This window comes from Qipengyuania proteolytica, from assembly GCF_019711565.1.
GTDB lineage: Bacteria > Pseudomonadota > Alphaproteobacteria > Sphingomonadales > Sphingomonadaceae > Qipengyuania > Qipengyuania proteolytica.
In genome coordinates this window covers 731,207-787,306 of sequence record NZ_JAIGNN010000002.1, presented here as the reverse complement: position 1 = coordinate 787,306, position 56,100 = coordinate 731,207, and the positions used below count along the sequence as shown (strand labels likewise).

The 56,100-nt window shown below is 65.4% G+C and carries 55 protein-coding genes (2 of these 55 only partly in view); 24 read left to right on the top strand and 31 right to left on the bottom strand.

What is annotated here, in order from left to right; translation table 11 throughout:
* Window positions 1–703 carry the 3' portion of an ATP-binding protein gene (locus tag K3172_RS12780; protein WP_247718165.1) on the top strand. The gene continues 1,271 nt to the left of window position 1, outside the view, so the window shows 703 of its 1,974 coding nt (coding positions 1,272–1,974); the start codon falls outside the window, past its left edge; its stop codon occupies window positions 701–703.
* Here K3172_RS12780 and K3172_RS12775 read toward each other — a convergent pair.
* Window positions 700–1,434 (bottom strand): 7-carboxy-7-deazaguanine synthase QueE, encoded by a 735-nt coding sequence (locus K3172_RS12775; protein WP_221590603.1) that lies wholly within the window; start codon window positions 1,432–1,434, stop codon window positions 700–702. The two genes, K3172_RS12780 and K3172_RS12775, sit on opposite strands and share 4 nt — an antisense overlap.
* A 298-nt stretch (window positions 1,435–1,732) precedes the next feature.
* On the bottom strand, window positions 1,733–4,441 hold the full coding sequence (locus K3172_RS12770) for a valine--tRNA ligase (protein ID WP_221590602.1): 2,709 nt from the start codon (window positions 4,439–4,441) through the stop codon (window positions 1,733–1,735).
* A 223-nt stretch (window positions 4,442–4,664) separates the two neighbouring features.
* Here K3172_RS12770 and K3172_RS12765 point away from each other — a divergent pair, with 223 nt between their 5' ends.
* From K3172_RS12765 to K3172_RS12750, 4 genes are read left to right on the top strand one after another with little or no spacing between them, the layout of a single operon-like run.
* Window positions 4,665–5,777 (top strand): ABC transporter permease, encoded by a 1,113-nt coding sequence (locus K3172_RS12765; RefSeq protein WP_221590600.1) that lies wholly within the window; start codon window positions 4,665–4,667, stop codon window positions 5,775–5,777.
* Window positions 5,777–6,679 carry an ABC transporter ATP-binding protein gene (locus K3172_RS12760; RefSeq protein WP_221590598.1) on the top strand — a complete coding sequence of 301 codons (903 nt, stop codon included), beginning with the start codon at window positions 5,777–5,779 and terminating at the stop codon, window positions 6,677–6,679. Before K3172_RS12765 ends, K3172_RS12760 begins: the two co-directional genes overlap by 1 nt.
* A gap of 10 nt (window positions 6,680–6,689) precedes the next feature.
* Window positions 6,690–7,637, top strand: coding sequence for an MlaD family protein (locus K3172_RS12755; protein WP_221590596.1), 948 nt, complete (start codon window positions 6,690–6,692; stop codon window positions 7,635–7,637).
* Window positions 7,638–7,648: 11 nt separating this feature from the next.
* Window positions 7,649–8,233, top strand: a complete 585-nt coding sequence (locus tag K3172_RS12750) for an ABC-type transport auxiliary lipoprotein family protein (RefSeq protein WP_221590594.1) — start codon at window positions 7,649–7,651, stop codon at window positions 8,231–8,233.
* Between the two features lie 4 nt (window positions 8,234–8,237).
* Here the strand turns inward: K3172_RS12750 and K3172_RS12745 are convergent, their stop codons facing one another.
* From K3172_RS12745 to K3172_RS12720, 6 genes are read right to left on the bottom strand one after another with little or no spacing between them, the layout of a single operon-like run.
* Window positions 8,238–8,936: an ATP12 family chaperone protein gene (locus K3172_RS12745; RefSeq protein WP_221590593.1), complete on the bottom strand. Its 699-nt coding sequence runs from the start codon at window positions 8,934–8,936 to the stop codon at window positions 8,238–8,240.
* Window positions 8,933–9,145, bottom strand: coding sequence for a hypothetical protein (locus tag K3172_RS12740; RefSeq protein WP_221590591.1), 213 nt, complete (start codon window positions 9,143–9,145; stop codon window positions 8,933–8,935). Before K3172_RS12740 ends, K3172_RS12745 begins: the two co-directional genes overlap by 4 nt.
* Complete coding sequence (locus K3172_RS12735; protein ID WP_221590589.1) at window positions 9,132–9,791, bottom strand: HAD-IA family hydrolase; 660 nt, start codon at window positions 9,789–9,791, stop codon at window positions 9,132–9,134. The genes K3172_RS12740 and K3172_RS12735 overlap by 14 nt, the downstream gene beginning before the upstream one ends.
* Window positions 9,788–10,387 (bottom strand): FMN-binding negative transcriptional regulator, encoded by a 600-nt coding sequence (locus tag K3172_RS12730; RefSeq protein ID WP_221590587.1) that lies wholly within the window; start codon window positions 10,385–10,387, stop codon window positions 9,788–9,790. Before K3172_RS12730 ends, K3172_RS12735 begins: the two co-directional genes overlap by 4 nt.
* Complete coding sequence (locus K3172_RS12725; RefSeq protein ID WP_221590586.1) at window positions 10,387–11,514, bottom strand: RluA family pseudouridine synthase; 1,128 nt, start codon at window positions 11,512–11,514, stop codon at window positions 10,387–10,389. The genes K3172_RS12730 and K3172_RS12725 overlap by 1 nt, the downstream gene beginning before the upstream one ends.
* A complete protein-coding gene (locus tag K3172_RS12720) occupies window positions 11,511–11,921 on the bottom strand; it encodes a CrcB family protein (RefSeq protein ID WP_221590584.1) in 411 nt (136 codons plus the stop codon). The genes K3172_RS12725 and K3172_RS12720 overlap by 4 nt, the downstream gene beginning before the upstream one ends.
* A gap of 227 nt (window positions 11,922–12,148) precedes the next feature.
* On the opposite strand from K3172_RS12720, the gene rpsU reads away from it, so the two are divergent.
* The 8 genes from rpsU (at window position 12,149) to K3172_RS12680 (ending at window position 17,590) form a co-directional block, all read left to right on the top strand.
* A complete protein-coding gene (rpsU, locus tag K3172_RS12715; RefSeq protein WP_066772550.1) occupies window positions 12,149–12,355 on the top strand; it encodes a 30S ribosomal protein S21 in 207 nt (68 codons plus the stop codon).
* A 133-nt stretch (window positions 12,356–12,488) separates the two neighbouring features.
* Window positions 12,489–13,052: an FKBP-type peptidyl-prolyl cis-trans isomerase gene (locus K3172_RS12710; RefSeq protein ID WP_221590582.1), complete on the top strand. Its 564-nt coding sequence runs from the start codon at window positions 12,489–12,491 to the stop codon at window positions 13,050–13,052.
* 104 nt (window positions 13,053–13,156) lie between these two features.
* On the top strand, window positions 13,157–13,459 hold the full coding sequence (gatC, locus tag K3172_RS12705) for an Asp-tRNA(Asn)/Glu-tRNA(Gln) amidotransferase subunit GatC (RefSeq protein WP_221590580.1): 303 nt from the start codon (window positions 13,157–13,159) through the stop codon (window positions 13,457–13,459).
* Window positions 13,459–14,943, top strand: coding sequence for an Asp-tRNA(Asn)/Glu-tRNA(Gln) amidotransferase subunit GatA (gene gatA / locus K3172_RS12700; RefSeq protein WP_221590578.1), 1,485 nt, complete (start codon window positions 13,459–13,461; stop codon window positions 14,941–14,943). Before gatC ends, gatA begins: the two co-directional genes overlap by 1 nt.
* A complete protein-coding gene (gene gatB, locus K3172_RS12695; protein WP_221590576.1) occupies window positions 14,940–16,436 on the top strand; it encodes an Asp-tRNA(Asn)/Glu-tRNA(Gln) amidotransferase subunit GatB in 1,497 nt (498 codons plus the stop codon). Before gatA ends, gatB begins: the two co-directional genes overlap by 4 nt.
* Complete coding sequence (locus K3172_RS12690; protein WP_221590574.1) at window positions 16,436–16,840, top strand: hypothetical protein; 405 nt, start codon at window positions 16,436–16,438, stop codon at window positions 16,838–16,840. Before gatB ends, K3172_RS12690 begins: the two co-directional genes overlap by 1 nt.
* A gap of 19 nt (window positions 16,841–16,859) precedes the next feature.
* On the top strand, window positions 16,860–17,318 hold the full coding sequence (locus K3172_RS12685) for a tRNA (cytidine(34)-2'-O)-methyltransferase (RefSeq protein WP_221590572.1): 459 nt from the start codon (window positions 16,860–16,862) through the stop codon (window positions 17,316–17,318).
* Between the two features lie 35 nt (window positions 17,319–17,353).
* Complete coding sequence (locus K3172_RS12680) at window positions 17,354–17,590, top strand: hypothetical protein (RefSeq protein ID WP_221590570.1); 237 nt, start codon at window positions 17,354–17,356, stop codon at window positions 17,588–17,590.
* Between the two features lie 4 nt (window positions 17,591–17,594).
* Here K3172_RS12680 and K3172_RS12675 read toward each other — a convergent pair whose 3' ends face one another.
* The 7 genes from K3172_RS12675 to K3172_RS12645 form a co-directional block, all read right to left on the bottom strand.
* Window positions 17,595–18,041, bottom strand: coding sequence for a hypothetical protein (locus K3172_RS12675; RefSeq protein WP_221590568.1), 447 nt, complete (start codon window positions 18,039–18,041; stop codon window positions 17,595–17,597).
* Between the two features lie 76 nt (window positions 18,042–18,117).
* Entirely contained in the window at window positions 18,118–18,564 is a 447-nt protein-coding gene (locus tag K3172_RS12670; protein WP_221590566.1) for an META domain-containing protein, read from the bottom strand.
* 12 nt (window positions 18,565–18,576) lie between these two features.
* Window positions 18,577–19,272, bottom strand: a complete 696-nt coding sequence (locus tag K3172_RS12665; protein WP_221590565.1) for a hypothetical protein — start codon at window positions 19,270–19,272, stop codon at window positions 18,577–18,579.
* Window positions 19,273–19,284: 12 nt separating this feature from the next.
* Window positions 19,285–20,073 (bottom strand): hypothetical protein, encoded by a 789-nt coding sequence (locus K3172_RS12660; protein ID WP_221590563.1) that lies wholly within the window; start codon window positions 20,071–20,073, stop codon window positions 19,285–19,287.
* Between the two features lie 196 nt (window positions 20,074–20,269).
* Window positions 20,270–20,575, bottom strand: a complete 306-nt coding sequence (locus tag K3172_RS12655) for a hypothetical protein (protein WP_221590561.1) — start codon at window positions 20,573–20,575, stop codon at window positions 20,270–20,272.
* A 39-nt stretch (window positions 20,576–20,614) separates the two neighbouring features.
* Complete coding sequence (locus tag K3172_RS12650) at window positions 20,615–23,485, bottom strand: M16 family metallopeptidase (protein ID WP_221590559.1); 2,871 nt, start codon at window positions 23,483–23,485, stop codon at window positions 20,615–20,617.
* A gap of 11 nt (window positions 23,486–23,496) precedes the next feature.
* On the bottom strand, window positions 23,497–25,713 hold the full coding sequence (locus tag K3172_RS12645; protein ID WP_221590557.1) for an acylase: 2,217 nt from the start codon (window positions 25,711–25,713) through the stop codon (window positions 23,497–23,499).
* Between the two features lie 128 nt (window positions 25,714–25,841).
* On the opposite strand from K3172_RS12645, the gene K3172_RS12640 reads away from it, so the two are divergent.
* The gene (locus K3172_RS12640) at window positions 25,842–27,287 is read left to right on the top strand and encodes a helicase HerA domain-containing protein (RefSeq protein ID WP_221590555.1); all 1,446 of its coding nucleotides are present in this window, start codon (window positions 25,842–25,844) and stop codon (window positions 27,285–27,287) included.
* A 151-nt stretch (window positions 27,288–27,438) separates the two neighbouring features.
* Complete coding sequence (gene clpB / locus K3172_RS12635; protein ID WP_221590553.1) at window positions 27,439–30,015, top strand: ATP-dependent chaperone ClpB; 2,577 nt, start codon at window positions 27,439–27,441, stop codon at window positions 30,013–30,015.
* A gap of 165 nt (window positions 30,016–30,180) precedes the next feature.
* Here clpB and K3172_RS15700 read toward each other — a convergent pair whose 3' ends face one another.
* Entirely contained in the window at window positions 30,181–30,924 is a 744-nt protein-coding gene (locus K3172_RS15700) for a TonB-dependent receptor domain-containing protein (RefSeq protein ID WP_282098634.1), read from the bottom strand.
* Window positions 30,885–33,269 carry a TonB-dependent receptor domain-containing protein gene (locus K3172_RS12625; protein WP_221590552.1) on the bottom strand — a complete coding sequence of 795 codons (2,385 nt, stop codon included), beginning with the start codon at window positions 33,267–33,269 and terminating at the stop codon, window positions 30,885–30,887. Before K3172_RS12625 ends, K3172_RS15700 begins: the two co-directional genes overlap by 40 nt.
* 359 nt (window positions 33,270–33,628) lie before the next feature.
* Between K3172_RS12625 and K3172_RS12620 the strand changes: the two genes are divergently transcribed.
* A complete protein-coding gene (locus K3172_RS12620; RefSeq protein ID WP_221590550.1) occupies window positions 33,629–34,105 on the top strand; it encodes a hypothetical protein in 477 nt (158 codons plus the stop codon).
* A gap of 22 nt (window positions 34,106–34,127) precedes the next feature.
* Complete coding sequence (locus K3172_RS12615; protein ID WP_221590548.1) at window positions 34,128–35,150, top strand: hypothetical protein; 1,023 nt, start codon at window positions 34,128–34,130, stop codon at window positions 35,148–35,150.
* Between the two features lie 12 nt (window positions 35,151–35,162).
* Here K3172_RS12615 and K3172_RS12610 read toward each other — a convergent pair whose 3' ends face one another.
* From K3172_RS12610 to K3172_RS12600, 3 genes are all read right to left on the bottom strand, one after another.
* Complete coding sequence (locus tag K3172_RS12610) at window positions 35,163–35,453, bottom strand: hypothetical protein (protein ID WP_221590546.1); 291 nt, start codon at window positions 35,451–35,453, stop codon at window positions 35,163–35,165.
* Window positions 35,454–35,566: 113 nt separating this feature from the next.
* Window positions 35,567–35,848, bottom strand: a complete 282-nt coding sequence (locus tag K3172_RS12605) for a hypothetical protein (protein WP_221590544.1) — start codon at window positions 35,846–35,848, stop codon at window positions 35,567–35,569.
* Between the two features lie 205 nt (window positions 35,849–36,053).
* Window positions 36,054–39,053 (bottom strand): TonB-dependent receptor plug domain-containing protein, encoded by a 3,000-nt coding sequence (locus K3172_RS12600; protein WP_345725656.1) that lies wholly within the window; start codon window positions 39,051–39,053, stop codon window positions 36,054–36,056.
* Between the two features lie 338 nt (window positions 39,054–39,391).
* Between K3172_RS12600 and K3172_RS12595 the strand changes: the two genes are divergently transcribed.
* On the top strand, window positions 39,392–40,564 hold the full coding sequence (locus K3172_RS12595) for an acetyl-CoA C-acetyltransferase (RefSeq protein WP_221590542.1): 1,173 nt from the start codon (window positions 39,392–39,394) through the stop codon (window positions 40,562–40,564).
* Window positions 40,565–40,593: 29 nt separating this feature from the next.
* The gene (locus tag K3172_RS12590; RefSeq protein WP_221590541.1) at window positions 40,594–41,379 is read left to right on the top strand and encodes an SDR family NAD(P)-dependent oxidoreductase; all 786 of its coding nucleotides are present in this window, start codon (window positions 40,594–40,596) and stop codon (window positions 41,377–41,379) included.
* A gap of 76 nt (window positions 41,380–41,455) precedes the next feature.
* On the opposite strand, the gene K3172_RS12585 is transcribed toward K3172_RS12590, so the two are convergent.
* The gene (locus K3172_RS12585; protein ID WP_221590539.1) at window positions 41,456–42,055 is read right to left on the bottom strand and encodes an SDR family oxidoreductase; all 600 of its coding nucleotides are present in this window, start codon (window positions 42,053–42,055) and stop codon (window positions 41,456–41,458) included.
* Between the two features lie 28 nt (window positions 42,056–42,083).
* Window positions 42,084–43,463: an NAD-dependent succinate-semialdehyde dehydrogenase gene (locus tag K3172_RS12580; RefSeq protein WP_221590537.1), complete on the bottom strand. Its 1,380-nt coding sequence runs from the start codon at window positions 43,461–43,463 to the stop codon at window positions 42,084–42,086.
* Window positions 43,464–43,755: 292 nt separating this feature from the next.
* On the opposite strand from K3172_RS12580, the gene K3172_RS12575 reads away from it, so the two are divergent.
* Entirely contained in the window at window positions 43,756–44,625 is an 870-nt protein-coding gene (locus tag K3172_RS12575; protein ID WP_221590535.1) for a crotonase/enoyl-CoA hydratase family protein, read from the top strand.
* Window positions 44,626–44,692: 67 nt separating this feature from the next.
* Entirely contained in the window at window positions 44,693–45,163 is a 471-nt protein-coding gene (locus K3172_RS12570) for a MarR family winged helix-turn-helix transcriptional regulator (RefSeq protein WP_221590533.1), read from the top strand.
* Window positions 45,164–45,205: 42 nt separating this feature from the next.
* On the opposite strand, the gene K3172_RS12565 is transcribed toward K3172_RS12570, so the two are convergent.
* The 7 genes from K3172_RS12565 to K3172_RS12535 all read right to left on the bottom strand — a co-directional run bounded on the left by K3172_RS12565 (window position 45,206) and on the right by K3172_RS12535 (window position 52,615).
* Window positions 45,206–46,204, bottom strand: coding sequence for a type II secretion system F family protein (locus tag K3172_RS12565; protein ID WP_221590532.1), 999 nt, complete (start codon window positions 46,202–46,204; stop codon window positions 45,206–45,208).
* Between the two features lie 19 nt (window positions 46,205–46,223).
* Window positions 46,224–47,195 carry a type II secretion system F family protein gene (locus tag K3172_RS12560; RefSeq protein ID WP_221590530.1) on the bottom strand — a complete coding sequence of 324 codons (972 nt, stop codon included), beginning with the start codon at window positions 47,193–47,195 and terminating at the stop codon, window positions 46,224–46,226.
* Between the two features lie 70 nt (window positions 47,196–47,265).
* Entirely contained in the window at window positions 47,266–48,555 is a 1,290-nt protein-coding gene (locus tag K3172_RS12555; RefSeq protein ID WP_221590528.1) for a pilus assembly protein CpaE, read from the bottom strand.
* Window positions 48,556–48,558: 3 nt separating this feature from the next.
* Window positions 48,559–49,209, bottom strand: a complete 651-nt coding sequence (locus tag K3172_RS12550) for a CpaD family pilus assembly protein (protein ID WP_221590526.1) — start codon at window positions 49,207–49,209, stop codon at window positions 48,559–48,561.
* A gap of 14 nt (window positions 49,210–49,223) precedes the next feature.
* Window positions 49,224–50,840 (bottom strand): type II and III secretion system protein family protein, encoded by a 1,617-nt coding sequence (locus tag K3172_RS12545; RefSeq protein ID WP_221590525.1) that lies wholly within the window; start codon window positions 50,838–50,840, stop codon window positions 49,224–49,226.
* 41 nt (window positions 50,841–50,881) lie between these two features.
* On the bottom strand, window positions 50,882–52,030 hold the full coding sequence (cpaB, locus tag K3172_RS12540) for a Flp pilus assembly protein CpaB (protein WP_221590523.1): 1,149 nt from the start codon (window positions 52,028–52,030) through the stop codon (window positions 50,882–50,884).
* A 93-nt stretch (window positions 52,031–52,123) separates the two neighbouring features.
* A complete protein-coding gene (locus tag K3172_RS12535) occupies window positions 52,124–52,615 on the bottom strand; it encodes an A24 family peptidase (protein WP_221590521.1) in 492 nt (163 codons plus the stop codon).
* A gap of 83 nt (window positions 52,616–52,698) precedes the next feature.
* Here K3172_RS12535 and K3172_RS12530 point away from each other — a divergent pair, with 83 nt between their 5' ends.
* The 3 genes from K3172_RS12530 (at window position 52,699) to K3172_RS12520 (ending at window position 54,999) form a co-directional block, all read left to right on the top strand.
* A complete protein-coding gene (locus K3172_RS12530) occupies window positions 52,699–53,661 on the top strand; it encodes an alpha/beta hydrolase (protein WP_247718162.1) in 963 nt (320 codons plus the stop codon).
* Window positions 53,658–54,755: an NAD(P)/FAD-dependent oxidoreductase gene (locus tag K3172_RS12525; protein WP_221590519.1), complete on the top strand. Its 1,098-nt coding sequence runs from the start codon at window positions 53,658–53,660 to the stop codon at window positions 54,753–54,755. Before K3172_RS12530 ends, K3172_RS12525 begins: the two co-directional genes overlap by 4 nt.
* A gap of 67 nt (window positions 54,756–54,822) precedes the next feature.
* On the top strand, window positions 54,823–54,999 hold the full coding sequence (locus tag K3172_RS12520) for a YegP family protein (protein WP_221590517.1): 177 nt from the start codon (window positions 54,823–54,825) through the stop codon (window positions 54,997–54,999).
* 6 nt (window positions 55,000–55,005) lie between these two features.
* Here K3172_RS12520 and rnhA read toward each other — a convergent pair whose 3' ends face one another.
* Window positions 55,006–55,452: a ribonuclease HI gene (gene rnhA, locus K3172_RS12515; protein ID WP_221590515.1), complete on the bottom strand. Its 447-nt coding sequence runs from the start codon at window positions 55,450–55,452 to the stop codon at window positions 55,006–55,008.
* Window positions 55,449–56,100 carry the 3' portion of a homoserine kinase gene (gene thrB / locus K3172_RS12510; protein ID WP_221590513.1) on the bottom strand. It continues 323 nt past the right edge of the window, so only the last 652 of its 975 coding nucleotides appear in the window; the start codon falls outside the window, past its right edge; the stop codon is at window positions 55,449–55,451. The genes rnhA and thrB overlap by 4 nt, the downstream gene beginning before the upstream one ends.

Genomic DNA, 56,100 nt, shown 5'->3' with positions numbered 1-56,100 from the left:
GCTCGACGAGCTCAAGGGCGATCCGCGCTACCAGTTCATGTTCTCGGGCATGCTGGTGGGCGATTCCATGGCCGAGTTCATCGGCAAGGTCTTCCGCATGCCCTCAAACGGCAAGCCGATCTCGATCATCGACGTCTCGGGCGTGCCGTCGGACATCACCGCGACCGTGGTCGCCGTGCTCAGCCGGCTGGTATTCGACTTCGCCATCTGGGGCCGCGAGGAACGCACCTCGCCGATCCTGCTGGTCTGCGAGGAGGCGCACCGCTACGTGCCCTCCGAAAAGAACGCCGACGGCAACTCGGTCGGCAAGATCCTCAGCCGCATCGCCAAGGAAGGCCGTAAGTACGGCATCAGCCTCGGCCTGATCACGCAGCGTCCATCGGACCTTGCCGAAGGCGTGCTGTCGCAGTGCGGCACGATCATCTCGATGCGCCTCAACAACGACCGCGACCAGGACTTCGTCCGCGCGGCCATGCCCGAAGGCGCGCGTGGCTTCCTCGACGCGATCCCGGCGCTGCGCAATCGCGAGTGCATCATCTGCGGCGAGGGTGTCGCCATCCCGATCCGCGTGAGCTTCGACAATCTCGAGGAGGCCAAGCGGCCCGCCTCGGAAGACCCAAGCTTCGTCGAGCTGTGGAACCAGACCGGCGGCGAAGAGGATATCGTCGAACGGACCGTGCAGCGCTGGCGGAGCCAGGGTTAGGTTCCTCTCGTATCCCCGAACAGGTGGATATGCAGCCGGTCGCTCAGGCGCAAACCATGTTCGACGCATAGCGGGGCGAGCCACTTTTCGCGGGCCCGCAGGGTTTCGCTGTCGGTGCCTTCGGGCATCAGGAATACGTGGCCGGGCTTGAATCGGTAGCGGTCTCTCAGCGCCAGCACTTCGTCCACATCCGCGGGCTCGGCGATCACGAACTTGAACCACGCGCGCGGGTCGGTGGCGTAGGCGTCGAGCCGCTCGGGCAGCAGCGCGAGCTCGGCCGGATTGCCGCTATGCGCCAGCTTGGGGCTGACGTTGAACTGGTCGATCCGGATATCGAGCGCTGCCGGGGCCTTCGTGGTCCCGTTGGTTTCGATCTCGACCGAAATGTCAGGCAGCAGGTCGAGCAGCCGTGCGAGTGCCGGGGCCTGAAGCAAAGGCTCGCCGCCGGTGATGACGAGGCGCTTCTGACCGAGCGCGGTGATCCGTGCAGCCACCTCTTCCTCGTCAAGCGTGGACTGGTTGGCCTGTCGCTCGAAGGAGATACCATCGCGATGCGGGCGATTGTCGCCTTCGAAGTGCCATGTATAGGCCGTGTCGCACCACACGCAGGCAAGGTTGCAGCGCGACAGCCGCATGAAGGCGACCGGCATGCCCGCACTGGGTCCTTCGCCCTGGACGGAGGCGAAAATCTCAGGCCCGCCGGTGTCGTCGGTGGCGAGGACTAGCGGCATCGCAGTCCCTGCGTGCAGGACGAAGGCGACAAAGGCGACTTCGGTGTCGCCTTCAAAAACCGTGTATTTGTAGTCACTTGATACCCTTAAGGCGACACTCAGGCTGTTTTTCGGCCCCCTTTTGCGTGGCTGAGGGGTGAGCACCTTTCCGTCATGCCACGCTCGGCACGTGTAGGAAACATCGAGGTGCACAGGGTTGGCGCGTGGCCTTCGACAAGCTCAGGCTGAGCGGAAGTTTGTGAATGGCCGAGAGCCCACACCCGCTCGTCCTGAGCCTGTCGAAGGACAGGCACGACTCTCACCCCAACCGCGCCAACGCAGCCTTGAGCCGCTCGGTCTCCGCCACATGATGCGCATGATCCGCGCGGGCCTTTTCGACCGCTTCGGGCTTGGCGCGCTCGACGAAATTGGCATTCGACAGCCGCCCTTCGAGCGATTTCGCTTCCTTGGCCGAGGTTTCGAGCGCCTTGGCAAGGCGCGCTTTCTCGGCCTCGATATCGATCACGCCTTCGAGCGGGATGACGAACTCGTCCTCGCCTGCAGCGATCTGCATCGCGGCCCCGGCAGGCGCTTCGCCGAAGGTCACCGGGGTCAGGCGCGCAAGGCGCTCGATCGCCGCGCCATTGGCTTCGACCACGCGCTTGCCGAGCGGCGAGGGCGATGGGACGAATGCAGCCAGCTTCGCGCCCGGCGCGATGCCGAGTTCGTTCTTCGCCGTGCGCGTGGCGGAGGTGAGCGCGATCAGCCAGTCGATCTCCGCCTTGGCTTCCGCATCCACGCTCGCACCCGGTTCCGGCCACTTGGCGGTGATCAGCGGATAGTGGGCGCGCTCGCCCTGCTTCGACCACAGCTCTTCGGTGATGAAGGGCATGAAGGGGTGCAGCATGACGAGGATCTGGTCGAGCACCCAGCCGGCGACGGCCTTGGTCTCGTCGTCGATCTGGCCCTTGATCAGTTCCAGATACCAGTCGCAGAACCGGTCCCACACGAAGTGGTAGATCGTGTTGGCGGCGGCATCGAAGCGCAGCTCGCCCAGCGCCTTGTCGAGCGCGTCCTTGGTTTCGACCACCTCGCCGATGATCCAGCGGTTGACTGCGTGGCTGGCAGCGGGCGCGGCCAGCGTCTCGCTCGCGCCGATGCCGTTCGCCTGGCAGAAGCGCGTCGCATTCCACAGCTTGGTCGCGAAGTTGCGATAGCCCTCGATGCGCCGGTCATCCATCTTGATGTCGCGGCCCTGGCTTTCCATCGCCGCCATGAAGAAGCGTAGCGCATCGGCGCCGTACTGGTCGATCAGGCCGAGCGGATCGACGACATTGCCCTTGGACTTGGACATCTTCTGCCCGTCCGCCGCACGCACGAGGCCGTGGAGGTAGAGCTTGGGCCACGGCGCCTGGCCGGTGTTGAAATAGCCCGCCATCATCATCCGCGCATCCCAGAAGAACAGGATGTCGAAACCCGAGATCAGCAGATTGTTCGGGTAATGCTTGGCGAGCAGATCGGCGTTGTCCGGCCAGCCGAGCGTGGCGAAGGGCCACAGGGCGGAGGAGAACCACGTGTCGAGCACGTCCTCGTCGCGGGTCAAGGCGACGCCTTCGCCTGCCTGCGCCTGCGCCTCGGCTTCGGTCATTGCGACGTATGCCTTGCCGTCGACATCGTACCACGCCGGGATCCGGTGCCCCCACCACAACTGGCGGCTGACACACCACGGCTGGATGTTCTCCATCCAGTTGAAAAAGGTTTTTTCCCACGTCTTCGGGACGATCTCGATCTCGCCGGACTTCACCGCCGCGATCGGCTTTTTCGAGAGTTCGGCGGCGTCGACATACCACTGGTCGGTCAGCCACGGCTCGATCACCACACCGCCACGGTCGCCGAAGGGCGTCGCGATGGTGCGCGGTTCGGCATCGTGTTCGACCGGCTCGCCGTCCTTGTCCCTGGTGACATGCGGGATGAGGAAGCCCAGTTCCTTCATCCGCGCCACGACCAGCTCGCGCGCGCCGTCCACGCCATCGCGCTTGAAACGGTGCAGGCCGACGAACTCCTCCGGCACCAGCCCGTCGGCGGTCTGGCAGACATTGGCTTCGGCATCGAGCATGTTGAGCATCTCGCCCGGCGCGAACCCGGCGCGCTTGCCCACCTCGAAATCGTTGAAGTCGTGGCCCGGCGTGATCTTCACGCAGCCCGAACCGAGCGCGGGATCGGCATGTTCGTCGGCCACCACCTTGAAGCGGCGCCCGGTGATCGGCTGGAGGATATCCTTGCCGACTACCGAGGCGTAGCGCTCGTCATCCGGATGCACCGCCACGGCCATGTCGGCGAGCATGGTTTCGGGCCGCGTCGTGGCGACGACGAGGTAATCCTTGCCCTCTGCCGTCGTGACACCGTCGGCGAGCGGGTATTTGAAGTGCCAGAAGCTGCCCTTGACGTCCTGCGTCTCGACCTCGAGGTCGGAAATCGCGGTCTTGAGCTTGGGATCCCAGTTCACCAGCCGCTTGTCGCGGTAGATCAGGCCCTTGTTGTAGAGATCGACGAACACCTTGAGCACGGCGTCGGTGAAATGCGGGTCCATCGTGAACTGCTCGCGGCTCCAGTCCATCGAACAGCCGAGCCGGCGCAGCTGGCGAGTGATCGTGCCGCCGCTTTCTTCCTTCCACTCCCACACCTTCGCGACGAAGTCTTCGCGCGAGTAATTGGTGCGCTTGTCCTGCTGCGCCTCGAGCTGGCGTTCGACCACCATCTGCGTCGCGATGCCCGCGTGGTCGGTGCCGACCACCCACAGCGCGTCCTTGCCGCGCAACCGCTCGTAACGGATCATCACGTCCTGCAGCGTGTTGTCGAGCGCGTGGCCGATGTGGAGGCTGCCGGTGACGTTCGGCGGCGGGTTGACGATGGTATAGGGCTCGGCGTCCGGCCGCGCGGGACGGAACAGGCCGTTGTCTTCCCAATGCGCGTACCAGCGCGCCTCGATCTCGGCGGGGTCGAAAGTCTTGTCGAGTTCAGTGCTCATTTTTCTGTTCGCTCACGCTCACTTTCGGTTCCGGCCCTCTCCCCCTCCCGACCACCCGATAGCATGCGCCGATAGCCTATCGGGTGGTCGGGAGGGGGAGAGGGCCGGTGCCGCTCAATCGGGTACGCCTTTGCCAGCGCCCATGCTGCGATGCAACGTTCCTCTGGCAAGTCGGGCATAGGCGCTTGTTATGTGCCGGATTTCCCCGCATAGCTTCGCCCCGATGAGTGGCCTGGCGCAATACGAGCTTCAACAGGGGGATGGCGGGGCGAGCGTTCTGGCGCTGTCCGGCCCCTATCTCGTGTCGACCGTCGGCGCCGTGGACGCCGAATTGCGCGCGCTCGAAGGCCCGATCGCGAAGGTCGACCTGTCCGGGCTTAGCGAGATCGACACGGTCGGCGCCTGGATCGCGTGCAGCCTTGCGACCGAGCACGAGGCCGAGATCGTCGGCGCGAGCGACCGGGCGACCCGCCTGATCAGCGCGCTCGACGGGACACGGGGCGAGGAAGAGATCGCCGCGCCGCGTCTGCCGGTCTGGGAACGCGTGCCCGCAGCGATGGGCGAAAAGGTGTTCGGCGCGCGCCGGGGCGTGATCGGCGTCATCGGTTTCCTGGGGGCGCTGATCGCGGCAACGGGCACGTTGATCCGCCATCCGCGCCGCTTCCGCTGGCTGGCGCTTGTCCGCCAGCTCGAGCTGGTCGGGGTGAGCGCACTGCCGATCGTCGGCTTGATGAGCTTCCTGATCGGGATCGTGATCGCGCAGCAGGGCGCGGTGCAGCTGGCGCAGTTCGGGGCGGAAACGCTGACAGTGAACCTCGTCGGCCGGATTACCCTGCGCGAACTGGGCGTGCTGATGACCGCAATCATGGTCGCGGGCCGGTCGGGTTCCGCCTTCGCGGCGCAACTTGGCACGATGAAACTGACCGAGGAAGTCGACGCCATGCGCACGATCGGCATCGCGCCGATGGAGGCGCTGGTGATCCCGCGCATCCTTGCCGCGGTGCTGATGATGCCGCTGCTCGGCTTCTATGCGTCGGGTGTCGCCATCATCGGGGGCGCGGTGATCGGCGACGTGATGCTCGGCATTCCGTTCTGGACCTTCCTCGCGCGCATCCAGGACGTGGTGCCGATCTACGATCTGTGGGTCGGCCTGATCAAGGCACCGGTCTTCGGCCTGATCGTTGCGCTCGCGGGCTGCTATCACGGCATGCAGGTCGAAGGGAATTCGGAACAGGTCGGCCTGCGCACGACCATGGCGGTGGTCTCGGCGATCTTTGCGGTAATCGTGATCGACGCTTTCTTCGCGGTGTTCTTCACCGAGATCGGGTGGGGCTGATGGCGGAAGACGAAACCGGCCGCCAGCTCGGACGCCACGAACGCTATCGCGGCGACTATCCGATCGTGGTCGAAGGGCTGAAGAACCAGTTCGGCGAACAGGTGGTCCACGAGAATCTCGACCTCAAGGTGAGGCGCGGCGAGATCCTCGGAGTGGTCGGCGGCTCGGGCACGGGCAAGAGCGTGCTGATGCGCTCGATCATCGGGCTGCAGACGCCGACCGAAGGCGACATCAAGGTGTTCGGGCGATCGATCACCAAGGCCGACCCCGACGCGGAAATCGGCGTGCGCAACCGCTGGGGCGTGCTGTTCCAGGGCGGTGCGCTGTTCTCGACGCTGACGGTGGGCGAGAACGTGCAGGTACCGCTCAAGCAGTTCTATCCCGAGATCAGGCCAGAGCTGCTGGAGGAGATCGCGCGGTTCAAGACGGTGCTGTCGGGCCTGCCGGAAGAGGCGGCGAGCAAGTTTCCGAGCGAGCTGTCGGGGGGCATGAAGAAGCGCGCCGGCCTCGCCCGTGCGCTGGCGCTCGATCCCGAACTGCTGTTCCTCGACGAGCCGACCGCGGGCCTCGACCCGATCGGCGCGGCGGCCTTCGACCGGCTGACGCGGGAACTGAAGGAAACGCTGGGCCTCACCGTGTTCCTCATCACCCACGACCTCGATACGCTGCACGAAATCTGCGACCGGGTGGCGGTTCTGGCCGACAAGCGCGTGATCGCGGTCGATACCGTGCCCAACCTGATGCAGCTCGACCACCCGTGGATACAGGAATATTTCAACGGCCCGCGCGGCCGCGCAGCGCTGACGGCACAGGCGCTCGACGAGCTGCGCCGCCACATGGACAATCCCATCGCCGCCCACGCGGTCAAAGCGTTGGACAACTCCCACGATAAGAGGGCATAGGGCTTAACGCATGGAAACGCGGGCAAATCATGTTTGGGTGGGGGCGGTTACACTCCTGATCCTCGGTGCGCTGGCGCTGTTCATCGTCTGGCTCGCGCGGCTCGGTGGCGGGGAGAAGAAGGAATACGACATCTTCTTCAAGGAAAGCGTGTCGGGCCTTGCCGGAGGCAGCGCGGTGAGCTTCGCGGGCGTCCCCGTGGGGCAGGTCAGCCAGATCGTCCTGTGGGACAAGGACCCCGAGTTCGTCCGCGTGCGGATCACCGTGGACGAAGAGGTGCCGATCCTCGTCGGAACCACCGCCACGATCCAGGGCAGCTTCACCGGCGTCTCGACCATCCTGCTCGACGGGGCACGCACGGGCGCGCCACCGATTTCCTGCGAAACCACCGCCTGCACCGAAGGCGTGCCGATCATCCCGCCCAAGCCCGGCGGGCTGGGCGAACTGCTGTCCAACGCGCCGCTGCTGCTGGAGCGGCTGGCAACGCTGACCGAACGGCTGACCCAGCTGCTGGACGACAAGAACCAGGGCGAGATCGCCGGAATTCTCGCTAACACCAACCAGATGACCGCCGATCTCGCGCAGGTCGCACCGCAGATCGAGCGCACGATGGGCGAACTGCAGGTGACGCTGCGCGAAGCGTCCGAAGCGCTCGACCAGTTCGAGAAGGTGACCGCATCGACCGACCGCCTGCTCAACAGCGAAGGCGAACAGCTGGCGAAGCAGCTGCGCGAGACGCTCAAATCCGCGAGCGGCGCGGCGAACGAACTCGAAGCCACACTCGCCGAAGCGCGGCCCGCCACCAAGCAATTGACCGAGAGTACCTTGCCGGCAGCCGAGGCGACCATGCGTGACCTGCGCGCGACCAGCAAGGCGCTGCGCGACGTGACCGAGAAAATCGACGAGAAGGGGGCGGGCGCTCTGCTCGGTTCGCAGCCGCTGCCCGATTACAAGCCGTGAGGGGCCTGCGCATGATCCGCATCACCAAATTCGCCGCGCTCGCGCCGGCCCTGCTGCTCGGCGGGTGCCTCAGCCTCGGCGGCGAAGCACCCGAAAGCCTGCTGACGCTCACGCCTTCGGCCATGGCGCCAGCGGGGTCGGGCTCGCAGGGCGCGCAGGGCAGCGCGCTGGCGATCGTGCCGTTCGAAGCGACCAAGGCGCTCGACGTCACTCGCGTACCGGTGCAGGTCACCGATACCGAACTCGCCTATCTGCAGGATGCCTTCTGGGTCGACCGGCCTGCGCGCCTGTTCGCGCAGCTGGTCGCGGAAACGATCCGCACCCGCTCGAACAGGGTGGTGGTCGATGGCGACGATCCGGGGGTCAATGCGGTCGACCGGCTGCAGGGCACCCTGCGCAGCTTCGGCTATGATGCGCGCACCTCCGAAGTCGTGGTGATCTTCGATGCGGTCCGCAATGGGGAAGGTTCCACCGTCGTCACCCGCCGCTTCGAAGCGCGCCAACCGGTGGCCGCGCCGGAAACCGCCTTCGTCGGCCCGGCGCTAAACGCTGCGGCGAACGACGTGGCCGGGCAGGTCGCCGACTGGGTCGGCTGATCCGCTAGCTGGTCGCCAGCGCCACGAAGACCTGCGCGGCCGAGAACTCGTCGGCCTTGCGGGAGCGCTTTTCTTCCGCCTCTTCCTCGCGGCCCCATTGTTCGGCCTGCCATTCCTCCTCGAGGTTGGCATCGCGCCATAGCAGCATCGGATCGTTGATCGCCTCGTCATTGGCGAGCAGCGCCACGGCCAGCGAGGCCGCGAGCGAGGCCATCGCCGTCAGGCCCGACAGGGTGAAATCGTCGAGCGTTTCCAGATGCGCCTTCAGCCGGGCCAGTGTTTCGGGCGGCTGCGGCCGGTGGATGATGCCGCTGACCCGCTGGAAGCGCACGGCGTGCTTTTCCTCCAGATGGCCGAGCAGCGGCTCCCAGCACTCCTGCTGCCTGGCGAAGAAGGGCTCGTCCGGGTCGGCGCGATAGCACAGCGTATCGGTTTCGGCATAGGCGAGCAGCTTGGCGATCGTGGCGTCGCGATCCGGGCCGATCACGTCGATTGCGAAATCGGTATGATCGCGAAACAAGAAGCTCTTCGGGTCGATCTTCTCGCCCTGCTGAACCCATTCGGCAGCCAGCGCGTGGGCGAGGGTGGCGCCGGGAACGACCTGCTGCCGGCCGCCCTGCGTCTTGATGCCGCGGCCGTCGAGCATGACCTGCCAGCCATCGCCCGCCTGTGCGACCGTCACGTCCTGATAGAAGCGTTTCATTGGTCCGGTGTCTTCCAGCGCTTGGCGAGCACGATCGGGACGATGAAGAAATCCACCGCGCCTAGGACGAGGAAGATCGCGCCGACGATCTGCGGCAGGTCGACGATCTTGCCGAGGATGAGCGCGCCGAAGATGGCGAGCGCCATGCCGCTGAGGCGCATCGCTTGCATGATCCAGAAGCGATTTGCGGCGGGATCAGGCTGGGGCACGGATCAACTCCTCCAATTGCGCCATGGTTTCGGCCACGGCGCTTGCGCCGGTGTGCAGCAGCTCGCGCGGTTCGTGATAGCCCCAGGCGACGCCGATGGCGCGCACCCCGGCGGCTTGCGCCATCTCCATGTCGAAGCTGGTATCGCCGATCATCACGGCCTGGCCGGCTTCGACACCCGTTTCGGCCAGCGCAGCTTCGAGCATGGCGGGGTGCGGCTTGGAGGGATAGCGGTCGGCCCCGTGCAACGTCGCGAAGAGGTGCTTCACCTCATGCGTTTCGAGGCAGGCATGGAGGCCACGGTCGCTCTTGCCCGTGGCCACCCCGAGCAGCCAGCCATCGGCAGAGAGCGTCTCGAGCAATTCGCGCATGCCGTCATACAGGGGTTCGCGGAGGTGGCCGGAAAGGCGCGTTTCGCGGAAGATGTCCTTGTAGGCCTCGATCACCCGCAGCCGGTCGACCTCGCCTGCATCCATCATCAGCTGGCGCACGGCGAGCGGCAGGCTCAGCCCGACCGTGCGGCGGATGGCGTTACGATCCGGGGGCGGGCTGCCGATGGCGCCGAAGGCGCGCTCCATCGTCTCGCACACCGCCGCCTGCCCGTCGACCAGCGTGCCGTCGCAGTCGAAGATGGCGAGCCTGCTCATGCCGCCACCTGCCGCATCCAGCGGGCGAGTTCGGGGTTCCCTGCCTGCGAGATACCGGCGACGATGGCCGCATGCTCGGCGCCCGCTTTCTTCTGCGAGAGCTTGAGCGTCGGACGCCAGTTTTCGACCTGCATCTCGAATCCGCCGATGCCGCGGAACAGCCGGCTCCATGTCGCCTCGCTCGATTCCGATGCGAGCCATTGCTCGCCGCCTAACCTCCCTTCGAATTTCGCAATCACCGCGTGAAGGAAAGCTTCGAGCTCCGCGCCCGGCATTGGCTCGACCGTGCCCTCCATTTCCAGCGCGACGTAGTCCCAAGTGGGCACCGTGTCGCGCTCGGCATACCAGCGCGGGCTGACATAGCCATGCGGCCCGTTGACCGTGATCAGCGCGCGCGCGCCGGCAAGGTGCGGCGTCAGTGCATTGCCGCGCGAGAGGTGGAAGCGGACGCGCCCGTCGCCCATCGATAGCAGCGGGGTGTGCGCCACGCGCGGCCCGTCCGGCGTGGTCAGGAACACCATCCCGAAGCCGATCTCGTCGAGCAGGCCTTCGAGCAGCGCCCGGTCCTCGCTACGGAAGAGCGGGTTGGGGTGCATCAGCGTTTGCCCTTGGGCTTCGATGCGGGCTTTCCGCCCGAACCTCCGCGTGCGCGGCGCGGGCCGCGCTGGGACTTGCGATAGTTCTTCGCGTGCTGGCGCGCCTGCTGCTTCTTTTCCTCGCGACTCTTGGGCGGAGGGTCGTCGCGCATCGGCGTCGCGTCGCTGGCGCTCTCCTGGAAGCCGAGTTGCTCCATGCTCGCCGCGAAATGCTCCGGCAGGTCGGCGGTCACGTCGAGCTTGCCGCCATCGGGGCTGTCGATGATCAGGCGGCGGGCGTGCAAGTGCATCTTGCGACTGATCGAGCCGGTCAGGAAGGCGTCCTTGCCGCCATACTTGCCGTCGCCGACGATCGGATTGCCCATCGCCGCGCAGTGCACGCGCAGCTGGTGCGTGCGACCGGTGAGCGGCTGTAGTTCGACCCATGCGGCCTTGTTGCCGACATAGTCGACCACGCGGTACTTGGTCTTCGCCGGCTGGCCGCCCTCATGATCGACATGCATCTTCTCGCCGCCCGAGCCGGGCTGCTTGGCGAGCGGGGCCTCGATCACGCCTTCCTTGATATCGGGCACGCCGACCACCAGCGCCCAGTAGATCTTCTTGGCGCTGCGGCCGGAAAAGCGCTTGGAGAAGAAGGCCGCGCTGCCCGGCGTCCGCGCGATCAGCAGGACGCCCGAAGTATCCTTGTCGAGCCGGTGGACGAGGCGCGGGCGGACGTCGTCCTCGCCCGGCGCAAAGGCATCCAGCAGGCCGTCGACATGGTGCGTGGTGCCGGTCCCGCCCTGCGTCGCGAGGCCCGGCGGCTTGTTGAGCACGATCGCGCCCTTGGTCTGCTTGACGACCATGTCCTGCGCCTGGCTGATCTCCTCGGCGGTCAGCTCGCGCTTCGCTTTCGGCTTCTTGTGCGGCGCATCCCCGCCCGGGGGTACGCGGATCTGCTGGCCCGCCGCGATCCGGTCGTCGGGCTTGGCACGCTTGCCGTCGACGCGGATCTGGCCGGTGCGCGCCCACTTACTGACCGTGCCGAAGCCGATTTGCGGCAGGTGGCGCTTGAACCAGCGATCGAGCCGGACGCCGTCGTCGTCCTGCTCGACGGTGAACATGCGAACTTCGTCGGCGGGTTTCATGCGAAGCTCCGCATCAAGGTGAGGCCGAGGATCAGCCCGCTGATGCCGAGCGCGAAGCTCAGCACCGCGTAGAGCCCGGCGAAAAGGTATTGCCCGCGCTCGATCATCAGCACCATCTCGAGGCTGAAGGCGCTGAAGGTCGTGAAGCCGCCGAGCAGGCCAACGCCCAGCAGCAGGCGCAGCTGTTCGCCGCCCGCCGCGCCCCTGAAGGCGAGCCAGCCGGCAAGGAGCCCCATGGCGAGGCTGCCGATCGCGTTCGCGGCGAGAGTCGCCCACGGGAAGATAGTGACCATCTGCACGCCGAGCCAGTGCGTCATGCCACGCCCGAGCTGGTAGCGCAGAACGGCACCGATCGCGCCGCCCAGCGCGACGTTGAGGCTGGCAAGGATAGGAGAATAGGAGGACATTGCCCCGCCCCTAGCGGCTTGCGCGGGAAACGGGAAGCGGCGAGAGCCTCGATCCGAAATCCGGCCAAGGCGCTTGCCTTTTGCCTCTCGAATCCGTATGTGCGCCTCCGTTCGAGCCGATCCGGAACGGATTCGGCGCGTTTTTCGTTTTTTCGACGAACCATATTCAAGGAAGGCAAACCCCGCTGGCGGCGGGCTCTGGCCCGCTCAGTGAGGTGTTTTAGTTTATGCAGATCATCGTTCGCGATAACAATGTCGACCAGGCCCTGCGCGCGCTCAAGAAGAAGCTGCAGCGTGAAGGCGTGTATCGCGAAATGAAGCTGCGTCGCCACTACGAAAAGCCGAGCGAGAAGCGCGCCCGCGAAAAGGCCGCCGCCGTTCGCCGCGCCCGCAAGCTCGAGCGCAAGCGCATGGAGCGTGACGGCGTCAAGTAAGGCCCGTCAGCGAAAGTGGGAACCGGTTTCGCGCCCGGACGGGCCGCCAACCGAAACCCGTTGATTGCGACAACCAGCTAAGCCATGAGGGCGCGGAGAAATCCGCGCCCTTTGCGTATCAGGACGAATTTTCATGACCGAAGTTACCCGCGTTCCCCTCCAGCCCATCGCCAAGGGCTCGCTCACCAAGCTCTGGCTCGGCGTGATTGTCGCCGTGCTGATCGGTGCAGGCCTCGCCTGGGCGGCCATGCCCAAGGGCGTGAGCATCGATACCATCACGGAAGGGACCGGCGATTCGCCCAAGATCGGTGAAGTCGTGTTCGTGAAATATGTCGGCAAGCTCGCCGACGGGACCGAGTTCGACCGTTCGCAGGAACTGCCGATGCCTCCCGGAATGCTGCCCGAAGGCACGCCCATGCTGCTGGAAGAAGGCACGCTGATCCCCGGCTTCATCACCGGCCTCACGCAGATGCGCAAGGGCGGCAAGTACGAGCTCTTCATTCCTTCGGACCAGGCCTATGGCGCCAATCCGCAGCCCGGATCGCCGATCCCGCCCAATGCCGACCTGACCTTCGAAATCGAGGTGGTCGACATCATGAGCCGCGCCGACGTGGAACAGCGCATTCAGGCGCTGCAGGCGATGATGCAGCAACAGCAAGGCCAGCAGGAGGGCGCCGCGCCCGCCCCGGCCCAATAAGGCCGGCCACTCGCTTGAAGCTTCCGGGCGGCGCTGCTAGCGCGCCCGCAACCAGTAAACGCTTAGGAATCGGAGGGCGGAACGCATGTCCGTCGGAGTGTTCTATGTCCGTTGATAAGGCTACCGTGGCCAAGATCGCCTCGCTGGCGCGCATCAAGATGGGTGACGAGGAACTCGAGCGCATGGTGCCCGAGCTCAACGGCATTCTCGACTGGGTCGAACAGCTGGGCGAGGTCGAATGCTCTGGCGTCGAGCCAATGACTGCGGTGATCGAAAACCACCTGCGCCTGCGCGAAGACGTTGTCGATGCCGATCCCAAGACCGGCGGTGGCCGCCGCGAGGACGTACTCGCCAATGCACCGGCGGCCGAACACGGCTTCTTCGGCGTACCGAAGGTGATCGAATAATGACCGACCTTACGAACCTTGGCGTCAAGGACATCCGTGACGGCGTTGCCGGCGGCGAGTTCACCGCGCGCGAAGTGGCCGAGGCGTTCAACGCCGCGGTTGCCGAAGCCGCCGCGCTCAACGCCTTCATAGTCACCACGCCCGATCATGCACTCGCCGCCGCCGATGCGACCGATGCGAAGCGCGCGAAGGGCGAGGATCTCGGCAAGATGGGCGGCGTGCCCATCGGCATGAAGGACCTGTTCGCGACCAAGGGCGTCCAGACCACCGCCGCGAGCCACATCCTCGAAGGCTTCAAGCCCGAATACGAGAGCACCGTGTCGCAGAACCTGTGGGACGCGGGCGCGGGCATGCTGGGCAAGCTCAACCTCGACCAGTTCGCGATGGGCTCTTCGAACGAGACCTCCTATTTCGGCAACGTCACCTCGCCTTGGCGCAGGTCGGGCGGCGCGAACACCGACATGAGCCCGGGCGGCTCATCGGGCGGCTCTTCCGCCGCGGTCGCCGCACGCATCGCGCCTGCCGCGACCGGCACCGACACCGGCGGTTCGATCCGCCAGCCCGCCGCCTTCACCGGGATCTGCGGCATCAAGCCGACCTATGGCCGCTGCAGCCGCTGGGGCGTCGTCGCCTTCGCCAGCAGCCTCGACCAGGCCGGCCCGATGGCACGCACCGTCGAAGACTGCGCGATCATGCTGGAGGCGATGGCCGGGTTCGACCCGAAGGACGCAACCAGCCTGAAGATGGACGTGCCCGCATGGGAAGCGGGCCTCTCCGCCGACCTCAAGGGCAAGAAAATCGGCATCCCGCGCGAATATCGCATGGACGGCACCGACGAGGAAATCCTCAAGTCGTGGGAGCAGGGCAAGGAATGGCTGCGCGATGCGGGGGCGGAGATCGTCGACGTCTCGCTGCCGCACACGAAGTATGCGCTGCCCGCCTATTACATCGTCGCCCCCGCCGAAGCCTCGAGCAATCTCGCGCGCTATGACGGCGTGCGTTACGGCCTGCGCGACCTGCCGGACGGTGCGGGCCTGCAGGACATGTATGCCGCCACTCGCGCCGCCGGTTTCGGCGACGAGGTCAAGCGCCGCATCCTGATCGGCACCTATGTGCTCTCGGCCGGCTTCTACGACGCCTATTACACCCAGGCCCAGAAGGTCCGAACGCTGGTGAGCCGCGATTTCGCGCAAGCCTTCGGTCAGTGCGATGCGATCCTCGCGCCGACCACGCCGACGGCCAGCTTCCCGCTGGGCGAGAACCAGGACGATCCGCTGGCGATGTACCTCAACGACGTCTTCGCCGTCCCCGCATCGCTCGCCGGCCTGCCCGCAATGAGCGTGCCCGCGACGGTGAACTCGGACGGCCTGCCGCTCGGCCTGCAGATCGTCGGCAAGCCCTTCGACGAGCAGGGCGTGCTGAACGCAGGGCTGGCGATCCAGAGCCGCGCAAACTTCACCGCGAAACCGGAGAAATGGTGGTGAGCACTTACCGCATCCAGGGCGCAACGGGCGAGTGGGAGGTCGTGATCGGCCTCGAGGTCCATGCGCAGGTCGTCTCGAAATCCAAGCTGTTCTCCGGCGCGGCCACCGCTTTCGGGGCGGAGCCGAACACGCAGGTCAGCCTCGTCGATGCGGCCATGCCCGGCATGCTGCCCGTGCCCAACAAGGAGTGCATTCGCCAGGCGGTGCGCACCGGCATGGCGATCGAGGCACAGATCAACAAGTACTCGCGCTTCGACCGCAAGAACTACTTCTACGCCGACCTGCCGCAGGGCTACCAGATCAGCCAGCTGTACCACCCGCTCGTGGGCGAGGGCAGCCTGACCATCGACGCCGACGAGAAGGCCGGCATTGCCGAAGACAAGGTCATCGGTATCGAGCGCATCCATATCGAGCAGGACGCGGGTAAGCTGATGCACGACCAGCATCCGACCATGTCCTACGTCGACCTCAACCGCAGCGGCGTGGCGCTGATGGAGATCGTCTCCAAGCCGGACATGCGCTCGCCTGCCGAGGCCGGGGCCTATGTGCGCAAGCTGCGTTCGATCCTGCGCTATGTCGGCAGCTGCGACGGCAACATGGAAGAAGGCTCGATGCGCGCGGACGTGAACGTCAGCGTGCGCAAGCCGGGCGAGGAATTCGGCACGCGGACCGAGACCAAGAACGTCAATTCGGTGCGCTTCGTCATGCAGGTCATCGAATACGAGGCCAACCGCCAGGTCGACGTGATCGAGAACGGCGGGACGGTCGACCAGGAAACGCGCCTGTTCGATCCGGGCACCGGCACCACGCGGACCATGCGCAGCAAGGAAGACGCGCATGACTATCGCTACTTCCCCGATCCCGACCTCCTGCCGCTGGAGCTGGAGGATGACTTCCTCGAGGAATGCCGCGCCTCGCTGCCCGAACTGCCCGATGCCAAGCGCCAGCGGTATGAAAACGAGCTGGGTCTCACGCCCTACAATGCGCGCGAACTGACCGCCGAGGTCGAGACCTTCGGCCGCTTCGAAACGCTGCTCGGCGTGGCTGCGGCGAAGATCGGCAAGAGCGAGTCCGCAGTCGCGACGCAGGTCGCCAACTGGGCGCTCTCGGTCGCGCCCGGCGTCATGAAGTCGCTCGGCGACGAGGCCGATGCCTCGAACGCGACCGCCGAGGCGCAGGCCAGCATCCTCGCGATGCAGGACAAGGGCGAGATTTCGGGCGGGCAGGCCAAGGAGATTTACGAGCTCGTCCTCAAGACCGGCCGCGATCCCGAGGAAATCGCCGACACCGAGGGCCTCAAGCAGGTCAGCGACACCGGCGCGATCGAAGCTGCCATCGACGACATCATCGCCAACAACGCCGACAAGGTTGCCGAATACCGTGGCGGCAAGGACAAGCTGTTCGGCTTCTTCGTCGGCCAGACGATGAAGGCAATGCAGGGCAAGGCCAACCCGGCAGTGGTCAACCAGATCCTCAAGGACAAGCTGGGCTGATGCCTATTCAGCGTCGCTATTCGCCAACCGAGTGCTTCGAGTTTTTCGGGGTCATTCCGAAGAACAATCGATGGAGTTGGTCCGGACGGAGCGAGGACGGTTCGGTCGTAGCGGTGCGGCTGTGGCAAGATGGCTTTGAGAATGCCGGTCGCGTTTATCGTAGTTGGGCTACTGACAAGCCCGATGAATGGAAATCTCGTCCCGGCTTCGTAGAATTGATTGAAAACCTCGCGCACGCGAGAGATGAACTGGGTGGCCAGGTTGAGGTCATCATTGTAGTGGCGCAAGACCGAAAGGCTAGACCGCGCTCGATCGCACGTAGCTTCCCACAACCTGAACTTAAGATGCGTGTGGTGGAATTGGACGAGGCTGCAGGGACCTTTGTTCTAGAGCGGATCGGCTAGTCCCTTTTTAAATACTCCCATGACCGCCATCGTCCTCGTCCAGCCCGAGATACCCGGCAATACCGGCGCGGTGGGGCGCACCTGTGTGGCGCTCGACATGGAGCTGGTGCTGATCCACCCACTGGGGTTCGAGATCAGCGACAAGCGGGTGAAGCGTTCGGGCCTCGACTACTGGCCGCATATCCGGCTGGTCGAGTTCGCCAGCTGGGAGGCGTTCCTCTCCGAGCGGGCGCCACGCGCCGACCAGCTCTACCTGTTCGAGGAATATGCGACCCGCAGTTTCTACGAGCCCGATTACCCCGAGGACGCCTATCTGGTCTTCGGGCGCGAAACCAAGGGCATTCCGGAGGCGATCGTCGAGGCGCACCGCGAGCAGCTGGTCGGCCTGCCGATGCGCTCCGACAAGGTCCGCTCGCTCAATCTCGCGAACACGGTTGCAGCGGCGGCCTACCAGGCGGTTCGATCCCACATCGCCTGATTGCCAACTGCACCGCCTGTGGTAGGCTCGCGTGCATGAAGTGGGCATTCATCATCTTCATCGTGCTTTACGCGCTGGCGCTATTCCTGCTGGCGATCGGCACCTACGGCTGGTTCGGGCAGGAGCAGGACCCGCTTTCGGCGGTCTTCCTGCTGCCGCTAGGGCTGCCGTGGAACTGGCTGGGCGACAAGGCAGGGCTGGCGGGGCCGGCGCTGGCCATACTCGCGCCGGCGATCAATGCGGCGCTGCTCTACTGGCTGTGGAAGCGCTGACGATCTAGCCGGACGGCGGATCGTCCGTTCGCGAAACCGGCGCGGCCTTGCCCAGCGAAGCGACATGTTCGTCCGCTTCCTTGAGGACCGCGACGAAGGCGCGATAATCCTCGTCCATGCAGCCGTCGTTCCAGGCGATCTCGGTCGTCGTCGCGCCCCGGGTCAGCCGCAGCGTTCCATAGGGCGCGTCGTTCATGAAGTTGTCGCAGTCCTCGTAGTTCGGGGCCGGATGCGGCAGGCGGCGCAGGATGCTCTCCAGCGCGGCGTAATTGGCCGGCGCGGCTTCGATGTCGTGCCAGGCAAGCGCGGGCGGAGTCGTCGGCGGTTCGCCTTCGGTCCGCACGGCCTCGGTCCAGCTGCCGCTTCCGTCCGGGAGCATGCGCCACGACGTCACCGGAGCACCCCAGCTTTTTACCTCGAATGCGACGAAATCCCATTCAGGCCCGGCCACGGTGGACGTCTCTGCTCGCGAGGCGCAAGCTGACAGCATGGCCAGCGCTGCTGCGGGCAGGACGGCGAAGCGGAGCCTAGAGCCGGTCAAAGACATATTCGGTCCGGCGGGTTTCGATCCGCAGGCGGTCGGTCGCCGGGACAATGCGATAGGATCGCGCCGTGGGCAGGTCGTTCGCCATGTCCTGGCCGAAACTGGGCGGCGGGCAGAACGCGCGGGTCGAGGCGATGTCGCCGATGGTCAGCGTCCCCTCCATCGGGCCGGTTTCCTGCTGGCTCCAGCTGGATCGCCCGTTGTTGCAGTCGAGCTGCAGCTGCAGCGAGCCATCGCGATTGAAGGTGATCCGGTGCCGGTCCGAAGCCGCGGGGGCGAGCGTGGTGCGGTTGCCCATCGTCACCATGGTCGCAAGCTTCCATGACGTGCCCGACAGGGGGCCGCGATCCTGGTCGAGAATGCTCTCGCAGCCGGCCAGTGCGGTCGCGCCCAGGGCCAGTGCAAGAGCTGCGGTAAGTGTCCTGGTCATTTCGATGTCCTTCTAGCCGCCCTCGATCATGGCATCGACGATGACATAGGTTTCCGGCCCGAAGCGGACCGTCACCTCGTCCGCCTTGCGGGTAGACGAGAAATCCCAGCCCGCCGAACCATCTGCCTGCGCGCTGTCCGCGCCATAGGGCTCGGTTCCGCGGAAGAAGATGGCGCGCTTCATGCCGTCCGGCTTCGACACTTCGATCAGGTGTTCGCCCTGCTTGCCCCAATTGCGCTTGATACCGGCATTGCAGGACCCTGTCGGCGGTTTGTTGTCGAACCCGCAGTCGAGGATGGTCGTGGCGTTGTAGTCCGTGCCCGCGACCAGCGCGTCTTCGCTACCGGCGGTCACTGGCCCGTTTTCGCCCATGCCGGCATTGGCATCGCCCATCGGCACGCTGACGAGGCGCACGCCGTCGACATTGCCGACCACCGTGCCGCCGAGTGCTTCGGCAGCGGCCTCGGTCGGGCAGCCGACCAGTACCGCGCTGTCGTCGAGATAGTTCGAGGTCGCTGCACTTTCGCCGAGCCGCAGGCAGGGATCGCCCGCATTGGGATAACCGTCACCGAACGGGGCGAGGCTCTCGGGAATGACCGCGACGTCCTCGGTCACCGTCGTGTCGGGTTCCGAAGTGTCTTCGGCTGCGCCGCTACAAGCGACGAGGGCGAGCGCCGAAGCGCCCGCCATGATTGTCCTGCTGTTCATTCCAACGCCTCCTCAGCGGCACTTGGGATGCTGGCCGATGCCGCGAATGTCGTAGAACCGACCATCCGCGATGGTGACCTGCACGCATTGGCGCGATTCCGGACGCCACTGGATCGAATAGCGGGTGTCGCCGCTGGTGAAATTGTCCACCTGACGGAAGCCGCGCCGCTCCAGCTCGCTCATCCCGCCCGCCGCGCGCGCGTCCTTGAGGTCGCTGATATGTGCCGTCTGCGTATAACCGCCACGGCCGTGATGGTGGTCGAGGTTCGCGTTGCGCTGATCTACGCCGGCGGAATACCCGCTCGAATAGGCGTCCGAGCGGTCGTAATTGTGATAGGCGGCATTGTGCAAACCGTCGGTATAGCCGCGCTCGTATTGCGCCTCGGCCTGCTGGTCCGACAGGTGCTGGTTATCTTCGTGATGATTGCTCTTGTGGCTGAGCAACGCGCCGAGGATTGCCGCCCCCGCGACCACGCCGACCGCGGCACCGGCATTGGCACCCTTGTGGTGCCCGCAATCCTGGTCGCTCGCATCCTGGATCGTCTCGACCCGGCCGTTGTAGACCTCGACCTGGACGCAATCGTCGTCGCCTTCGTCCCACCAGTAGCTGTAGGCGTAGCCCATGTTGTTCTTGTTGGTCGACACATGGGCAAAGCCGCGCGCCTTCAGCGCGGACTCGGCGTCACGACCCATGGAGCCGTTGATGTCGACCAGCTGGGCGGCCTTGTCCGCCAGTGCGGGCGTGGCGACGAGCGCGGCGATAGCGACACCGGCGATGATTTTCGAACGAGCAGTCCTCATGTCCTTCTCCCTTTGCCGGACACGTTCCGGAAGTAAGCGACTCGATGCGACCACGTTTTTTTTGTTGTGAAGCCAACCAATCAGAAGCTTCGCGATAAGACAAGCGCCTCGACCGCTCCGTCATGACTGCTCCGTGCCAATGAAAAGGGCGCCGGGATCGCTCCCGACGCCCTTCGCGATTTCTGGCGCGGCAGGATCAGCCCTGGCGCTGGCCGGTCAGCGGCATGTCGCCGAAGGCGCCGGCGTTGACGGTGCCGGTCAGCTGGTCGCCGTCGACGGTGGCGGTGCAGTTGAGCGTCATCGGCATCGGAACGGTCATGTTCATCTTCCAGGTCAGCGTGTTGCCGTCGATCTTGCCGTCTTCGGTGTTCATGCTGCCCATGCCGCCGGCCATCGAGCCGGAGAAGGTTTCGCCATCGTCGCCGGGGACGACGGTGAAGGTGCCCTTCTGGTCGCCCATCGGGCTCTTCACTACGGTGTCATAGGTACCGGCTACGGACATAATATTTCCTCTCTCGAGTTTGAGGGTTGGTGTGGGGGCTTAATCCGCGTTGCTGACACTCGTGTCAACATCGAGATAGGTGGTCGGCAGGCCGAGCTTTTCGAGCTGCGCATCGATCTCGCTGCGGTCGCCGACAACCACGATGGTGAGATCGTCCGGCCCGAGATACTGGCGCGCCGCCGCATCGATCGCCGCCTTGTCGATCGCGCGATAGGTGGCGGGCAGCCTGGTGTAGTAATCGTCCGGGCGACCGAGGCGGTCGTTCTCGACGATCGCGCCGAGCACCTGGTAATTGGTCTCGAAACGGTTGGGCAGGCCGCGGATATTGCCGTCGGTCACGCGGGTGAACTCGGTATCGTCGACGCCGCGCTTGCCCTCCGCGAAGTCGCGCGCGGTATCGAGGATCAGCTGGACCGAATCCGCCGTCCGGTCGGACTGGACCGCCGTGCTGATCGTGAACAGGCGCGGGCCGGTGGGGGCGTCGATGCCGCTGCGCGCGCCATAGCTCCAGCCCTTTTCCTCGCGGATGATCATGTTGATGCGGCTGAGGAAGCCGTTGCCGAGCACCTCGTTGGCGAGATCGAGCGATTCGAGCCCAGGCGTGGCGCCTTCGAGCGGCAGGACGCGGCCCGCATAGATCACCGATTGCGGCGAATTCGGCCGGTCGATCACCACCAGGCGCGTCTGCGGGGCGGGCACCGTCACGGCGAAGTTCTTGGCCGGAGCAGCCATGCCGCTTGCCGTCCAGTTGCCGAACGCGCCTTCGAGCTGGCGCTTGAGTTCCGGCATGGTGATATCGCCGACCACGAAGATCTCGGCATTGTCCGGGCGGATCCACTTGCCGTGTTCCTCGCGCAGCGCCGCAGGCGCGATGGCCTGGACGACCGGGACGGTGCCGAGCCCGCCGACCGTGCCATAGGGGTGGTTCTCGCCGAAGATCAGCGGGCGCAGGGTGCGACCGGCGAGGCCGCCGGGCGAGGACAGCTGCTGCGCGATCTCGGCCAGACGCTGGTCGCGCACGCGCTGGACCTCGGTTTCCGCAAAGGCGGGATTGCGCACGATATCGGCCATCAGCGCCAGCGAAGGTGCGAGGTTGGAGGTCAGCGCGTTCATCGTCACCGAACTGGTGTCGAGCGAGCTGCCCGTCCCGATCGAGGCGCCGAGGCGCTCCTGTTCTTCCGCGATTTCCACCGCGCTGCGGCTGGTGGTACCTTCTTCGAGCAGGTCCATCATCAGCGACTGGGTGCCCGCGCGCGCCGTGCCGTCGGCGGCATATCCGGCGTCGAACTGCATCGATACGACGACCTTGGGAATGGCGGTTCGCCGTGCGAGCGTAACCGGAATGCCGTTGGACAACGTCGCGCGCTCGACCGTCGGGAAGGTCAGCGGTCCGACCGCTTCGGGCGTCGGCAGCTCGCGCGGCGGGCCGGTGCGGGTGACCTCGACCGGTTCCTTGGCGTCGGGGGCGGGGGCAGGGACGGTGCCCTCGTCGCCCCAGCCGCCCATGTCGGCGCCGCTTTCGACGCGTTCGCCCGGCACGATGGCAAGTTTGTAGGCGGGGCGCTGGAGCCAGCGCTGCATCGCCTGCGTTACATCGCCGCTATCGAGCGAAGCGGCCCGTTCTAGGGCCTTGCGGTAATAGGCCGGGTCGTCCGAATAGAGCAGGCCTTCGGCGAGGGTCGAACCCTTGCCGCCGAACCCGCCAACGCGTTCCAGCCCGTCGATCTCGCTCGACACCCAGCTAGTCGCCGCGCGGTCCATCTCGGCCGCCGTCGGTCCAGTGGCGACATAGTCTGCAAAAACCTCGTCCAGCCGCGCTTCCGCCGCGGCGCGGTCGACGCCCGGCTTGATGTCCATCTGCGCGACGAGGACCGAGACCTGCTCCGACTGCCAGTTGAACGCGCTGACGCTGGTCGCAAGCTGTTCTTCGCGCACCAGCACATTGTCGAGCCGCGAGCTGGCGAGGCCGCCGAGGATGTTCATCCCGATCGACAGCGGCACCGCGTCGGCGTGGTTGAGGCCGGGACCGGTCCAGGCGCGATAGATGCGGGTCTGCGGCACCTGGTCGATCAGTTCGCGGGTCTTGCCGGTCGCCAGCGTGACGGGCGCGGCCTGCACCGGCGTCACTTCCGGGCCGCTCGGGATCTCGCCGAACCACTTCTCGACCATCGGGCGCGCGGTCGCGGCGTCGATATCGCCGGTCAGCGAGAGGACGACATTGTTGGGCGCATAATTGTCGGTGAACCACTTGCGGACATCGGTCAGGCTCGCCGCGTCGAGATCGGCCATCGAGCCGATGGTGGAATGGCGATAGGGGTGGCCGACAGGGAAGAGCCCTTCGAGCAGGGCATAGAAAGTCAGGCCATAGGGCTGGTTGTCGCCCTGCCGCTTTTCGTTCTGGACGACGCCGCGCTGCTTATCGAGCTTCTCCTGGCTGATCGCGCCGAGCAGATAGCCCATGCGGTCGCTTTCCATCATCAGCGCCAGGTCGAGCGCGCCGGTCGGCACGGTCTCGACGTAATTCGTGCGGTCGAAATTGGTCGAACCGTTGGTGCTGGTGGAGCCTGCGGCTTCGAGCGGGATATCGAAGTTCTCGACGTTCTCGCTGCCGCCGAACATCAGGTGTTCGAACAGGTGCGCGAAGCCTGTGCGGCCGCGCGGTTCGTGCTTGGAGCCGACGCGGTAATAGGTCGTCACGCCCACGATCGGCGCCTTGCGATCGGTATGCACCAGCACGGTCAGGCCGTTGTCGAGCGTGAAGCTCTCGTAGGGAATGTCGACCTTGTCCACGAGCGCGGAGAGCGAGCTCTCCTGCGTCGGCGCGCTGGCGGCCGGCGGGGCGTCGGCGGGCACGGTGGCGCAGCCCGCGAGGGCAATGGTGGCGAGGCCTGTAAGCAGGTGGTGGCGCATGGTGGTTCCTGTCATCGGCTGGGTGTGCTGGACACGGTGTAGCGGCGCTTGGCGTTGGCAAGAACGTCCTCGCGCCAGAAGTGCACCGGCTTCAAGCGGTGCTGGACGAACAGCGCAGCCTGATCGGTGTAATGCGGGGAATCCGGGCGCGTGACGGCGGCACCGAAAGGCTGGATCGATTCCGAGCGGACTTTCTTGCCGGCGAACCAGTCGATCCACATGATGAAGCTGTCGCCATGCTTGACCGACAGGCGGCCGTCATCGGCCACGTCCCAGGTGGTCGAGGCGCGTAGCGTGTCGGACCCGCCGTCGAGAGGTAGGTCGACATCGCCCTGCCTCAGGCGCAGCAGCTCGCCCATCGGCGGATCGAGCCGGCCGAAATGCGTCTGGAGGTTGTCGACCGACCAGCGCAGCCGTTCCTCGACGTCGGGCAAGTCCTTGTTCTGGTATTCGGCGGACATGAAGTCCTTGATCATCAGCAGCGCCAGCGCATCGCCGCGCCCGATGCCATCGGCGGTGAAGTCCCAGTCGAGCAGCAATTGGCGCGCGGTCTTGAGGTCGGGCTCGGTCGGTTGCAGCTCTTCGAGGGCGTTCCACAGGTCGGCGACATATCCCTCACGCTCATACGCCCGGTCGTACTTGATCCGCTCGAGGGTCGCGCGATCGAGGGTGTCCGCTTCGCTCAGCAGCTTCCACGCCCGGCGCGAGCGGTTGGTCTGCTTGAGTTCGACGCCCAGTTCGGGCGCGAAAGCCGCCGGATCGAGATCGTCGGCGGCGCCTGCCGCGGTGAACGGCGTGTTGTTGGCGTTGTAGAGCCAGCCGGAGGAGGGGTTGACGATCCTGGGCAGCCGATCGAACGAGACCGTGTCGTCCCAGATCAGCGAGCTGTCGTTCCCGGGCAGGATGCCGCGCCAATTGTAGCCGGGCTTTCGGTCGGGGAACGCCGCATTGTAGAGATAGGCGATGTTGCCCTCGGCATCGGCATAGATGGCGTTGAAGTTGGGGTTCTCCATCTTCTCGTAGACCGCCATCCACTCGTCCATCGATTGCGCTTTGCCGAGCCGGTAATAGGCATCGGCCGAGCCGACGCTGTCCATCTTGGCATAGCGCAGTGCGAAGGCGCCGTTGTCGTTCTTGATGACCGGGCCGTGGGCGCTGCGATAGAAGGTCCGCGGGATCGGCAGGACGACGGGGCCGAAGCGGACCGGCAGGATCGCGGTCTCTTCCTCCAGATCGCGCCATTCTCCGTCGAGGCGGTAGCGGGTGCCGGTCTCGTCCATTTCCAGCTGGTAGATATCGACGAGGTCGGGCCGATTGACGGTGTAGGTCCAGCCGAGCGTCTCGTTGTGGCCGAGCACGGGGTAGGGCGTGCCCGGCAGGTTGGCGCCTGCCAGGTGCCAGCCTTCGCCGCTTTCGACCACCAGTTCGTACCATGACACGCCGCCGCGCCAGGGCTGGTGGCTGTTAGAAATCAGCGTGGTCGGCCCGCCGGTCTTCTCGGGCGCGACCGCGAAGGCATTGGAGCCGGACAACGCCGCCAGCTCGCCCCACGGCAGCGGATAGCGCTCGGCACTCGCCTGATCGGGTTGCGCCGTGTCCGCGACGACATTGCCTGCGGCATCGCGTGGGAAACCGGGAATGTCCGGCCCGAATTCCCGCCGGTGCGGCTTGCCCTCGACAAGGTCGCCGATGATCGCGCCGAGGCCGAAGAAGAACGGCTGGCGCAGGGCGAAACCGGCCGCGATATCCTCGCCGCGCACGGGGAAGAGGTTCGCCAGCTTCAGCTCGTCGGGATGGTCGGCGGCATAGTCGTTGAGGCCCTGTGCGTACGCTTCGAACAAGGCCCGCGTATCGTCGGGCAGGCGACGGTAATTGCGTTCCGCCGTGCCGCGCGCGTCGACGAGGTGATAGGCGAAGTCGACCTCGGCGCCCTCCGGCCCGGCGATGGCCCCGTAGCGGCCTTGGGCCATGGCGACGACATCCTGCAAGGTGAAGAAATCGTCCTCGCTCTGCGCGATGGCAATGCCGTATGCGACGTCGGGATCGGTTTCGCCGTAGATATGCGGGACGCCGAATTCGTCGCGGACGATCTCGGCCGAATAGCTGCGCGGCGGCGGTGCGGCGTCGTCGCGTTCGGCCCAGAGCGGCTCCCACGTCGCCAGCGCGACGAAGCTGACGAGCACCACGACCAGAAGCGCAAAACCTATGCGCCCGAACCACTTCCGCATGCAGGCAAATCCTCTCTCGCCCACGGCCTAGCGGGAAACGGCGGAGGCGGGAAGGGGGCGCATTGGACTGGGCAAAACCTGCCGCGCGCTATTTCGTTAACGGGATTCGGATCGCTAGCCCTGTGTGCGTGAGCACGCAGATCACCATCGGCCACGACGCCTCCGGAAAACCGGTCGAGTTCGATATCGAGGAACTCCTCGCGACCCGCCTGCTCGTCCAGGGCAATTCGGGCAGCGGCAAGTCGCACCTGCTCCGCCGCCTGCTCGAAGAGAGCGCCGGGATGGTCCAGCAGGTGGTGATCGATCCGGAGGGCGATTTCCCCAGCCTTGCGGAGGAATTCGGCCATGTCGTGATCGACGGCGCGGCCTATGCCCCGGCGGAGATCGAGGCGCTCGCGCGGCGCATCCGCGAACACCGCGCCAGCGTGGTGCTCGATCTCGACGGGCTGGAAGTGGAGCAGCAGATCCGCTGCGCCGCGCAATTCCTCACCGCCCTGTTCGATGCCCCGCGCGAGCACTGGTATCCCGCGCTGGTGGTGGTCGACGAAGCGCAGATGTTCGCACCGGCCGTCGCGGGCGAGATCGCCGAGGACACGCGGCGCATGACGCTCTCGGCCATGACCAACCTCATGTGTCGCGGGCGCAAGCGCGGGCTGGCGGGCATCGTTGCGACGCAGCGGCTGGCGAAGCTGGCGAAGAACGTTGCGGCGGAAGCCTCGAACTTCCTGATGGGGCGCACCTTCCTCGATATCGACATGGTCCGCGCGGCGGACCTGCTCGGCATGGAACGACGGCAGGCGGAGCGTATCCGCGAACTGGAGCGCGGGCACTTCCTCGCGCTGGGCCCGGCGATCACGCGCTTGCCGATCGCCTGCCGGATCGGACCGGTGAAGACCGGCCAACAGGTGCGTAGCGAAGGGCTGATGGCGCTGCCCGACACGGCGCCCGCCGACATGGAAGCGCTGCTGACGAAGAATCTCGCCAGCGAAGTGGCCAAGGCGCCGCCGCCAGCCCCGCCGCCCGCGCCGCGGGTCGAGGAGATAGAGGACACCATCGCGCATGGCGAGGAGCGGCAGGTCGATGCGCCGGCACAGCCCCGCGATACCTCGGCGGTGGCCGCGCAGATCGAGGGGATCATACGCGCGATGGCGGCGGAGGAAAGCGTCGCTTTCCAGTCGGCGAGCTCGCAATACCAGACCTTCCTCACCCGCTGCCGGCGCGAGCGGATCATCGGCCCGATGCCCGACATGCGCGCCTTCCGCCGCCGCTTCGCCATGGCCGGCGCGCGGCTCGACGAATTGCCCGATGCGACGTCGGAGCGGATCATGCAGCTGGCAGGCGCGGTGGAGGAAGACCTGCTCGCCCCCTTCCTCGTGATCGCGCGCGCGGCGCACGCAGGCGAGACCGAGGTCGACGAGGAGGACCTCGCCCGCGCCTATGGCACCAGTTCGCCGGGCCGTATCCGCCGCCTGGTCGAACATCTCGAACGGCAGGGGCTGGTGGTCGTTCGCGAAGACTTCGGCGGCAGCCGCACGGTGATGGTGCCGGGCCTCGAGGGCGAGCCGGCGGAATAATTTTCCGCTTGCCCCTCGCCAAGCGCGGCGGCACCCCTATATCCGAGTAACACACCTGCGGGCGCCGTCGGGCGAAAAATCGCGGGGAGGGCTTGTGTGGCAATATGGCCACACCATATCCGGGCGGTAAGTCTCGAATGAGGGGTTTCCAATGAATCTCGAAAAGTTCACCGATCGCGCCAAGGGTTTCCTGCAGAGCGCGCAGACCGTCGCCATCCGCATGAATCACCAGCGGATTTCGCCGCTCCACATCCTCAAGGCATTGCTCGAGGACAACCAGGGCATGGCCGCGCAGCTGATTCAGCGCGCGGGCGGCAATCCCGGCGTCGCCATAACCGAGACCGACACCGCGCTCGGCAAGATTCCGGCCGTGTCCGGCGGCGGGGCGCAACAGACCCCCGGGCTCGACAACGACGCAGTACGCGCGCTCGACCAGGCGGAGCAATTGGCCGAGAAGGCGGGCGACAGCTTCGTGCCCGTGCAACGCCTGCTGCAGGCGCTTGCGCTGGCGGACAATGATGCGGGCAAGGCGATCAGGGCTGCCGGCATCGATGCCAAGGCGCTCGAGGCAGCCATCCAGGAAGCGACCAAGGGGCGCACCGCCGACAGCGCGAGCGCCGAAGAGAGCTACGACGCGATGAAGAAGTATGCGCGCGACCTGACGCAGGCGGCGCGCGACGGCAAGCTCGATCCCGTCATCGGCCGCGACGAGGAAATCCGCCGCACGGTGCAGATCCTCGCCCGCCGCACCAAGAACAATCCCGCCCTCATCGGCGAACCCGGAACCGGCAAGACCGCGATCGCCGAGGGCCTCGCGCTGCGCATCGCCAATGGCGACGTGCCCGACAGCCTCAAGGGGCGCACGCTGATGGCGCTCGACATGGGCGCGCTGATCGCGGGTGCGAAATATCGCGGCGAGTTCGAGGAACGCCTGAAGGCGGTGCTCGACGAGGTGAAGGGCGCCGAAGGGCAGATCATACTCTTCATCGACGAGATGCACACACTGATCGGCGCGGGCGCGTCCGAAGGCAGCATGGATGCGGGCAATTTGCTGAAGCCCGCCCTGTCGCGCGGCGAACTGCACTGCATCGGCGCGACCACGCTCGACGAATATCAGAAGTATGTCGAGAAGGACCCCGCGCTCCAGCGGCGCTTCCAGCCCGTCTATATCGACGAGCCGAGCGTCGAGGACACGATCAGCATCCTGCGCGGCATCAAGGACAAGTACGAGCTGCACCATGGCGTGCGCATCACCGATGGCGCGATCGTCGCGGCGGCGCAGCTCAGCAACCGTTACATCCAGAACCGCTTCCTGCCCGACAAGGCCATCGACCTGATGGATGAGGCGGCCTCGCGTATCCGCATGGAGGTGGAGTCCAAGCCCGAGGAAATCGAGAACCTCGACCGCCGCATCATCCAGCTGCGGATCGAGGAGCAGGCGCTCCAGAAGGAAACCGATTCCGCGTCGAAGGACCGGCTCGAGGTTTTACGCAAGGAGTTGTCCGAACTCGAACAGCAGTCGTCCGAGCTGACCACCCGCTGGCAGAACGAGCGCGACAAGATCCACGCCGAGGCGCGGGTCAAGGAAGAGCTCGACCATGCGCGGCTCGAACTCGAACAGGCGCAGCGCACCGGTGACCTCGCGAAGGCGGGCGAGTTGCAATACGGCAAGATCCCGCAACTCGAGAAGCAGCTCGCCGAGGCGAGCGGGCAGACCGACAACGCCCTGCTCAAGGAAGAGGTCACCGAGGACGATATCGCCGGTGTCGTCAGCCGCTGGACCGGCATCCCGGTAGACAAGATGATGGCGGGCGAGCGCGAGAAGCTGCTCGACATGGAGAACATCCTTGCCAAGCGGGTGATCGGGCAGAGCCAGGCGATCGATGCCGTGTCCAAGGCCGTGCGCCGTGCACGGGCGGGGCTACAGGACCCGAACCGCCCGCTCGGCAGCTTCCTGTTCCTCGGCCCCACCGGCGTCGGCAAGACCGAGCTGACCAAGGCGCTCGCCGGCTTCCTGTTCGACGACGACACGGCGATGGTCCGCATCGACATGAGCGAATTCATGGAGAAGCACGCGGTCGCACGGCTGATCGGCGCGCCTCCGGGCTATGTCGGCTACGAGGAAGGCGGCGTGCTGACCGAGGCCGTGCGGCGCAGGCCTTACCAGGTCGTGCTGTTCGACGAGGTCGAGAAGGCCCATGCCGACGTCTTCAACGTGCTGCTGCAGGTGCTCGACGACGGGCGGCTGACCGACGGGCAGGGCCGCGTGGTGGATTTCACCAACACGCTGATCATCCTGACCTCGAACCTCGGCAGCCAGTATCTCGCGCAGATGACCGACGACCAGAAGGTCGAGGATGTCGAGCCGCAAGTAATGGACGTGGTGCGCGGGCACTTCCGCCCCGAGTTCCTCAACCGGCTGGACGAGATCATCCTGTTCCACCGCCTCGGCCAGGAGCACATGGCGCCGATCGTCGAGATCCAGGTCAGCCGGGTCCAGAAGCTGCTCAAGGATCGCAAGATTACGATCGACCTCACGGACGGCGCGAAGAAGTGGCTGGGCCGGGTGGGCTACGATCCGGTCTATGGCGCGCGTCCGCTCAAGCGGGCGGTGCAGCGCTATCTGCAAGACCCGCTGGCCGACAAGATCCTGCGCGGCGAGGTGCCCGACGGCGCGACCGTGAAGATCGACGAGGGCGACGGCGCGCTGCAGATGGACGTCGGTTAGGCCCCTGCCGCATCATTCGCGTTCGCCAATCAAAAAGGGCCCCGGTTTCCCGGGGCCCTTCCTGTTTCACAGGTTCAAGCCGTTGGCTTAGAACTTGGCGCGTGCGCTGACCGAGAAACGGCGTCCCAGCGCGTCGTTGATGCCGACCGGGCTGTCGAACTATTCCTAGCCCTGGCGGTCGAACAGGTTCGTCACCGCGAAGGTGAAGCGGAACATGTCGGCTACGTCGAAGAAGACCGAAGCATTGACCGTGACGAAATCGTCGTACTCGTCGATTTCGCGGAACTCGATGCCACGGTTGTCGCGATCGAACAGCTGCTCGCCAGTGTAGTTGATGAAGGTCGACGCGCCCCAGCTATCCGCATTGTAGCGAACGCGGAACTGACCGGAGAATTCCGGATCGCCGATCTCGCCATCGCTGCGGGTGGCCGCAACGCCCGTCTCGTTATCGAGACGCTGCTTCACGTAGAGCAGATCGCCACCGAGGCTGAAGGTGCCCGGAATACCGAGGAAGCCTTCAGGCAGGGTGTAGGACAGGGTGCTCTGGATGCCTTCGAACTTGATCTGCTGGCCGTTGATGAAGCCGGTCGCGACACCCGGGTTAGCCGGATCGTTGACGACGAAACCGCCGATATCGATGTTGGGCGCGTTCGGATCGCGCGGATCGGGCCCGAGCGTGCCCGCCGCAACGCGCTGGATCTGCGAGCAGAATTCGTTGCCGTTGGCGGGATCGGCGGTGTTGAAGTTGTCATTGTCGAAACAGGCGCTGACAATGTCTGCAACGCCGAGGTTGACGATCGGCTGGGCGATGTCGATATTGATGTATTCGACCGTGAGCGCGAAGCGCGGCAGGAACCGCGGACGCAGGATCACACCGAAGGTGTAGCTGTCGGCCTTTTCGTTTTCCAGCAGCAGGTTGCCGCCCGACGTGATCGGAACCGTGGCCGAGATGGCCGGGTCCAGATTGGCGTTCGGGAAGGCGGCGCAGTTTGCCTGACGTGCCGTGGGGTTCGGACCATGAAGGCGGCGCAGTTTCCCTGACGTGCCGTGGGGTTCGGACCATTGTTGATGTCCTGCGGACGGCACGGCGTCACCACGGTCGAGAACGCGTTGTTCGCCGGCTGGAACAGTTCGGTCACGGCCGGAGCACGGAACGAGCGGGTGTAGTTGCCGCGGAACTCGATATCCTCGACAATCGCGAGACGACCGCCGGCCGACCACGCGAAGAATCCGCCATTGACGGTGTTGTCGACATAGCGACCCTGGGCCGAGACTTCGGCACTGTGAATGAAGAAGTCGTTCGAGGGCGAGATCAGCGGGAAGAGCACTTCGCCGAAGACTTCGTCCACGTTGAACGAACCGCTCACCGGACCGATGGCGACCGAACGGCCGAGGCCTTCCTGCTGGAACTCGCTCGGGATGAACGCGGCCTTTTCCTTGCGGTGCTCGTAGCCGACGTTGAAGCCGACCGGACCCGCGCCCCACGGATCGAACAGCGTGCTGCCGATGTTGAAGTTGAACACGGTCTGGTCGAGCTTGGCGACGGCCCGGTCGTCCTGGATGACATAGGCCCGCGCCGCGTCGGACGCGCGCCCATCGCCGAGCAGGTTGAGCGGGACGCAGTTCGGATCCGCAATCGGGGTTCCGCCCGGTCCGGCGAAGAGCACGCCCAGTACGGTCGGAGCGGTCGAGCAGACCGGGTTGCCGTTGGCATCGGCCGCAACGTTCACCGCATTGATGAAGTTCTGGCGATTGATGTCCTGGCTGACGGTCACGATGTCCGCGCTGCCGCGGTTGAAGCTCGCTTCGAAGTTGAACACCCGGCCGAGAGCGTCGAATTCGCCCCGGAAGCCGGCGACGCCGCGCAGGATTTCGTTCTTGCCGAAGCCCGAGGTGTCGGCGAGGTCGAGATTCACGCGCGACAGCTGGAAGGCCGTCACACCGTTGTCGATCAGCGTCTGGCGTGCCTGGTCGGTCAGGAACGGGTTGTTGATGTCGAAGATGACAGCACCGCTCGAACCGCCGAACAGCGGGGTGTTGAAGCTGGGCTGCTGCACCAGTTCCTCGGCGCGCGAGTTGAAGTAGGTGCCTTCGGCGAAGAAGGTGACGTTGTCGAGGATGTCGACATTGGCGAAGGCGTTCACGACCGTCCGGCGCAGGTCGCTCTCGATCTGGCCGAAATCGGAGAACCGGAAGCCGTCACCGCCCAGGCCGCGAATGCCGAGGCCGGGGAAGCTTTCGCCGAATTCGAACGGGATGAGGTCGCCGTTCGGGGCGAAGGAGGCCGACAGGCTCAGCGGGCCGCCGAAGATGACGCCGCCGCGATCGAGGAAGGGAATGGTGATGCCGCGGTAACGGACCGAGGGCGGGATGCCATCGTCGTCGCCGGTGTCCGGACCGATGTTGGGATTGACGCGGAACGCGCTCGCGCCGCTGCCCAGTTCGGGAATGTTGGCCTGCGTTTCGATAGCATCGCGGAAGAAGTTGCGAGCGTTCTGGAGGACGCCTTCGACCTCGTCATGCGAAACCGCCACGGTGATGTTGGCGCGATCGTCTAGGAAGTTGAAGCCGGCTGCACCCGACACGTTCCAGCGGAAGTTGTCGCCGCGTTCGGTGATGCCGCTGGTGCCGCTGATGACGATGTCGTCGAAGCGGGTCTTCAGGATGACGTTGGTCGTGCCGGAAATCGCGTCCGAACCGTAAACCGGCGCGCCGCCGATGCCGATCGTGTCGATGCGGTCGATCAGGATGGTCGGAATGACGTTGAGGTCGACCTGCACGCCCTGGCTGGCGTTGTTGAACAGGCTGGGCACGTTCGACGAAACGAAGCGGCGGCCGTTGACCAGCGTCAGGTTGCGGTTCGACCCGAGGCCGAGGTTGTTCACGAAGTTCACGCCCTGGCCGAACGAGCCCTGCGCGCCCGACGGCGTCACGCTGCCGCGATAGGCGGGCAGTTCGTTCAGCGCGTCGGCAATATTGGTGATAATGCGGTCTTCGAGGTGGCTTTCGTCGACCACGAAGATCGGGTTGCGCGACTGCACTTCGGGCAGGCGGATGCGCGAGCCGGTCACGGTGATGACATTGGTCGCGGCCGAACCGTCGGCGTTGAGCGCGGTATCTTCGTCAATACCTTCGGCTTCTTTGTCGGTAATGACCGGTTCTGCCGGTCCGGCGACTTGTGCAAAGGCCTGTGTCGGAAGGGCGAGAAGGGCGGCGGCGCCAACCCCGGCAAACAGTGCGACCCTTCCACTCATGGTGGATATTGTCTTTTTCTTCTGGTCAGTCCCCTAGGCAGGTCCGCCCAGTCGGACCCGTGTTCTCCAACAACCAATGGGGCGGCGCAGACGCAAGGCAGGGAGGGCACAATTCGTCGCCGGAGGGGGATTCGGGCGATCGGGGTCACAAAAATTGCAACAGTTTTCGCCTGCCAATATATTGCTGGGGAAGGATAGTTTCGCCTGAATCGGCGTCAAAGCGACATTGCGGGTATATTTCACGCCACTTTTGCCAGGCGTGGACGAGCCTTTGGGAAGACGGTAGTAATGCGGTTGGAGCAACCCGACTGTTCTGGTATCGCGCGCAAGGTAACAGCCATCGGCTACGGGATCAGGATATGAAAAGTTTGGCGATTGCCCTTCTGGCTGGGGCTGCCGCTTGGAGCACGGCAGCCGCGACGCAGGAAAGTGCGAAGACCGACACGATGCTCGAGCAGTGTCGCGCGATCGGCAGCGATTCGAAGCGCCTCCAGTGCTACGATGCGGCGCTGGATGCGCTTTACGGTGTCGACGAGGAGCTGGAGGCCGCGCGGGCGCAATATCGCCGCGATCGCTTCGGCCTGCCGGTCGACGAGAGCGGGACCCAGCTGACCGAACTCGAAGCGGTCATCTCCGAGGTCGACGAGAATGTCCGCAACGGGGCGGTCACGATCGCGCTAGACAACGGACAGGTCTGGCAGATGACGTCAACCGGCGGCCTGCGCACGCGCATGAAGCCGGGCATGACGGTCAAGATCGCCGAGAGCGGCACCGGCGGGTACCGGCTGAGCGTGCCGGACAAAACCGGCTTCAAGGGCGTCGTGCGCGTCAAGTAACCGCTGGGTTGCGTCTAGGCAGATGGACGAGCGCGCGATCCTGACGGACCCTGCATGGTTGCCGCATCGCTATGACGAGGCGAGCGACAGCTTCCGCTTCGTGCATGTGCCGCGCGGCGCCCACCGCAGCGCGACCTTCCTGACCGACGACTATCTCACGGGCACCCACGATTTCGTCGCGATCCCGCGAGCGGCCATCGACAAGGGGAGCCTGTCGGCGTCGCCGCAGCATTTCGTGTTCCATTCGGCCTATTGTTGTTCGACCTTGGTCGCACGGATGTTCGATGCCGAAGGCCTGTCGATGGGCCTGAAGGAACCGCAAGTGCTCAACGACATCGTCGGCTGGCGCCGGCGCGGAGCCGCGCCGCAAGACCTCGCCGCCGTGCTCGACATGGCGCTGGCGCTCCTCGCGCGGCCTTTCGGCGACGGGGAGGTGACGGTGGTGAAGCCGTCCAACATCGTCAATTCGATCGCGCCCGCGATCCTCGGCCTGCGGCCCGATGCGCGGGCGATCCAGCTCTATGCCCCGATCGAGGATTTCCTCTCCTCCATCGCGGTAAAGGGCCTGTGGGGGCGGCAATGGGTGCGCCAGGCACTGGTCGGACAGGCGCGCGACGGCGTGCTGAGCCACCGGTTCAGCACCGAGGAACTGCTGGAGCTGACCGATCTCCAGGTGGCCGCGCTGGGCTGGCTGTCGAACCACGGCATCTTCGCGCGCATGCGGGAGAAATACGGCCCTGATCGCGTCGCCATCTGCGACAGCGTCAGCCTGCTGCGCCAGCCGTCCGACACTGTCCGGGGCTTCTACGACTATTTCGGGTGCCCGCTCGACGATGTCTCGGCCGAGGCTATCGCAGAGGGAGAGGCGTTCACTCGCAACTCCAAGGATCGCAAGGCCTACTCGCCCGAAGACCGACGCAAGCGCCTCGACGAGACATTGTCACAGAGCCGCGAGGAGATCGAAATGGTCAGCGATTGGGTCCGCCACCTTGCGGCTGGCATCGGCCTGGATACCGCACCGGAGCCGTCAGGCAAGCTCCTGTAAGCGGTCGAAGTCCTACTCCGGCGGAACGTCCCACATCCCGGTCCGACCGCTCTCGACCACGGTACGCGCAAAGGCATTTCCTTCACGAGCCACGCGCTCCCATTCGCCCATCGTCAAGCATACCTTGCGCTTCTTTGCGCGGGACCCGATCACGCTGAGGCGGCGGCAGATCAGCGGATCGTCGGCTTTTTCTTTCGACGGGCCTGCTTCCGCCTCAGGTGACTGAGCAGTCTCCTGCCCGAACGAAGCGCCCGGGGCGACGAGCAGTGCTGCGGCCAGTGACAAGGATATGGTGCGTTTCATCAATCCACCTTCCTTTCAAGGGGAGGGCATGAGCGCATGCATGCCGAAATCGGCTGGCCTGATGATAGTCCTCTTGAGCAGCACCCGCAAATTTGGCGCGCCGGGATTGCCTGTCAGTTGCCGACCATGCCCGCGCGGCCATCTTCCACCAGGCGGTTGGCCACGGCGCTGCCGTCGCGACCGACTTCTGCCCACTGCCGGTTGGTCAGGCAGACCTTGCGCTTCTTTGCACGTGACCCGATCACCGATTCCGTACGGCAGCGCACGTAATCGGGGTGGTTCTTGTCGGTGATCTTCTCGGGCTTGGCCGCTTCCTCGGCGGACGCATCCTGCGCGAGCGCCGGAGCGGTCGACAGGGCGAGGCCGAAGGCGGCGATGGACAGAAGTGCGCGCATGGATGAACCCCTCGAAATAGTACGTTCGACAACAGTTCGAGAAAAGTAACCCAGCTCAGGGCCGTTTGTCCATGGCGCCGGTCGAACAGCTGCAGTCTTCGGTCTGGATTGTCTTCGGCAGGCAGCCGGTCGCACATGGCTCGGGGGACAAACAAAAAGGGGCGGCACCGAAGTGCCGCCCCTCCTGTTCGGTATACGACGTGCTTTAGAAGCGGAGCTTCACGGCAGCAGCATAGCGGCGGCCCAGAGCGTCGTAGGTCGACGGGTAGATGTTACCCGAGTTGAACGCGGTCGAACCGAGGTCCGAACCGACCAGCTTCGGCTTGTTGTCGAGCAGGTTCTGGATGGTGAAGACGAACTCGAAGTTGTCCGTCGCCGCCCAGCGCAGGCTCAGGTCGAAGTAGTGTTCGGCCGGGATCGTGCGGTATTCCGGATTGACGACACAGAAACCCGGGTCTGCACCGGCGAAGTCCGGGCAGTCCTGATCGGCAACCGGGAGAAGATCCCCGTTGTCGTCACGGTTGGCTGCATCGGCTGCGTCGAATTCAGACTGGAGCTGACGCGGTTCGTACTGCACGCCGTCGAGGTAACGCCAGAGCAGCGAGACATCGACCTGGTCCCAGAACGAGAACGTCGCACGGGTGTTGAACACGAACTCCGGCTGGATCGAGCCGCAGTTGACCGAGTAGAAGCCAACGCAGTCACGGAAGCCGGCGCCCGGGCTGGATTCGAACTCGTTCTTGTTCGTCCAGGTGCCGTCGGTCGCGAAACGGAAGCCGATGTTGTCGGTCAGGTCCGTGCGATAGCGCAGGCTGACGTCGATACCGTCCGTCTTGATCGTGCCGAGGTTCGACAGGTTCAGCAGCAGACCGCGGGTTTCGTTCGGCGAACCGTCCAGGCCACCCGTGAACGGGTTACGCGAGATCAGTACGCAGTTCGGATTGTCCGGGCTCGGGCTGCTGTAGCAACCGTCGACGACGTCACCAACGGCGGGCGAGGTGATCGCGTCTTCGATCTTGATGTTGAAGTAGTCGACGGTCAGCGACAGGCCGTTGAACGGCTCGACGATCGCACCGACCGTCCAGGTGGTGGCCGTTTCGACGCCGAGGTCGGGGTTACCACCGCCCGTGACGTTGATCTGGCCGGCTGCCGGCTGCAGGATGTTCCCGATCAGGGCTGCAGCATCCGCCTGGGTGGCGCCGCCACGAACGATCTGGCTGATGCAGGTCGCGGTGAGGGCCGAGTTGCCCGGCTGTGCACCGACGCAGGGGTCGGCAGCCAGGTTCGAAAGGCCCGTGGTGACCGGCGTGAACAGTTCGCCGATGTTCGGGGCACGCGACGAACGCTGGTAGTTACCGCGAACGGTCAGCGCGTCGACCGGCGAGAAGGTACCGCCAGCCTTCCAGGTGAACTCGCCACCCGAAGTCGAGTAGTCCGAATAGCGGGCACCGAGTTCGACGGTCAGTTCACGGATGAACGAGTCTTCGACGACCGGGATCACGAGTTCGCCGAAGACGTCCTTGACGTCGTACGAACCGTTGATGTCCGGAGCGGCACCGCCGCCGCCGACGACTTCACCCGGGGTCTTCGAAGCGTCGTCCGACAGCTGCGAAGCCGAATACTTGCGGTATTCCACACCCGTTGCGAAGGCGATCGGGGTGTCGGTGAAACCGAAGCCGAGGTCACCGTCGAGAACGCCCTGGACCTGGGTCAGCGACGCACCGGTGATGACCAGCTGCTGCTGGCTGAACACGTAGTCGATCATCGGCTGCGTGATCGAGCCGAGCGGGCCGAACAGGTTGATCGGAACGCAATCCGCGTCGCCGCTGTCGCAGGCGTCGGGGCTGGACGAACGCAGCGAGTTCTGCAGGCGGCTCAGGCGAGCGAAGCCCGTCTGGCGCTGGATCTGCTCGCTTTCACCGTAGGTGCCCGAAACTTCCCAGTTGATGTTGTCGGTCAGGCTGCCGCGAAGGCCGCCAACGACGTTGAACAGCGTGGTGGTGAAGTTCGAGTCGCGCGTGCCGGCTTCGACCGAACGGCGACGGACGCCGATGCGGACTTCCTGGTACCCGGCATCGTCCGGACCCGTGGCGTTGGCTGCGGCCGAACAACCGGCTGCATCGAGACCCGCGCCCGCGCAGAGACGGTTGAGGATCGCGGTCGGGATGAACGGGTTCGACAGCGGAACGTTGTAGGTGTTGAAGAACGAACCACCCGGAGCGATGATCGTCGAAACGGTCTGCTTCGAGAACACGGCCTGGGTGAAGGCTTCGATGCTGTCGCTGATCTCGTAGTTCGCCGACGCGTACACGTTCCAGCGCTCGAACGGCGTCAGGAAGATGTTGTACGGGTTGAAGTTGAAGAACTCGTAGATGTTGCCCGGATCGATGTCCGAACCGTCGGGCAGGATCTGGCCGGTGGCACCGCCGCCGATGATCACGGCCGGAACCGCGTTCGACGAACCGCCGGGTTCACCGCTGTACGAGCTGATGTTGAAGACCGAGAAGTCACGGTCGCCCTGGTAGACGGCGTCCTGGTTCTGGTAGCCGATGCTCAGGACGGCGTTACCGCGGCCATCGTCGAAGTTGGCACCGATGGTGACGTCGGCACGGAAGACGTTGCCGTCACCCTGTTCGGTGATCTGTTCCGAAACGGTGGCTTCGACGCCTTCGAAGTCGCGCTTGGTGATGAAGTTGACAACACCGCCGATAGCGTCCGCACCGTAGGTGGTGGTGGCGCCGCCGGTCAGGACTTCCGTACGCTCGATGATGGCGAGCGGAATGTTGTTGAGGTCGACGCGGCCGGTGGTGTCGGCCGGGGTGAAGCGGCGACCGTCCAGCAGGACGAGGTTACGGTTGGAGCCGATGCCGCGCAGGTTGACGAAGCTGGCACCGCCGTTGCCGTTGTTGACGGCCGAACCGATGCTCGGAACCGCCGAGGGCAGTTCGCGCAGGAATTCTTCCGCAACGTTGGTCTGGGCGAGCTCGAGATCGTCGCTGCTGACGACGCTGACCGGGCTGGCCAGTTCGAGGTTGGGGTTGGAGATGCGCGAGCCGGTGACGACGATCGCCTGGCCTGCAGGTGCGGGCGAGTCGACGCTTTCCTGGTCCTCGGTCGCAACCTGAGCCATCGCCGGCTGCGCGATCAGCGCGAGGCCGAGAACGGCCGGGGCCGCGCTGGCTTTGAAATATGTCTGGAGTTTCACTCGATTAAGTCCTTCTTCCGTTATCCGCACCGAGTATCGATGCGGATGTAAGAACCCCCATGGATGAACCGCCCTTGCCCGGAATCCGGGCGTAAGGGCCCATCGGCGGAGCCTCGTATCTGCCTCGCGGGATAGTTACATTGCAAAGTAATTCTCGGATTCTGCGGGATTGGCCGGACGGGTGTTGCGTTAATCCCACACATGCGCGACCCTACGAAACGAAGCGATTGTGACTACGTATGCACACGACATGATCGTTGCTCGCAGGACAGGTGCTTGACCTTAACGTAAAGCGCCCATAGTCGAGTGGCGAAACGAAACCGAACGAGGATCCTCCCATGCCCGAAGCCTATATCGTCGAAGCCGTCCGCACCGCCGGCGGGCGCCGCGGGGGACGACTCGCCGGGGTCCACCCGGTCGATCTCGCGGCGAAGTCGCTCGACGCGGTCATGGAGCGCAGCGGGCTCGAGGCGAAAGCGATCGACGACGTCGTGATGGGCTGCGTGAGCCAGGGCGGCGAACAGGCGATGCAGGTTGGCCGCAACGCCGTGCTCGCCGCGAAACACCTGGGCGAGGGGGTGCCCGCGGTGACCATCGACCGCCAGTGCGGCTCCAGCCAGCAGGCGATCCAGTTCGCCGCGCAGGCGGTGATGAGCGGCACGCAGGACGTGGTCATCGCCAGCGGCGTGGAGAGCATGAGCCGCGTCCCCATGGGCTCGACCGCGATGTTCCACATGAAGGAAGGCCTCGGGAACTACAAATCGCCCGGTCTCGAGGAGAAATATCCCGGCATCCAGTGGAGCCAGTTCATGGGCGCGGAGATGATCGTCAAGAAGCACGGCTTCACCAAGGACGACCTCGACCGTTTCGCCCTGTCGAGCCACGAGAAGGCGATCGCCGCCACCAGGTCCGGCGCGTTCGATGCCGAGATCGTCCCGGTCGAGATCGAAACCCCCGAAGGCACCGAGATGCACACGGTGGACGAAGGCATCCGCTTCGACGCGACGCTCGAGAGCATCCAGTCGGTCAAGCTGCTCAATCCCGAGGGCAGCATTACTGCCGCCTCGAGCAGCCAGATCTGCGACGGATCGAGCGCGGTGCTGGTGGTGTCGGAAAAGGCGCTCAAGGAATACAGCCTCACCCCGCTGGCGCGCATCCACAACCTCACCGTCACCGCGGGCGACCCGGTCATCATGCTGGAAGAGCCGCTCTTCGCGACCGATCGCGCGCTGCAGCGTGCCGGCATGTCGATTTCCGACATCGACCTGTACGAGGTCAACGAGGCTTTCGCCCCGGTACCGCTCGCCTGGCTCAAGCACACCGGCGCGGACCCGGAAAAGCTCAACGTCAACGGCGGCGCGATCGCGCTCGGCCACCCGCTGGGTGCCAGCGGTACCAAGCTGATGGCGACGCTGGTCCATGCGCTCAAGGCGCGCGGGCTCAAATACGGCCTCCAGACGATGTGCGAAGGCGGCGGCGTCGCTAATGTCACTATCGTCGAGGCGCTCTAAAGCTACCCCCCAATTCGAGAGGACAATCCATGGAAGTTTCAGCCAATACTCCCGCCGTCGTCACCGGCGGCGCTTCGGGCCTCGGCGCGGCGACCGCTCGCGCGCTGGCCGCCAAGGGCGCCAAGGTCGCGATCTTCGACATGAACGAGGAGAAGGGCGAAGCCCTCGCCGCCGAACTCGGCGGGGTGTTCTGCAAGGTCAATGTGACCAGCGAGGAAGAGGTCGACGCGGGCTTCGCCAAGGCACGTGCAGCGCACGGGCAGGAGCGTATCCTCGTCAACTGCGCCGGTATCGGCAATGCGATCAAGACCGCCAGCCGCGACAAGCAGACGGGTGAGATCAAGCACTTCCCGCTGTCCGCGTTCGAGTTCGTGATCCAGGTCAACCTGATCGGCACCTTCCGCTGCATCGCCAAGTCGGCGGCCGGCATGATGACGCTCGACCCGATGAGCGAGGACGGCGATCGCGGCGCGATCGTCAACACCGCCTCGGTCGCGGCCGAGGACGGGCAGATGGGCCAGGCCGCCTATTCGGCGTCGAAGGGCGGCGTGGTCGGCATGACGCTGCCCATCGCGCGCGACTTGATGCGCGAAGGCATCCGCGTGAACACCATCCTGCCGGGCATCTTCAACACACCGCTGATGAACGCCGCCCCGCCGCAGGTGAAGGAAGCGCTGGCCGCTTCGGTCCCGTTCCCGGCGCGTCTCGGCAACCCGGAAGAATACGCCAAGCTCGCCATGTGCATGATCGAGACCGGCTATTTCAACGGCGAGGACGTCCGCCTCGACGGTGCGATCCGCATGGCGCCGCGCTAAACAGCCCGAAAGACGAACGAAAAGCGCCGCCCGCTCCAACCGGAACGGGCGGCGCTTTTCAATGGGCTATGCCCGTTCAGTAAGCCGTTTCCATCAGCCTGACGGCGCCGCTCCAATCGTCCTGTTCGGCCGCATCGGCCAGCAGCATGGCGACATCGCCACGCGCCGCCTTGCCATGCGGATCGACCTCGTCGCCAAGAATGACCGAGCCGGTCGGGCCGTCGTCGGTCAGCGACACGGGTCGCAGGATCGCATAGTCCAGGTTGCTCGCCTTGAGATGCTCGTCCGCATCGTGCTTGGCCTGCAGGTAATGGGCGAGGTCGCTGTCGGGATCGGGGTTCTCCGTGCCGACAGAGCTCAGCATGACGAACCGGCGGACGCCGCTCTTCTCGGCGATGTCGATCAGCCGGATCGCGCCGTCGCGGTCGACCTTGTCTGTCACTTCCGCGCTGGTCCCGCCGCCCGAACCCGCGGCGAAGATCACGACGTCGCAGCCGTCGGTGATGTCGTCGCTCAGGTCGGTGAGGTCGCCGAGGCGTTGTTCGGCTCCGCCGGGAAGCGCCTCGGTGTCGGAGGATTCGCGCACCAGCGCGACGGGTGTGTGGCCGCGTTCGCACAGTTCCCTGACGAGGCGCGTGCCAGTGTTGCCGGTGGCTCCGGCGACGAGGATTTTCATAGGATTGTCTCCGCTAGGATCGATGGGATCAGGGAAGGAAGATGGCCTTCGCGTTGACGAATTCCTTCATGCCGAAGCCGCCGTGTTCGCGGCCGTAACCGGAATCCTTCACGCCGCCGAAGGGCATGTTCGGGTCCGCGGCACCGAAGGAGTTGATGCGGACCATGCCGGTGTCGAAATGATCGCGGGCGAGGCGGATCGCTTTGTCCTCGTCCTTCGTGAAAATTCCACCGCCCAGGCCATAGCGGCTGTCGTTGGCGATCCGCATGGCGTCCTCGTCGTCCTTGGCGCGGATGATCGAAGCGACGGGGCCGAACAGCTCGTCGTCATAGGCGGGCGTGCCGGGCTTGCAGTCGGCCAGCACCGTAGCGGGAAAATACCAGCCATCGGGATCGTCCTCCGGATCGCCGCCGCACAGCAAGGTGCAACCGCCGTCGACGCTCTTCTGCACCTGCTCGACCAGCGTATCGAACTGCTCCTTGCTCGAGACCGGGCCGAGCTGCGTGTCTTCGTCGAGGGGGTCGCCCATCTTCGCCGCCTTCATGCGCGCGACAAAAGCCTCGACGAATTCGTCATAGACCGCATCGGTCACGACAAAGCGCTTGGCGGAGACGCAGGTCTCGCCATTGTTGTAGAGGCGCCCGGTAACGCAGGTCTTCACCGCGAGGTCGATGTCGGCGTCTTCGAGCACGAGGTAGGCGTCGTTCGACCCCAGCTCGAGCACGGTCTTCTTCAGCGCCTCGGCAGCGGTCTTGCCGATGTGGCTGCCGGCCCCGTCGCTGCCGGTCATGGTGACGGCACGGACCTTGTCGTGCCGGATGATCGCATCCGAAATATCGTGATCGACCAGCACCACGTCGAACAGCCCTTCGGGCAGGCCGGCTTCGAGGCACAGGTCGCGCAGCAGCAGGCCGCTGCCGGTGCAGATCGAGGCATGCTTGAGGATGCAGGCATTGCCCGCCATCGCATTCGCCGCGAGCACGCGCACCGGCTGGTAGAGCGGGAAGTTCCACGGCTGCACCGAATAGATCACGCCGATCGGCGAATAGGTCACGATCCCGCGCTTCTTGCCGCCGGAATGCTTGCGCTCCTCGTCGGCGAGCTGCTTGGGCCCTTCGTCGGCGCTGTATTCGAAGATGCGGGCGCAGATTTCGACCTCGGTCTTGCCGTCCTTCATCAGCTTGCCCATTTCGCGGGTCATCATTTCGCTGATGCGGTCCGAATTGTCGCGCAGGGTCGCGGCGATCTTGCGCAGCACCTCGCCGCGCTCTTCATGGCTGCGGGTCCGCCATTCGAGGAATGCCTCGTGCGCGGCGTCGATCTTGCCGAAGGCCTCGTCCTGCGACATCAGCTCGTAGGTCTCGAGGTCTTCGCGCGTTGCGGGGTTGTTGGTGGTGATGGTTGCCATGGATTGCCTCTTGCGGGATTTCGTTGGGGGTTTGCCGATCCAACGGGTGCAGCAAGGCCTGCGTTCCGAAGAGTATTTCGCGGAGGGGCCGGAACCTTTTCGCAAGGGGCGAACTGCTTTCCTACCCGGCAATCGCTGCCTAGGGTGACGGGCATGGCCCTCGATCCCGCGCTCTGCACACTGCACACGCCTCCGCCGGAGCGGCGGACCATCGGGTATGCCGCTTTTTCCTTGCATGGACCGTGTAACATGCGGTCCATGTCGGGGTACTAAGAGGAGAGAAAGCCAACATATGTCCTACACGCAGATCAAGCTCGATATCGCCGACGGCATCGCCACCGTGACCCTGCACCGGCCGGAGAAGATGAACGCCTTCACGCGGGTGATGATGGACGAGTTCATCGACGCGCTCGACGTGACCGATGCGGACGACAGTGTGCGCGCGGTGATCGTGACGGGACATGGCGACCGCGCCTTCTGCGCCGGAGCCGACCTGACGCCGGAGGGCGGGGGGCATGTGTTCTCGGATCCCAATCCGGTCGACGACCTGTCTGACGAGCGTGTGCGCGACGGCGGCGGGCGGCTGACCTTGCGTCTGTTCAACTCCAAGAAGCCGCTGATCGGGGCTTGCAACGGCGTTGCGGTGGGCGTTGGCGCGACCATGCAGTTGCCCTTCGACATGCGCCTCGCCAGCGACAATGCGCGCTTCGGCTTCGTTTTCGCGCGGCGCGGGATCACGCCGGAAGCCGCGTCGAGCTGGTTCCTGCCCAAGCTCGTCGGCATGCAGACCGCGCTCGAATGGTGCATGACGGGGCGGGTGTTCGACGCGCAGGAAGCGCTCGACCGGGGCCTCGTGCGCTCGGTCCATCCGCAAGGCGAACTCATGGATGCGGCGGTGGCCATTGCGCGCGAGATTGCCGACAACACCTCCGCCGTGTCGGTGGCGATGACCCGCGCGATGCTCTGGCGGATCGGGGCGGGCGGGCACCCGATGGACGCCCACCGGATCGACAGCCGCGCGATCTACCGCCTCAGCCGCAGCAACGACGCCAAGGAAGGTATTGCCAGCTTCCTCGAGAAACGACCGCCGGCCTATCCGGATACTGTGGGCGCCAACATGCCCGACTTCTACCCCTGGTGGGACGAACCCGCCTACGAGTAGTTGCGGATGTGACGGTTACACTCGCAACGGTCTTGCCAAGACCGGCGCGGCTCTTAAGGATTGCGCCATGTCCAGACGCCAACCTGCCCAGCGCCTCGCCGACTTCCTGCCCTACCAGCTCTCGATAGCGTCCAACGCGGTCTCGACCCGGATTGCCGAGCAGTATCGCAGGCGCTTCGCGCTCAAGACGACCGAATGGCGGATCATGGCGGTGCTGGGCGACAGCGGTGCGCTGACCCAGCGCGACCTGTCGCAGATGACGCTGATGGACAAGGTGCCGGTGAACCGCGCCTGCAAGAAGCTGGAAGACCGGGGGCTGGTGCACCGCTCGCCCAATGCGAAGGACGGGCGCTCGCACCTGCTCGAGCTGACGGCTGAGGGCAGGGCGGTGCACGCGGGCATCATGCCGCTGGCGCTCAAGATCGAAGAAGAGCTGTTCGACGTGCTGAGCGAGGCGGAGCGCACCGCGCTGCGCGACATGCTCCACCGGGTGCGCGAAAGCGCGGGCGACTTCGACGCGGAAAGCTTGGCCGACTAAGCCGGCCAGGCTCCCTGCGTCCCACCCCCGGTTCGGGTGCGGCTAGCCGATGCCGCCGGCGAACGCGTCGGCGATCGAACAGGCCGCCGGGCCGAGAATGACGATGAACAGCACCGGCAGGATGAACATGATCAGCGGCACGGTCATGATCGCCGGCAGGCGCGCGGCCTTCTCTTCGGCGCGCATCATGCGCTCGTTGCGGAATTCGGCCGAGAGCACGCGCAGCGCCGAGGCGAGCGGGGTACCGTACTTCTCGGTCTGCACCATGGTCGTGACCACGCCCTTCACCGCTTCCAGGTTCACACGGTAAGCCAGGTTGTTGAAGGCGTGGCGGCGTTCGTTGAGGAACGACAGCTCGATCGCGGTCAGGGCGAATTCGTCGCCCAGTTCCGGATAGGCGCGGCCCAGTTCCTTGGCGACGCGGTTGAAGGCGGCGTCGACTGTGAGACCGGCTTCGGCGCAGATGACCAGCAGGTCGAGCGCGTCGGGCAGGCCCTTGCGGATCGCGTCGGAGCGCTTGTTGGCAATGTTCGTCAGATAGAGCTCGGGGCCCTTGTAGCCCGCGAACACCGCCGCGCCGAGCGCCGCGACCTTCTTGAATTCCCAGTCCGGATAGATCTGGACGACATACAGCATGATGAAGGCGAAGCCGCCGAGCACGATCGGGAGGACCATGCGCAGGGCGATGATGAACACCGCCATTTCCTTGTTGCGGAAACCGGCATGCGCCAGCTTCTGCTGCACGGCCTCGATCTGGCTCTGCTGCAACACCTTCATGTTGCCCAGAGTGTCTTTCAGCTTCTCGGTCGTGTCGGTCTTGCGAACGAGGCTCTGGCGCTTCTTAGTGTTCGACGTGACGAGGCCGCTCTTGAGCTGTTCGCGACGGCCTTCGAGCGCCTTGACGCGCTTGGACATCGGGTCCTTGATCGTGATGGCGGCGTAGATTGCGAACAACACGGCGAGGGCGGCGATCCCGGCAAGGATCGAGCCGACGAGAATGACGTCGAAGCCGAGAAGCTTGGGGCCGGTGGAGGGATCCATGGGTCTGTCTCTTCCCTGCTCAGATTTCGAAATTGACCATCTTGGCCATGATGAAGCCGCCGATGCTCATCCACACCAGGCCGCCAAGGCCCGTGACGATCAGCCGGTCGTCCTCGAAGAAGCCGCCGATGTAGGTGGGGTTGATCCACCAGATCAGCGTGAAGACGATGAAGGGCAGCGCGCCGACGATGTAGGCCGAAGCTTTCGACTCCGAGCTCATCGCCTTGATCTTGAGCTTCATCTGCGCGCGCTTGCGCAGCACGTCGGCGAGGTTGGAGAGCGTCTCGGCGAGGTTACCGCCGGTTTCGCGCTGGATCGCAAGCGTGATGCAGAAGAAGTTGAATTCGGGGATGCCCAAGCGGTCGGCGGTGTCCTGGAGCGAATCCTCCATGGTCTTGCCGATCTTGATGCGCTCGACGATGCCCTTGAACTCGACCCCGACGGGGCCATCGATTTCCGCCGACACGACGGCCAGCGTCTCGGTCACGGGAAGGCCCGAGCGCAGGCCGCGAACGAGCAGTTCGATCGCGTCCGGAAACTTGGCGTTGAATTTGGCGGTCCGCTTCTTGATCTGGCGACCGACGATAAAATGCGGCAGGCCGGCCCCGAAGAGTACGCCGACCCCGAAGGACAGCGGCAGCGAACCGCTCCGCAGGAACAGCAGGAGGGCGACCGCGAGGCCGATACCGATCGAGGTGTAGGTGTACTGGGTGAGCGTCCAGTTCTTGCCGGTGCGGTCGAGCCGGACGGCGAGCGCTTCGACGCGCGAGCCCGACCCGGCGACCACGTGGCGCTTCGGCTTGCGCGAGGCGATCGCCTTCTTGAGCTGCGATTCCACCTTGGCATCGGTGCTTTCCGAGTGCCGGTACCGCAACTGCTCCAGGCGCCGCTGGCTGGCCTTGCCCGCATCGGGCCCGGCGACCAGCGTATAGCCGATGGCGAGCAGGGCGAGGATGCCCATCGCAAGCAATACGACTTGAATGATATCCATCCGCTGACTCCGTCCCTCTCAAACTTGTCCCGACCGGACCGCGCGACGTCGCGCGCGGTCCGCGCAGGGCTTATTCCGCCATCGCTTCGACGGCGGCGTCTTTCTTCTTCGGCAGCAGGCCCTTCAGGTCGAGGCCGCCGAGCAGCGATTTCTTGCCGCCGGCCGGGGCCGTATCTTCCTCGCCGTCATGGCCGATGCCGATGATGCGCGAGGCGACCTGCTTCATCGCAGCCGCCGCCTTGGAAGAGGCGTTGGCGTCGACGAAGGTCTTGCCCAGCTTGGCCGCAGTGGCCGCCGCCTTCTGGTCGAAGGGGATTTGGACATCGATCGAGCGTTCGATCGAGGCTTCGAAGTCGGCCTTGCTGATCTCGGCCGCGCCCGGCTGCACCTTGTTGGCCACGATCAGCGGCGTCGCGTGCGGCGCGTTGGTCTTCAGCCAGGAGAGGATGCGGATCGAATCCCGGGCGGAGGCCAGCGACATTTCGGTCGCGAGCACCACCACGTTCACCTCGTTGAGCAGGTGCGGGAAGTTGATCATCATGTTGCGCGGCATGTCGACGACCGTCATCTCGAACGCGTGACGGAACTCGTCCTGCAACTGCATGAAGGCCGAACCGTCGGTCATCAGCGGCTGGTTGATCGGCGCCTCGGCTGACAGGATCGCGAGATTGTCGTTCGCACGGATCATGGCGCGTTCGATGAACAGGCCGTCGATGCGGCTCGGATTATCGATCGCGTCGGTCAGGCCGCGGCCGGGTTCGAGATCGAGCGCGAGCGCACCGGTCCCGAAATGCACGTCGAGATCGAGCAGCGCGGTCGACATGTTGCGATCGGTCGCGAACGTCCATGCGAGCGAAGTGGCGAGCGTCGACGCACCGACGCCGCCGCGGGTGCCGATGACGGCGGTCGAGACGTGGCGCTTGGCCATTTCCTCGTCGCTCAGGCGCGGAGCGGCGAAGACCGCCTGCGCCTGATTGAGCGAATCGCGCAGCACGCTCGCGGTGAGCGGTTTGAGCAGATAGTCGTGGATGCCGCTCGCGAGGAGGTCGCGATAGAGGCGCACGTCGTTGACCTGGCCGATCGCGATGACGACCGTGCCGGGCTCGCAAACCTCTGCCAAGGCGTTGATGTCGCTCAGCGGGTCGCCACTTTCCGACAGGTCGACCATCAGGATGTTCGGGCTCGCCGAGACCGAAAGCGCCTGGATGGCGTTACGCAAGCCGCCCTTGTTGCACTTTTCGGGCTGCCAGCCGAGTTCGATGACCACCGGCCGGAGGACGTCGAGCGCGGCCTCGTCGCACAGGAATGCCGCGAAGGCGTCCCTGTTGCCGGGCATGGCGGATTTGAGTGAAGCGCTCATGGCTCAATTGCCTCCTTCGGTGCTGCTGACTTCGCGCAGGCCGCCGGCACCAGTCGGTTCCTGGTCGCGATAGCTGTCGATGGCCTTGTTCGAACTGAGGATCACGGTCTCGCCGGTACCCTGCTGGCCGCTCACGAGGTCCTCGGGATTGGCGACCATCGCCGCCATGTTCGAGTTCACCGCGCAACCGTAGTTGGGGTAGGTGGCATTTCCGTAGTTGATGTCGCTCTTGGCCGACCAATCGGGGCAGCCCGGCACACTCGCGACGGTGCGCGAGATGACCACGCGGGCCTGGCCCGGTGTGACATAGCCTTCGGTCGGCGGCGCGCCGTTGGCGAGCAGCAGGCCGTAGCGGCCGGCAAGCTTGGCGACGGCGTCGCGTACCCCGGCGCTGGCGGTGGCATCGTCGACCGAGACACGGTCGCCATAGCGCAGTTCCATCGACTCGAACCAGCCGAGCAGGCGCTGCTGTTCGCTAACCGGAAGGCTGTCGCCGCTGGTGTTCACGTCGAGCGTGTAGTGGGTCCGCTCGACGACCGGCTGCTTGGTCGAATAGAGCGAGGGGTTGTCGGCCATCCCGCCGCAGGCACCGAGCGCCAGCGAGAGCGAAAGGGCCAGGGCGGCGGCCGACTTGCGGGTAAGTTCGTTACGCATCGCTATGTTCCTTTTCACTCGAAGCTGAAGCCGGGCTTGGCATCGACGTCGGCTTCTGCGCGGCGCGGATTGGCGGGGCCGCGGCTGGCGGTCGCTTCGCCACCGGCCGGTGCGGCCTGCGAGATGCCGGGCGTGGCCGGCTGGGTGCTGTCCTGCATGGTCGGGACCGGACGACGCTCGCCGCTCTGGCCGTTGTTCTCCATGTAGCCAACGATGCTCTGGATTTCGTTCGGAGCCCGGAAGCCATCGGTCGGTAGGACGATGTCGCTCGCGTTCACCGGCTTCACCAGATACGGCGTCACGATGATCACGAGTTCGGTCTCACCCTTCTGGTAGCTCTTCGAGCGGAAGAGGTTGCCGAGGATGGGAACGTCACCCAGACCGGGGGTCTTCTCGAGCGAGTTCTGCGAGCTGTTCTGCATCAGGCCGGCGATCATGAAGCTCTGGCCGGAGCCGAGTTCCACGGTCGTTTCGGCGCGGCGCGTGGTGAGGGCCGGGACCGAGAAACCGTTGAGCGTCACGGCGCCGCGGCTCGTCAGTTCGGAAACTTCCGGGCGGACGCGGATCGAAATCCGGCCGTTGGACAGCACGGTCGGCGTGTAGGTCAGGCTGACGCCGTAGTTCTTGTACTCGACCGAGGTCGTGCCGAGGCCCTGGCTCTGCGGGATCGGGAATTCGCCACCGGCGAGAAACTCGGCGGTTTCGCCCGAAAGCGCGGTCAGGTTCGGTTCCGAGATCGTCGTGACGAGGCCGATCCGTTCGCCGAGATCGAGCGTCGCCAGGAGGTCCAGGCCGAGCAGGCGTCCACCTGCGTTGAGCAATGTGTTGTTCGTCGGCGCGGCCGGTTCGAACCGGGTTTCGGTCGTCACGAAGCGCTGGTTGATGATGTCGTACGGACGCAGCTGGCTCGTACAGGAAATGCGGAACACGTCGCACGGATCGAGCGGGACGATCGCGCTGGACGGATCGTCGCCGACGATATTCCCGGGATTGCCGCGGAATGCGCCCATCACGAAGCCGTTCGAAGAGTCGCGGGTCGTCAGGTTGGCGCTGATGTCGCGCACCAGCGTACGGCTGACCTCGGCGAAGCGGACCTGCAGATTGACCTGCAACGGCGTAGCCATGCGCAGGCGGCTGATCACGTTGGTGCCTTCGCCGACGAAGGCCTCGACGAGGCGCTGCGCTTCCGAAGCATCCTCCGGCGAGCCGACAGTGCCAGTGAGCAACACGGTATTGGTGCCCATGGTGGCCACGTTTACCTTCGCTTCCGGCATCGCCAGCGTCAGCATCTGGTCGATACTGCCGATGTTCGATCCGACCCGGATGTTGGCCGACCAGACGATGTCGCCTGCGGAGTTGCTGGCATAGACCGTGGTCTCGCCGCCCGACTTGCCGAAGACATACAGCTGGCGGGTCGACTTGACCTGGACGTCGGCGATCTTTTCGTCGGCGACGAAGACGTTCGCCATGGCGCCCGGGACGGTGACGAGTTCACCGCGACCGATCGAGAGGACGATTTCCGAACTCGGACGGGCAACCGACTGGGCGGTGGCGACGTTGGCCGGGATGCTGGCCAGTGGCGCGAGCGCCAGGCTGGCGAGCAGCATCTTGGTGGAAAGACGACGTTTCATGGAATTGCCCCCTGAATGGCTTCCTGTCTTGACTGAGCTGATCACCGGACCACCGTTGCACCGGCCGCGGGAACGGTGCGCGAAGCGTCGTCCATCCCCTGGGCCTGGGCCTTCACGGCTGCGGACATCATCTGTTCGAAAATCGACGGTTCACGCGTGGCGGGCGCAACGGCGCTGCCGTTCGGACCGATCGCGACGGTTTCGGTCTGCTTGCCGCGGGTGACGCTGACGGTCGGGCCCTTGTGCTGGACCGTGCGGCCGCCGAAGATGTCGGCCGGCGAAACCTGAGCGCGGTCACCGCCACCGCCGCCACCCTGGGGCGGAACCGTCCGGCGCTGGAAGCGCGACACATCGCCACCGGTCACGAAGCTCCCCTTCGAATCGTCGGGACGGGCCATGGCTTCGCGCAGCAGCTTCTCTTCTTCTTCGGGCGTCGCATTGTCCGGGATGGACACGTCACCAGATGCGATGGCGCGTTCCAGTTCGCTCTGGTTGTCGGCCAGCGAACGCAGCGAGAGGCTGAGCGTGCCGATGGTCTGGGCGACGGCGATCTTCTCGGCGATGACCGGGGTCACCTCGAGCGTCACGGCGCGGAAGGGCTTCACGACGGTCGAGCCGTCCTCGGCAGTTTCCGACACGGTCGACTGGTCGGTGGCCAGCACGCGAAGGTTACGCAGGATGGTTTCCGACGTCTTCAGGCTGCTGCCTTCGCCGCTGATGGTCTGGGTCAGCACCATGTCGACACGGTCGCCCGGGAAGACGAAGCCCGCGACGCCGGACTGGGCCGAGACCGGAACGGTGATCGCACGCATGCCAGGTGTAAGGGCGGCAGCGAGGAAGCCGCGATCGCCGGGCGCGACGAGCGAGCCCTGGGTCACCGGTTCGCCGGCCGTGATCGGATGCCGCACCACGGTGCCGATCAGCTTGGACATGTCCGCTTCGCCGTCGAGGAAGTAGGCGTCCTGCACCAGTTCTTCCGGCCACAACTGGAAGTTGATGGCGTCTGCGGTAATGATCGTACCCACCGGCAGCGCACGCTGCGCGACGAGAACCTTGGGTCCCTGCGGTTCGACCTGCGCAGCTTCGGCCTGCGGTGCCGATGCACCTGCAAACATGCTCCGAGCAACCAGTGCCGTGCCGATCGCGACGATCAGTGCACCCACCAGCAGAACCAGCTTCTTCCTGTCCATGGCTGTCTAGCCCCCTAGTATGGCCCGCTTAAAATCCTTGTGCGGGCAAGTATGGTTTCACGGCATAAGGCCGAATTGGTTAAAATCGGGTTTTCAAAGCATTCCCGAAACGGCAGGCATCTGGCCGAGCGGTTCGGTGCCGAGCACCCAGAGCGCCGCGATGGCGATCGCGACGCCGTAGGGAATGGCGATCCGGTCCTTGCGGCGGCGAATGATGTGCGCGGCGCCGAAGAGGACCGTCAGCACGCCGCCGACGATGGCCATGATCACCACGAGCTTGAGAAACGGCAGCGGCGGGATCCACAGCGCGAGCGCGGTGAGCAGCTTGACGTCGCCGCCGCCCATCTGGCGGATCGCGAACAGGACGCAGCAGATCGCGAAGACCAGCGCAGCGAAGCCCACCTGCCAGACGACGCCGGGCCAGAGCGAGACACCGCTGGCCCACCACCACAGCGGGGCGGCCAGCGCGATGCCCGCGTTGAGGCGGTTGCCGATCTGGCGGCTCCTCAAGTCGGTGAACGCCGCCACGACCAGCGCAATTGCCAAGGCGCCGAGCAATACGTAGGTGAATTCGATACCGGCCATGATGCCCCCGACAATTCCTTTCGAGGGGGCGGTCTACAGACCATGGCTTACCAAACAGTAACCATAGCGGAGCGCAGCTAGCCTTGGACCAGCCCGTCATTCCTTCGATCGATCGCCGCGCGATCCCGCCAGCCGCCACCGAAACCACATGGACGGCCGGCGACGGACACGTGCTGCGCCGGATCGACTGGCCCGCCGCTGCAACCCCGCGCGGTTCGATCCTGTTCTTTCCTGGGCGTGGGGATTTCTACGAGAAATATTTCGAAACGCTCGAGGAGTGGCACCGCGCCGGCTGGCGGGTCACGGCTGCGGACTGGCGCGGACAGGCCGGCTCGGGCCGCTTCGGTGACGATGCCGTGACCGGCCATATCGACGATTTCGGGCAATGGGTGGGCGACCTTGCCGAGCTCTGGCAGGAGTGGAAGGCGAATACGCCGGGCCCGCACGTGCTCTCCGGCCATTCGATGGGCGGGCATATCGTCATGCGGGCGCTGGTGGAAAAGGCGGTCGATCCGGACGCGGTCGTGCTGAGCGCGCCGATGCTGGGCATGTCCGGCCCGCCGCTGCCGCTCGCACTCCTGCAGGGTGTCGCAAAGGTTATGACCATGGTGGGCAAGCCTGCACGACCGGCGTGGAAATGGAGCGAGAAGCCGGGCGAAATCCCGGCGCGCCGGCGCGACCTGCTGAGCCATGATGGCGAGCGCTATGCCGACGAGCTGTGGTGGCGGGAAAAGCGTCCCGAGCTGGTCATGGGCCCGGGCAGCTGGGGCTGGGTCGAGCGCGCCTATGCCTCGACCCGTGTGCTGGAAGCCAGGGGAGCCATGGAGGCGGTCGATGTGCCGGTACTGATCGTCTCGACCGCGAACGACAAGCTTGTCAGCCATGAGGCCGCGGTGCGCGCGTCCGAACGCCTGCCCAATGGCGAGCTGCTCGCCTTCGGCAAGGAAGCCCATCACGAGATCCTGCGCGAGGTGGATGCGGTGCGCGATCGTGCGATGGCCGGAATCGCGGAATTCCTGGACCGGGTCGCCCCGCCGCAGCCGTGACCACGTTCGATTTCGCCATCGTCGGTGCCGGGATCGCCGGGGCCAGCCTCGCTGCGGAACTCGCGGCGACGGGTGCTCGGGTTGTCCTGCTGGAGGCGGAGGACCGTCCGGGCTACCATGCCACCGGACGCTCGGCGGCGTTCTGGGAAGAATGCTATGGCGGGCCGGGGATCGTTCCGCTGACGCTGGCGTCCGGCCCGTACCTGCGGGACGGCGGTTTCCTGACCGGTCGCGGTGCCCTTTATATCGGGCGGGACGAGCAGGCGGCGCAACTCGACGATTTCGTCGGGACTTTCGGCGGGACGGGTGTGACCATCGAGCGTCTCGGTCGAGCGGGGCTGGAAGCTCACCTGCCGGGCCTGCAGCCGGGATGGACGGGTGCCATCTGGGAGCCGGCCTGTGCGGATATCGACGTCGCGGCGCTGCATCAACACTATCTGGCGATGGCCAAGCGCGGCGGCGCCGAATTGCAGTGCCGTTTTCGCGTCGTCCGCGCCGAACGCACGGACGATGCCTGGCAAATCGATAGCGAGCGCGGGGACCGCGTTGCCGCAACCGCCCTCGTCAATGCGGCAGGCGCGTGGGCGGATCAGCTGGCGCAAGCCGCGGGCGCCAGGCCGCTCGGCATCACGCCCCTGCGCCGCACGGTCGTGCAACTGCGGGTCGAACCGGAGGCGCCGCGCGACCTCCCGCTCGTGCTCGACATCGGCGGGGCCTTCTACTTCAAGCCCGAATCCGGCCGAGTGTGGCTCAGCCCGCATGACGAGGTGCCGAGCGCGCCCTGCGACGCCGTGCCCGAGGAACTGGCCATCGCCGAGGCTATCGACCGCTTCGAACAGGTCGTCGATTGGCGGGTGCTGGCCGTCGAGCGCAAATGGGCGGGGCTGCGCAGCTTCGCGCCCGACCGACGACCGGTCTATGGCTGGGATACCGGCGTCGAAGGATTCGGCTGGTTCGCCGGGCAGGGGGGCTTCGGCATCCAGACTTCCCCCGCAGCGGCGCGGCTGGCCGCACAAGTTTTTACAGCTGCTCCGCTTGACGGCATGACGCGCGATCTCGATGCCGAGCATTATTCACCGGCCCGCTTCGACTAGCCAAGCCTGCATCATTTGTTAGGGTGTGCCGGGTTGTTTCGAGATTTCAAGAAGGGAGACGCGATCGATGGCGCATCATTTCAAGATCAAGCAGAACAAGAAGGGCGAATACGTCGCCTACTTCATGTACAACTCGGAAACGATGTTCTGGACCGAGGGCTACAGCTCCAAGGCCAGCGCCAAGAAGGCGATCGAATCGATCAAGAAGAACGGCCCGGGCGCAGAAACCGTCGACGAAAGCTGACCGTACCTAGGCTGAGCCGGCGGCGATGCGATCGGCAGCGTCGCTGGCCAGCCTGTCCACCCGCTCGTTCTCGATGTGGCCGTTGTGGCCCTTCACCCAGTTCCAGGATACCTGGTGGCGCGCGGTCAGTTCGATCAGATCGTGCCACAATTCGGCATTGCGGACCGGCTTCTTGCTGGCGTTGACCCAGCCGTTCTTCTTCCAGCCGTGGACCCACTTGGTGATCCCGTCGACCAGGTACTTGCTGTCGGTATAGAGCTCGACCTCGCAGGGTTCGATCAGCGCAGAAAGGCCACGGATCGCCGCCGTCATTTCCATGCGATTGTTCGTCGTCTCGGGTTCGCCACCGGACATTTCCTTCTCGTGCCGCCCCATCCGGAGCAGCGCGCCCCAGCCGCCGGGACCGGGGTTGCCCTTGCAGGCGCCATCGGTGAACAGTTCGACCTTCTTCATGCGAACAGCCCTTCGCCATTCGCGCGGTAGAATTGCAAGCGGCGGACGAAATCCATCGGGTCCTTGCGGACGACCAGTGCATCGGCCGGGGTGAACACCCAGTCATAGGCGCGCGAAGACACGAAGCGCATGCAGGCCCCGCGCGCGAGCACGGGCAGGACGGCCCGTTCGGCCGGGCTCAGTGCTCGGCCCGAAGCGTATCCCGCGAGCAGCGCATCGCTGATATCTTCGCGAAAGGTGCGTCCACCGGGGCTGAAGCACCACGCCGCGTGGGTCACCGCGAGATCGTAGGCGAAGAAGTCCTCGGCTGCGAAATAGAAGTCGATCAGGCCCGATACCCGATCGCCGAGCATCAGGACGTTGTCGGGAAAGAGGTCGCAATGGACCACGCCCCTCGCCAATTCGCCGGGCCACGCGCCCGAAAGGAACGCGAGTTCCCCGAACGCGATCTGGGGCAGCTGCGGGTCGATGGCCGCCAGCCGTTCTGCGCCGCATTCGGCGATCAGGCGGTCCCATTCGGCGATGCCCATCGTCTGGGCGCCCGACTGCGGGAAATCGCTAACGGCACCATGCAGCTGCGCCAGCGCCGCGCCGACCGCCTGCGCCTGCCCGGCGGTCGGGACATCGACAGAGACGCCCGGGAGGAAT

Coding starts and splice junctions, on each gene's coding strand:
- K3172_RS12775 (WP_221590603.1), bottom strand. CDS start 1,434: ATGCCGCTAGTCCTCGCCACCGACGACACCGGCGGGCCTGAGATTTTC.
- K3172_RS12770 (WP_221590602.1), bottom strand. CDS start 4,441: ATGAGCACTGAACTCGACAAGACTTTCGACCCCGCCGAGATCGAGGCG.
- K3172_RS12765 (WP_221590600.1), top strand. CDS start 4,665: ATGAGTGGCCTGGCGCAATACGAGCTTCAACAGGGGGATGGCGGGGCG.
- K3172_RS12760 (WP_221590598.1), top strand. CDS start 5,777: ATGGCGGAAGACGAAACCGGCCGCCAGCTCGGACGCCACGAACGCTAT.
- K3172_RS12755 (WP_221590596.1), top strand. CDS start 6,690: ATGGAAACGCGGGCAAATCATGTTTGGGTGGGGGCGGTTACACTCCTG.
- K3172_RS12750 (WP_221590594.1), top strand. CDS start 7,649: ATGATCCGCATCACCAAATTCGCCGCGCTCGCGCCGGCCCTGCTGCTC.
- K3172_RS12745 (WP_221590593.1), bottom strand. CDS start 8,936: ATGAAACGCTTCTATCAGGACGTGACGGTCGCACAGGCGGGCGATGGC.
- K3172_RS12735 (WP_221590589.1), bottom strand. CDS start 9,791: ATGAGCAGGCTCGCCATCTTCGACTGCGACGGCACGCTGGTCGACGGG.
- K3172_RS12730 (WP_221590587.1), bottom strand. CDS start 10,387: ATGCACCCCAACCCGCTCTTCCGTAGCGAGGACCGGGCGCTGCTCGAA.
- K3172_RS12725 (WP_221590586.1), bottom strand. CDS start 11,514: ATGAAACCCGCCGACGAAGTTCGCATGTTCACCGTCGAGCAGGACGAC.
- K3172_RS12720 (WP_221590584.1), bottom strand. CDS start 11,921: ATGTCCTCCTATTCTCCTATCCTTGCCAGCCTCAACGTCGCGCTGGGC.
- rpsU (WP_066772550.1), top strand. CDS start 12,149: ATGCAGATCATCGTTCGCGATAACAATGTCGACCAGGCCCTGCGCGCG.
- K3172_RS12710 (WP_221590582.1), top strand. CDS start 12,489: ATGACCGAAGTTACCCGCGTTCCCCTCCAGCCCATCGCCAAGGGCTCG.
- gatC (WP_221590580.1), top strand. CDS start 13,157: ATGTCCGTTGATAAGGCTACCGTGGCCAAGATCGCCTCGCTGGCGCGC.
- gatA (WP_221590578.1), top strand. CDS start 13,459: ATGACCGACCTTACGAACCTTGGCGTCAAGGACATCCGTGACGGCGTT.
- K3172_RS12690 (WP_221590574.1), top strand. CDS start 16,436: ATGCCTATTCAGCGTCGCTATTCGCCAACCGAGTGCTTCGAGTTTTTC.
- K3172_RS12685 (WP_221590572.1), top strand. CDS start 16,860: ATGACCGCCATCGTCCTCGTCCAGCCCGAGATACCCGGCAATACCGGC.
- K3172_RS12680 (WP_221590570.1), top strand. CDS start 17,354: ATGAAGTGGGCATTCATCATCTTCATCGTGCTTTACGCGCTGGCGCTA.
- K3172_RS12670 (WP_221590566.1), bottom strand. CDS start 18,564: ATGACCAGGACACTTACCGCAGCTCTTGCACTGGCCCTGGGCGCGACC.
- K3172_RS12665 (WP_221590565.1), bottom strand. CDS start 19,272: ATGAACAGCAGGACAATCATGGCGGGCGCTTCGGCGCTCGCCCTCGTC.
- K3172_RS12660 (WP_221590563.1), bottom strand. CDS start 20,073: ATGAGGACTGCTCGTTCGAAAATCATCGCCGGTGTCGCTATCGCCGCG.
- K3172_RS12655 (WP_221590561.1), bottom strand. CDS start 20,575: ATGTCCGTAGCCGGTACCTATGACACCGTAGTGAAGAGCCCGATGGGC.
- K3172_RS12650 (WP_221590559.1), bottom strand. CDS start 23,485: ATGCGCCACCACCTGCTTACAGGCCTCGCCACCATTGCCCTCGCGGGC.
- K3172_RS12645 (WP_221590557.1), bottom strand. CDS start 25,713: ATGCGGAAGTGGTTCGGGCGCATAGGTTTTGCGCTTCTGGTCGTGGTG.
- clpB (WP_221590553.1), top strand. CDS start 27,439: ATGAATCTCGAAAAGTTCACCGATCGCGCCAAGGGTTTCCTGCAGAGC.
- K3172_RS12625 (WP_221590552.1), bottom strand. CDS start 33,269: ATGAGTGGAAGGGTCGCACTGTTTGCCGGGGTTGGCGCCGCCGCCCTT.
- K3172_RS12620 (WP_221590550.1), top strand. CDS start 33,629: ATGAAAAGTTTGGCGATTGCCCTTCTGGCTGGGGCTGCCGCTTGGAGC.
- K3172_RS12615 (WP_221590548.1), top strand. CDS start 34,128: ATGGACGAGCGCGCGATCCTGACGGACCCTGCATGGTTGCCGCATCGC.
- K3172_RS12610 (WP_221590546.1), bottom strand. CDS start 35,453: ATGAAACGCACCATATCCTTGTCACTGGCCGCAGCACTGCTCGTCGCC.
- K3172_RS12605 (WP_221590544.1), bottom strand. CDS start 35,848: ATGCGCGCACTTCTGTCCATCGCCGCCTTCGGCCTCGCCCTGTCGACC.
- K3172_RS12595 (WP_221590542.1), top strand. CDS start 39,392: ATGCCCGAAGCCTATATCGTCGAAGCCGTCCGCACCGCCGGCGGGCGC.
- K3172_RS12590 (WP_221590541.1), top strand. CDS start 40,594: ATGGAAGTTTCAGCCAATACTCCCGCCGTCGTCACCGGCGGCGCTTCG.
- K3172_RS12585 (WP_221590539.1), bottom strand. CDS start 42,055: ATGAAAATCCTCGTCGCCGGAGCCACCGGCAACACTGGCACGCGCCTC.
- K3172_RS12580 (WP_221590537.1), bottom strand. CDS start 43,463: ATGGCAACCATCACCACCAACAACCCCGCAACGCGCGAAGACCTCGAG.
- K3172_RS12575 (WP_221590535.1), top strand. CDS start 43,756: ATGTCCTACACGCAGATCAAGCTCGATATCGCCGACGGCATCGCCACC.
- K3172_RS12570 (WP_221590533.1), top strand. CDS start 44,693: ATGTCCAGACGCCAACCTGCCCAGCGCCTCGCCGACTTCCTGCCCTAC.
- K3172_RS12565 (WP_221590532.1), bottom strand. CDS start 46,204: ATGGATCCCTCCACCGGCCCCAAGCTTCTCGGCTTCGACGTCATTCTC.
- K3172_RS12560 (WP_221590530.1), bottom strand. CDS start 47,195: ATGGATATCATTCAAGTCGTATTGCTTGCGATGGGCATCCTCGCCCTG.
- K3172_RS12555 (WP_221590528.1), bottom strand. CDS start 48,555: ATGAGCGCTTCACTCAAATCCGCCATGCCCGGCAACAGGGACGCCTTC.
- K3172_RS12550 (WP_221590526.1), bottom strand. CDS start 49,209: ATGCGTAACGAACTTACCCGCAAGTCGGCCGCCGCCCTGGCCCTTTCG.
- K3172_RS12545 (WP_221590525.1), bottom strand. CDS start 50,840: ATGAAACGTCGTCTTTCCACCAAGATGCTGCTCGCCAGCCTGGCGCTC.
- cpaB (WP_221590523.1), bottom strand. CDS start 52,030: ATGGACAGGAAGAAGCTGGTTCTGCTGGTGGGTGCACTGATCGTCGCG.
- K3172_RS12535 (WP_221590521.1), bottom strand. CDS start 52,615: ATGGCCGGTATCGAATTCACCTACGTATTGCTCGGCGCCTTGGCAATT.
- K3172_RS12520 (WP_221590517.1), top strand. CDS start 54,823: ATGGCGCATCATTTCAAGATCAAGCAGAACAAGAAGGGCGAATACGTC.
- rnhA (WP_221590515.1), bottom strand. CDS start 55,452: ATGAAGAAGGTCGAACTGTTCACCGATGGCGCCTGCAAGGGCAACCCC.